36 protein-coding genes, 1 pseudogene and 1 CRISPR repeat array (1 of these 38 cut by a window edge) are annotated in these 51,144 nt (G+C 40.0%); of the genes and pseudogenes, 17 read left to right on the forward strand and 20 right to left on the reverse strand.

All coding sequences use genetic code 11. The features are described from left to right. Window positions 1–749: a CRISPR direct-repeat array (repeat unit 37 nt; unit sequence GTTGAAATACAATAAAATCCCTATCAGGGATTGAAAC) (it extends 654 nt beyond the left edge of the window). A gap of 15 nt (window positions 750–764) precedes the next feature. From BV375_RS19325 to coaD, 3 genes are all read right to left on the reverse strand, one after another. Continuing rightward, the gene (locus tag BV375_RS19325) at window positions 765–1,106 is read right to left on the reverse strand and encodes a Ycf66 family protein (protein ID WP_208095841.1); all 342 of its coding nucleotides are present in this window, start codon (window positions 1,104–1,106) and stop codon (window positions 765–767) included. 341 nt (window positions 1,107–1,447) lie between these two features. Next, complete coding sequence (locus tag BV375_RS19330) at window positions 1,448–2,116, reverse strand: DivIVA domain-containing protein (protein ID WP_086763261.1); 669 nt, start codon at window positions 2,114–2,116, stop codon at window positions 1,448–1,450. Beyond that, window positions 2,026–2,577, reverse strand: a complete 552-nt coding sequence (coaD, locus tag BV375_RS19335; protein ID WP_086763263.1) for a pantetheine-phosphate adenylyltransferase — start codon at window positions 2,575–2,577, stop codon at window positions 2,026–2,028. The genes BV375_RS19330 and coaD overlap by 91 nt, the downstream gene beginning before the upstream one ends. 497 nt (window positions 2,578–3,074) lie before the next feature. Between coaD and lgt the strand changes: the two genes are divergently transcribed. The 5 genes from lgt to rlmN all read left to right on the forward strand — a co-directional run bounded on the left by lgt (window position 3,075) and on the right by rlmN (window position 12,879). Continuing rightward, window positions 3,075–3,980: a prolipoprotein diacylglyceryl transferase gene (gene lgt, locus BV375_RS19340; RefSeq protein WP_086763265.1), complete on the forward strand. Its 906-nt coding sequence runs from the start codon at window positions 3,075–3,077 to the stop codon at window positions 3,978–3,980. A gap of 177 nt (window positions 3,981–4,157) precedes the next feature. After that, window positions 4,158–4,964: a precorrin-4 C(11)-methyltransferase gene (gene cobM / locus BV375_RS19345; RefSeq protein WP_086763267.1), complete on the forward strand. Its 807-nt coding sequence runs from the start codon at window positions 4,158–4,160 to the stop codon at window positions 4,962–4,964. A gap of 209 nt (window positions 4,965–5,173) precedes the next feature. Then, window positions 5,174–5,527, forward strand: a complete 354-nt coding sequence (locus tag BV375_RS19350) for a phenylpyruvate tautomerase MIF-related protein (RefSeq protein WP_086763269.1) — start codon at window positions 5,174–5,176, stop codon at window positions 5,525–5,527. A gap of 578 nt (window positions 5,528–6,105) precedes the next feature. Continuing rightward, entirely contained in the window at window positions 6,106–11,520 is a 5,415-nt protein-coding gene (locus BV375_RS19360; protein ID WP_086763273.1) for an ATP-binding sensor histidine kinase, read from the forward strand. Window positions 11,521–11,808: 288 nt separating this feature from the next. After that, window positions 11,809–12,879: a 23S rRNA (adenine(2503)-C(2))-methyltransferase RlmN gene (rlmN, locus tag BV375_RS19370; protein WP_086763277.1), complete on the forward strand. Its 1,071-nt coding sequence runs from the start codon at window positions 11,809–11,811 to the stop codon at window positions 12,877–12,879. Window positions 12,880–13,647: 768 nt separating this feature from the next. On the opposite strand, the gene BV375_RS38210 is transcribed toward rlmN, so the two are convergent. Beyond that, the gene (locus BV375_RS38210; protein WP_086763279.1) at window positions 13,648–13,827 is read right to left on the reverse strand and encodes a replication restart DNA helicase PriA; all 180 of its coding nucleotides are present in this window, start codon (window positions 13,825–13,827) and stop codon (window positions 13,648–13,650) included. Window positions 13,828–14,691: 864 nt separating this feature from the next. Between BV375_RS38210 and BV375_RS38755 the strand changes: the two genes are divergently transcribed. Then, window positions 14,692–14,826 carry a hypothetical protein gene (locus BV375_RS38755; RefSeq protein ID WP_279432938.1) on the forward strand — a complete coding sequence of 45 codons (135 nt, stop codon included), beginning with the start codon at window positions 14,692–14,694 and terminating at the stop codon, window positions 14,824–14,826. 147 nt (window positions 14,827–14,973) lie between these two features. Here the strand turns inward: BV375_RS38755 and uvrC are convergent, their stop codons facing one another. The 8 genes from uvrC to BV375_RS19415 all read right to left on the reverse strand — a co-directional run bounded on the left by uvrC (window position 14,974) and on the right by BV375_RS19415 (window position 24,076). Further along, window positions 14,974–16,845 (reverse strand): excinuclease ABC subunit UvrC, encoded by a 1,872-nt coding sequence (gene uvrC, locus BV375_RS19380; protein WP_086763281.1) that lies wholly within the window; start codon window positions 16,843–16,845, stop codon window positions 14,974–14,976. 723 nt (window positions 16,846–17,568) lie between these two features. Beyond that, window positions 17,569–17,982, reverse strand: coding sequence for a response regulator (locus BV375_RS19385; RefSeq protein WP_086763283.1), 414 nt, complete (start codon window positions 17,980–17,982; stop codon window positions 17,569–17,571). A gap of 493 nt (window positions 17,983–18,475) precedes the next feature. Beyond that, window positions 18,476–19,675 (reverse strand): LL-diaminopimelate aminotransferase, encoded by a 1,200-nt coding sequence (locus BV375_RS19390; RefSeq protein ID WP_086763285.1) that lies wholly within the window; start codon window positions 19,673–19,675, stop codon window positions 18,476–18,478. Between the two features lie 236 nt (window positions 19,676–19,911). Then, a complete protein-coding gene (locus BV375_RS19395) occupies window positions 19,912–20,247 on the reverse strand; it encodes a thioredoxin family protein (protein ID WP_086763336.1) in 336 nt (111 codons plus the stop codon). A gap of 204 nt (window positions 20,248–20,451) precedes the next feature. After that, a complete protein-coding gene (locus BV375_RS19400) occupies window positions 20,452–21,231 on the reverse strand; it encodes a PspA/IM30 family protein (protein WP_086763287.1) in 780 nt (259 codons plus the stop codon). A gap of 160 nt (window positions 21,232–21,391) precedes the next feature. Beyond that, on the reverse strand, window positions 21,392–22,105 hold the full coding sequence (locus BV375_RS19405) for a PspA/IM30 family protein (RefSeq protein ID WP_086763289.1): 714 nt from the start codon (window positions 22,103–22,105) through the stop codon (window positions 21,392–21,394). Window positions 22,106–22,300: 195 nt separating this feature from the next. Further along, entirely contained in the window at window positions 22,301–23,554 is a 1,254-nt protein-coding gene (locus tag BV375_RS19410; protein ID WP_086763338.1) for a hypothetical protein, read from the reverse strand. Between the two features lie 270 nt (window positions 23,555–23,824). Then, complete coding sequence (locus tag BV375_RS19415; protein ID WP_086763291.1) at window positions 23,825–24,076, reverse strand: hypothetical protein; 252 nt, start codon at window positions 24,074–24,076, stop codon at window positions 23,825–23,827. 73 nt (window positions 24,077–24,149) lie between these two features. Between BV375_RS19415 and BV375_RS19420 the strand changes: the two genes are divergently transcribed. Beyond that, the gene (locus tag BV375_RS19420) at window positions 24,150–24,695 is read left to right on the forward strand and encodes a DciA family protein (RefSeq protein WP_086763293.1); all 546 of its coding nucleotides are present in this window, start codon (window positions 24,150–24,152) and stop codon (window positions 24,693–24,695) included. 977 nt (window positions 24,696–25,672) lie between these two features. Further along, on the forward strand, window positions 25,673–25,987 hold the full coding sequence (locus BV375_RS19425) for a hypothetical protein (protein ID WP_086763294.1): 315 nt from the start codon (window positions 25,673–25,675) through the stop codon (window positions 25,985–25,987). A gap of 226 nt (window positions 25,988–26,213) precedes the next feature. Here the strand turns inward: BV375_RS19425 and menB are convergent, their stop codons facing one another. Continuing rightward, entirely contained in the window at window positions 26,214–27,047 is an 834-nt protein-coding gene (gene menB, locus BV375_RS19430) for a 1,4-dihydroxy-2-naphthoyl-CoA synthase (RefSeq protein ID WP_086763296.1), read from the reverse strand. A gap of 140 nt (window positions 27,048–27,187) precedes the next feature. On the opposite strand from menB, the gene BV375_RS19435 reads away from it, so the two are divergent. The 4 genes and pseudogenes from BV375_RS19435 (at window position 27,188) to BV375_RS19450 (ending at window position 29,503) form a co-directional block, all read left to right on the forward strand. Continuing rightward, entirely contained in the window at window positions 27,188–28,039 is an 852-nt protein-coding gene (locus BV375_RS19435; protein WP_086763298.1) for an Rpn family recombination-promoting nuclease/putative transposase, read from the forward strand. A 101-nt stretch (window positions 28,040–28,140) separates the two neighbouring features. Then, window positions 28,141–28,311 (forward strand): annotated as a pseudogene (locus BV375_RS19440) (DUF4351 domain-containing protein); the annotation flags it as partial. Between the two features lie 64 nt (window positions 28,312–28,375). After that, on the forward strand, window positions 28,376–28,606 hold the full coding sequence (locus BV375_RS19445) for a DUF4351 domain-containing protein (protein ID WP_086763302.1): 231 nt from the start codon (window positions 28,376–28,378) through the stop codon (window positions 28,604–28,606). Between the two features lie 75 nt (window positions 28,607–28,681). Further along, the gene (locus BV375_RS19450; protein ID WP_086763304.1) at window positions 28,682–29,503 is read left to right on the forward strand and encodes a hypothetical protein; all 822 of its coding nucleotides are present in this window, start codon (window positions 28,682–28,684) and stop codon (window positions 29,501–29,503) included. Window positions 29,504–29,607: 104 nt separating this feature from the next. Here BV375_RS19450 and menD read toward each other — a convergent pair whose 3' ends face one another. Then, window positions 29,608–31,374, reverse strand: coding sequence for a 2-succinyl-5-enolpyruvyl-6-hydroxy-3-cyclohexene-1-carboxylic-acid synthase (gene menD / locus BV375_RS19455; protein WP_086763306.1), 1,767 nt, complete (start codon window positions 31,372–31,374; stop codon window positions 29,608–29,610). 124 nt (window positions 31,375–31,498) lie between these two features. Between menD and folB the strand changes: the two genes are divergently transcribed. The 3 genes from folB to BV375_RS19470 all read left to right on the forward strand — a co-directional run bounded on the left by folB (window position 31,499) and on the right by BV375_RS19470 (window position 34,938). After that, the gene (folB, locus tag BV375_RS19460) at window positions 31,499–31,867 is read left to right on the forward strand and encodes a dihydroneopterin aldolase (RefSeq protein ID WP_086763308.1); all 369 of its coding nucleotides are present in this window, start codon (window positions 31,499–31,501) and stop codon (window positions 31,865–31,867) included. Window positions 31,868–32,865: 998 nt separating this feature from the next. Continuing rightward, window positions 32,866–34,146 (forward strand): diguanylate cyclase, encoded by a 1,281-nt coding sequence (locus BV375_RS19465; RefSeq protein ID WP_086763310.1) that lies wholly within the window; start codon window positions 32,866–32,868, stop codon window positions 34,144–34,146. A gap of 231 nt (window positions 34,147–34,377) precedes the next feature. Continuing rightward, the gene (locus BV375_RS19470; RefSeq protein ID WP_086763312.1) at window positions 34,378–34,938 is read left to right on the forward strand and encodes a sugar O-acetyltransferase; all 561 of its coding nucleotides are present in this window, start codon (window positions 34,378–34,380) and stop codon (window positions 34,936–34,938) included. 173 nt (window positions 34,939–35,111) lie between these two features. Here BV375_RS19470 and BV375_RS19475 read toward each other — a convergent pair whose 3' ends face one another. From BV375_RS19475 to ilvD, 5 genes are all read right to left on the reverse strand, one after another. Continuing rightward, the gene (locus BV375_RS19475) at window positions 35,112–35,492 is read right to left on the reverse strand and encodes a calcium-binding protein (protein WP_086763314.1); all 381 of its coding nucleotides are present in this window, start codon (window positions 35,490–35,492) and stop codon (window positions 35,112–35,114) included. Window positions 35,493–35,787: 295 nt separating this feature from the next. Beyond that, window positions 35,788–36,567 (reverse strand): hypothetical protein, encoded by a 780-nt coding sequence (locus BV375_RS19480; RefSeq protein ID WP_086763316.1) that lies wholly within the window; start codon window positions 36,565–36,567, stop codon window positions 35,788–35,790. Window positions 36,568–36,575: 8 nt separating this feature from the next. Next, a complete protein-coding gene (locus tag BV375_RS19485) occupies window positions 36,576–37,892 on the reverse strand; it encodes a cytochrome P450 (protein WP_086763318.1) in 1,317 nt (438 codons plus the stop codon). Window positions 37,893–37,996: 104 nt separating this feature from the next. Then, on the reverse strand, window positions 37,997–45,517 hold the full coding sequence (locus tag BV375_RS38220; RefSeq protein WP_279432939.1) for an esterase-like activity of phytase family protein: 7,521 nt from the start codon (window positions 45,515–45,517) through the stop codon (window positions 37,997–37,999). A 701-nt stretch (window positions 45,518–46,218) separates the two neighbouring features. Next, complete coding sequence (gene ilvD / locus BV375_RS19505) at window positions 46,219–47,907, reverse strand: dihydroxy-acid dehydratase (RefSeq protein WP_086763340.1); 1,689 nt, start codon at window positions 47,905–47,907, stop codon at window positions 46,219–46,221. A gap of 121 nt (window positions 47,908–48,028) precedes the next feature. Here ilvD and BV375_RS19510 point away from each other — a divergent pair, with 121 nt between their 5' ends. Next, a complete protein-coding gene (locus tag BV375_RS19510) occupies window positions 48,029–48,910 on the forward strand; it encodes a LysR substrate-binding domain-containing protein (RefSeq protein ID WP_086763342.1) in 882 nt (293 codons plus the stop codon). 154 nt (window positions 48,911–49,064) lie between these two features. Further along, the gene (locus BV375_RS19515) at window positions 49,065–49,697 is read left to right on the forward strand and encodes a Uma2 family endonuclease (RefSeq protein WP_086763320.1); all 633 of its coding nucleotides are present in this window, start codon (window positions 49,065–49,067) and stop codon (window positions 49,695–49,697) included. Between the two features lie 96 nt (window positions 49,698–49,793). On the opposite strand, the gene BV375_RS19520 is transcribed toward BV375_RS19515, so the two are convergent. After that, the gene (locus tag BV375_RS19520; RefSeq protein WP_086763322.1) at window positions 49,794–50,966 is read right to left on the reverse strand and encodes a ParB N-terminal domain-containing protein; all 1,173 of its coding nucleotides are present in this window, start codon (window positions 50,964–50,966) and stop codon (window positions 49,794–49,796) included. Window positions 50,967–51,144: the final 178 nt, after the last annotated feature.

The raw sequence follows: 51,144 nt of genomic DNA on the forward strand, positions 1-51,144 counted from the left end.
AATACAATAAAATCCCTATCAGGGATTGAAACCGCAGCGCACTTAATACACTGCCCGCAATATTAGGTTGAAATACAATAAAATCCCTATCAGGGATTGAAACTCGTTTCTTCAAAATTCCGTTGAATCCGGTAACCTGTTGAAATACAATAAAATCCCTATCAGGGATTGAAACTCTAATGCCGTAACTCTTTCTGCTGCTTTTTGTTGTTGAAATACAATAAAATCCCTATCAGGGATTGAAACACCTTGAATTAGAGGGGAAAAATAAAACCTACAACGTTGAAATACAATAAAATCCCTATCAGGGATTGAAACAATCTTGGGCATAAAACAAATTGAATCTCGCGTATTGTTGAAATACAATAAAATCCCTATCAGGGATTGAAACTTCGCCGCTTCTGGCGCATCCACTCTCTTTTGTTGAAATACAATAAAATCCCTATCAGGGATTGAAACACTGAACTTCTCTAAACTGAAAGTCTGCGATGACCTGTAGTTGAAATACAATAAAATCCCTATCAGGGATTGAAACCAATTTTGTGATTATCAAAATAATACTCAATAGCGTTGAAATACAATAAAATCCCTATCAGGGATTGAAACAAGAAAATGCTTAATGTAGCAGCACCTAAACATGTTGAAATACAATAAAATCCCTATCAGGGATTGAAACCGTAGAATGCGCGTCTTGTTTCTTGCAGTTGAACATGTTGAAATACAATAAAATCCCTATCAGGGATTACAATAAAAGTTTGACTACACTATCTATTTCTGTAAACTTCATTGATGAGAATATCTTTAACACTGAAGTAAATAATTAATATAGTTAATAAAAATTGGGCAAATTGTAAAATTGGATCTAATCGCCATCCTTGAAAAACAAAAATAAAGCCACACAGCAACATGACACTTGGTATCAAGAGTGCTTGAAGAATATAAATAACAAAAGTTATACTATTAAGCCTGTTAGCACGTCTAAATAGCAAAAATACCATATAAATCATATACAATATACCGAAAATTATATATAGTATTCCCAGCAAGCTAGCTGTATTTAAACCAAAATTAACTTGCATAAAAATTAATGCATTTAAAATGGCCATCTTAATATTATTCCTCAGTATTTAATCACTTTATCTATTGCTAGAGTTGGTTTTAGTTACGTTGTTTAGATTCCCGACTTCTTGAAGAAGTCGGGAATCTTTTAAATGTTAAACGTGAATTAAGATTACGTTTGCTTTATTTCCAAAATGGGCTTTAAATTTGTTTTTTTAAAGAAAGGATTTTTTTAAAGTTAGGAACACAGTGAGATATCACACAGTTTATTTGCGACTAGTCATTAGCCAAAATGTTTTCTGTGTTGACATTATCTAAATTTTGAATTTTTATAAAACCCTCGTTTTATTTCATCATCTGCCTAAATAGGTAAATTTCAGAATCAAGCTTATCTTTTCTTGGGTGGTGAAGAATTTCGCTGCGGAGGCATATCTGCTCGCAGTTCTTGTCTCCCATTGGTGATAATTCGCAACATATCTTTAAGATCCTGTTCAATACCTTCTAAGACACTATCAGCATATTGATCGGCACCATTTTCAATTTCTTGAGCTTGTGCGATCGCTGTTTGTCGCATTTCCTCTAACTCTTGCATACAAGCACGACGCTTTTGCTCAATTTCAGCAAGAGTTTCTTGCATCATGGCATCGCATTCTTTTTGTACTTGTGTTCTTAGCTGTTCAGCTTCACGCTCTGCCTGGTTGATAATATCGCTTTCAGCTAGGATTTGCGATCGCTTAGCTTGAGCCGCTTCAACAACTTGCTGGCCATACTCTTCTGCTTCCAGCAGAATTTCCTCTTTTTGATCGAGGAGCGATGCTGCTTCTTGAAAAACTGATGGTAAAGAAACCCTGATAAAATCAAGCTGTTCTAGCAGTTTTTCATCATCTACTAGCGTGCGTCCAGTCAAGGGAATTCTCAGACCAGAAAGAATAATTTCCTCTAGGCGATTGAGTTCCTCCTGAATATCTACGCTTCCCGATCCTTCGGGATCGTCTTGAGGGGGGTGATTGTTTCCGTTGTGATTGGGTTCAACATTGGAGAGTTGTGGTTGTAGCATTGGTATATTTCTAGAGCAACGTGCGGGGGAACGAGATGATCGACAGAGCCACCAAACCTTGCAATCTCTTTTACCACACTACTACTTAAAAAACTATACTCATTGGAGGTGGCTAGAAAAACAGTTTCTATCTGAGTGGAAAGAGTTTTATTAGTATGAGCCATCTGAAGCTCGATTTCAAAGTCTGAAACTGCTCGCAAACCCCGCAATAACACTTGTGCTTGCCGCATTTGAACGTAGTTAACTGTTAGACCATCAAAACTATCTGCTTCGACATTTGGCAAATGTCGTGTAGATAGACGAATCTGTTCTAGCCGTTGCTGCACGCTAAAAAGTGGAGTTTTATTAGGGTTCCGCAATACAGCCACAATTACCTGCTCAAACAGCCGACTAGCGCGCTGAATGATATCCAGATGTCCCAAAGTGATGGGATCAAAGCTGCCAGGGTAAATAGCAATCACAATCTTCGATACATCAAAGTTATGTAGGCGATTATATCTAAACCTGCTTCTAAAGCCATTGAATCTTAGAGAAATACTATTTTTGTTAGAGAATTTAAAGATACTAAGTAATCGTTACCATGTAAGTACACTAGTCGAGATAAAAATAAGTTCATAGTGAGTTAGCACTGTCTTGGGAACCAGTGCAACGCACTCGCTCCCCAGGAACGGCTAGGGTTAAGACTTTAGTCCTAAATTTTTAAGCACTTAGAGCGGATTTTAAGTTGGTGAAGTACAGATTATAAGCCACAAATTTAGGCATCAAGCCTGTTTTACTTCTGAATTCTGGATTCTGACATCTTTATTCTGCTGTAAGTGCTTACTACAAATTTGAAAGGTTTTTACCTCAAAGCAAAACCTGCTCTAATTGTCTTATATACTCAAAGCTCCTAGCTTCTTGTCCTATGATTGGAAGCTGCTAACGCTAATTAATAATTTAGTTATCTAGGTACTTTTGCATGGCACTGGATCTTTCCACTTTGCCTTTGGCATTTCAGTTTACTTCTCCAGGCCCGATTCTCTGGAGGATAGGGCCAATAACTATTCGCTGGTATGGCTTATTAATCGCCACAGCAGTGCTAATTGGTGTCAGCCTTTCCCAGTACTTGGCAAAACGCCGTAACGTTAACCCGGACTTACTCAGTGATTTGTCAATTTGGCTGGTGATTGGGGCAATTCCAGCAGCACGGCTATATTACGTTTTGTTTCAATGGCCAGAATATGCCCAGCACCCAGAGCGAATTATCGCTATTTGGCAAGGAGGGATTGCAATTCACGGAGCAATCCTGGGTGGTCTTGTGGCAGCCTTAATATTTGCCAAACTCAAGCAAGTTTCTTTTTGGCAGTTGGCAGATTTAGTAGCGCCTTCGCTGATTTTAGGGCAGGCGATCGGACGTTGGGGAAATTTCTTCAACTCGGAAGCTTTTGGCGACCCTACCAATTTACCTTGGAAGTTGTATATCCCAGTGGATCGCCGTCCCCCAGAGTTAGCTAATTTTGAGTACTTCCATCCCACTTTCCTCTACGAATCTTTGTGGGATTTAATGGTGTTTGCTTTGCTAATAACGCTGTTTGTTCGGAGTCTGCAGGGCAAACCACGCTTAAAGATAGGTACGCTGTTTCTAACCTACTTGGTAGCCTACAGCCTAGGACGCGTGTGGATTGAAGGTTTTCGTACTGATAGCCTCATGCTAGGACCGCTGAGAATGGCTCAAGTCGTGAGTTTAATGGGAATACTTTTAGGATTAGCTGGGTTAGCTTGGCTTTACTTAGCTAAACGCCCATTGCCAGATGTTGTTTCCACCCCTAGGAGTAATGGAGCGATAGAGGGGATGAGGGAGACAGGAGAAACAAGGAAAAAATAACTAATCACCCTTGACTCCAGACCAATGACCCCAAAATAAAAAATGCCCTAGAGTGTTCTCCAGGGCTTAACCAGGGTGCATCTACCATTACTCTCTACTAGGGAAATAGAGTCTATCCGGAAAGACACTGAGAATTTATCAAAAATTTTTTTTGAAGAATTGCCTTAAACGATCTTTATGAGTAAATTTACTGATAAATTAAGTTCATCAAAAACTTTTACCCCAGTAGAACCAAGGGTTTACATTGTAGGAGCAGGCCCCGGAGATCCAGACTTATTAACGGTTAAAGCGCAAAAACTCCTGACTGTAGCAGATGTAATTTTATTTGCTGATTCCTTAATACCTGAACAGATTTTGAAGCTTTGTCGCTCAGACGCAGAAATTATTCGGACTGCGAATCAGACTTTAGAAGAGATTGTACCGCTGATGATAGAACGGGTGCGATCGCATAAATCTGTAGTCCGCCTCCATTCAGGCGATCCTAGTCTCTACAGCGCTATCCAAGAACAAATGCAGCTTTTAAAAGAAGCAGAAATTCCCTTTGAAGTCATTCCAGGGATCAGCGCCTTTCAAGCCGCCGCCGCGAAACTCCAAGTCGAACTAACTGTTCCTGATTTAGTGCAAACTATCATTTTGACGCGCATCAGCGGACGTACAGAAGTTCCTGCTAGAGAAGAACTAGCTACTCTTGCAGCACATCAAGCTAGCCTTTGTTTATATCTGAGTGCGCGCCATGTTGAAGAAGCACAAGCCAAGTTACTAGAACATTATCCAGATGAGACACTAGTAGCGATTTGCTTTCGTGTAGGCTGGCCTGATGAGAAAATTCGGGTTGTTCCTCTTCCGGAAATGGCAGATTGTACCCACAAAGAACAGCTAATTCGCACCACACTTTACATTATTAGTCCAGCACTCTCGCCAGCAACAGGGCGATCTCGTCTATATCATCCCGAACATCATCATCTATTTCGGTCTAGTCATTAGTCATTTGTCATTAGTCTTTTTTCACTCGTTGTTCTGTTTATTCCTTCTGTACCCTCTACATTCCTCTCATCTCAGTGCCACGGGCAGTTTGCTCAAGTCGGGAAACCCGCCCACGCAACTGCCCTCCTCTGCGCCTCTGTGGTTCGATAAACTAAATAACATAATTGCCATAATCCAAGTTGACAATTTTGAATTTTGAATTATTTCCTATGCCATTAATTAAAGTACAAACTTCTGTATCTGCCCCAGAAAAGGCTGAAGTTGAAGCAATGCTCAAAAGCCTATCAGCTAAGTTGGCAAAGCATTTAGGAAAACCAGAATCTTATGTAATGACAGCTTTTGAATCAGAAATTCCGATGACTTTTGCTGGTACTACAGATCCGGTTTGCTACATTGAAATTAAAAGCATCGGCACTATGAAACCTGACCAAACTACCAGTATGAGCCAGGATTTTTGTCAACAAATTAACCAAGCTTTAGGAGTACCCAAAAATCGCATTTATATAGAGTTTGCAGATGCTAAAGGCGCGATGTGGGGCTGGAACGGTACAACATTTGGTTAGGGAGCATCCCAGTTTTTATTTTGCAACCATATGATAACTGTCATTGCGAGGAGGAACGACGTAGGCGGAGCCTTCCCGAAGGATAGCAATCGCATGAACTCGCTCTTAGTTGTAAGATTTTGCGATTGCTACTCTTCGAGAACGCTTTCAGCGTTAAGCGAAGCTATGCCGCAGGCTTTACGCTTCGCTCGCAATGACGTTCAAAAAAGTGCGATGCACCCCAACATTTGGTTAGATGCTCATCTATTAAAGTTCATAAAAGTATGGGAGATTGGCACAGATTATATGCAAACAAAAAGTGCTATATCTCCCAGTTTCTTGTCTACTCATCATTAAATGTTCTACATAAATCAATTTTTATTTAAAAAAAAGTGATATTTATCACATTTTTTTGATGCGTCAAAAATTTCTGTATCTTTAATATACAATCACTATAGAATCGAGCAGATTTTTCCAGCCAGTTTGTTGAGAATAATTTATAGGAAAAAAGTGCTAGTTGTTCTTATAACTGTTTAACTAAGAATTTTATAGGGAACACTATACTCAGTAGCTCCTTAAAAAATTAGTTAACTGGTTTTATGATCAAGATACCTGCACACTTTAACACGTTTCCTGGCTATAAAATTAGCGATACGCTGCATATTAGTACTAGAAGTATCGTTTATCGTGCTAAGCAAATACAGTCGCAAAAACCAGTTGCTATTAAAATTCTGAATACCACTTATCCGCAACTCAAAGACTTAATTTTATTAAAAAATCAGTATTCTATATCTAGCTATATTGACCATCCAAATATTATTAAATGCTATGGACTAGAAACCTACAGCAATAGTTATGCCCTGATATTAGAAGATTTTGGTGGCATTGCTCTTAGTCAATATGTGAACTATCAACCTCTATGCATAAATGAGTTTTTCCCGATTGCGATTGCAATTACTTCTGCCCTAGAGTGCCTATATCAAAATAAAATAATTCATAAAGATGTTAAACCAAAAAATATTTTAATTAATCCAGAAACTAAGCAAGTTAAGCTGATAGATTTTAGTATTTCTTCTATATTAGCTAAAGAAAATGCTGAGATTAAAAGCCCAAATGTTTTAGAAGGAACTCTCGCTTATATATCTCCAGAACAAACTGGCAGAATGAATCGCGGTATAGACTACCGCACAGACTTTTACTCTCTTGGCGTGACTTTTTATGAATTACTCACAGGACAATTACCTTTCAATAGTACTAGTCCTGTTGAGTTAGTACATTACCATCTTGCACAAGAACCAATTAATCCAACAATAGTTAATGTTAATATTCCTCAGACTATTGCCAATATAGTTCTGAAGTTAATGGCAAAGTCTCCTGAGGAACGTTATCAAACAGCTAGAGGACTCAAATATGATTTAGAAATATGTCAGCAAATGTTGCTAAATCAAGGGAAAATTACAGACTTTAAATTGGGAGAAAAAGATATAAACGATCGCTTCCTAATTCCCGAAAAACTTTATGGTAGGCAAACTGAGGTTACTACTTTATTAAATGCCTTTGAACGTGTCAGTTTAGGCAATATAGAATTGATGTTAATTGCTGGGTTTTCTGGGATTGGTAAAACTTCTATCGTTAATGAAGTTCATAAACCAATTATTAGACAAAATGGTTATTTTATTGCTGGTAAATTCGATCAATTTCAGCGCAATCTCCCTTTTTCTGCTTTCGTACAAGCTTTTCGCAGTCTTATAGAACAACTACTTACTGAAAGCACAGCCCAATTGCAAGAGTGGAAAAAGAATATTTTATCAGCATTAGGAAAACAAGCAGGGGTAATAATTGATGTAATTCCTGAACTAGAGTTGATAGTTGGACAGCAACCAAAAATTCCAGAACTCACAGGAAGCGCTGCACAAAATCGCTTCAATCTGCTATTTAGTAAATTCATTCAGGTAGTAGCAAATAAAGAACATCCCTTAGTCATTTTTTTAGATGATTTGCAGTGGGCAGACTCTGCATCTTTAAAACTAATTCAATTATTAATGAGTGATACAGATTCTATATATCTGTTGCTGATCGGAGCTTATAGGGATAATGAAGTTACCTCTGGGCATCCCTTACTCATAACCTTAGACGCTATTTCCAAAGCTAATGCTAATATCAATAAAATTACACTAACACCTCTGAATGAAAATCATCTCAATCATTTAATAAGAGATACTTTAGGATGTCCAGATGCAATGGTGACTCCTTTGACAAAATTGGTGTTGAGTAAAACACAAGGTAATCCATTTTTTACCAATCAATTATTAAAATCATTACATGAAAATAAAATAATTAATTTTGATTGGCAAGCTAGATATTGGCAATACAATATTAAAGAAGCAGAGATTTTATATCAAAGTGATGATGTTGTGCAGCTTTTAGTTAGTCGCTTAGAGAAGCTGCCTATATCAACTTTAGAAACATTAAAAATAGCTGCTTGTATTGGAATTAAATTTGATTTAAATCTCTTGTCCCTCATTTCCGAACAATCTCTTTATGAAGTAGGAGCTAACTTATGGCAAGTTTTGCAGGAAGGGTTAATTATACCTACAAATGAAATTTATAAATTGTATACAGATGAGCAATCTGAAGCCAGTTTGCTATCAAAAACAGAATTTCAAGACTTAGAGCAGAAAATAAGCGTTAACTATAAGTTCCTCCATGATCGCGTACAACAAGCAGCTTACTCACTAATCTCAGAAACAGATAACAAAGCTATTCACCTCAAAATTGGGCGAACTATTTTAAAAAATCAGAGTTCAGAAAGCTTAGAAGAAAATATATTTGTAATAGTTAATCAACTCAATATTGGTGTTGACTTAATTACTAATAAATCAGAAAAATTTGAATTAGCTCAACTCAACCTGATTGCAGGTAAAAAAGCTAAATTAGCTACTGCTTATGAAGCTGCTATTAAATATTTACAGATGGGTTTGCAATTGCTGGAAATAGATAGTTGGCAACATCAGTATCAGCTAACATTAGAGCTATATGTAGAAGCACTGGAAGCAGAATACTTAAATATCAACTTTCAACAAGCAGCAATCTATGCAGAAATAGTTAAGCAAAATGCAAATAGTCTACTCGATCAAGTCAAGGCTTATGAAATTCAAATGCAGATGTATATGGCTCAAATACAAATGCAATTAGCTATTGATACAGGGATAAAACTATTAGATATGCTGAAAGTAAATTTGGAGTCAGCGCCTCCTCAGAATTTGGATGTTGAAGATTTAATCAAGTTACCAAAAATGACTGCTCCCGATCGACTTGCTGCCATGCGTATATTAATTAGTATGATTTCTGCGGCTTATTTCGCTAATCCCGCATTACTGCCATCAATTGTATTTACGATGATACATTTGTCTGTAAAGTATGGAAACTCCTCAGCTTCTACTTACGGATATGTTTTGAATGGCTTGCTACTATGCGGTATGTTATCAGAAATTGATGCTGGATATCGCTATGGCGAAGTTGCTTTGAGTTTATTAGATAAATTAAATGCTAAAGAACTTAAATGTAGATTACTCCTAGTATGGAATGCAAACATTAAATTTTGGAAACAGCATCTACGAACAACTATTGATCCTTTAGTAGAAGGCGTGCAATCTGGTTTAGAAAATGGAGATATAGAATATGTAGGTTATTGTTCTTCAAACCATTACTTACACCTATTGTTTGCCGGAGAAAATTTAGCATCTGTTTCTCAGCAATTAGAACAATATAGTATCTTGATGCACAAGCTGAAACAGCAGTGGACTGTAAATTTACAAAAACTTTGGTCGCAATTAGTATTTAATCTGCTAGAACCAACTGCTAATAAATATCAATTAAATGGTGTTTTCTTCAATGAGTCGGAAAAATTACAGTTATTTGTAGAAACAAATAATTATAATTCACTCTTTTGTGTGTATCTAGCAAAAACCATATTATTTTATTTATTTAACCAATCAAGTAGTGCAGTTGAAAGTGCGCGTTTGGGCAAACAATATATAAACTCTGTTGCTGGGCAAATTTCTGTCAGCCAACACAATTTTTACTATTCTCTAGCTTTGTTATCTGAATATAATAATCAGCCTAGCATTGAGCAAGAGGAATGTCTGCAACAAGTTTTAATTAACCAAGAACAAATGCTTCATTGGGCATTTCATGCACCAATGAACTATCAACATAAGTACGATTTAGTAGAAGCAGAGAAGGCAAGAATTTTAGGTCATAATTGGCAAGCTATGGAACTTTATGATCGAGCTATTAAAGGTGCTAAAACACATGAATTTATTCATGAAGAAGCAATAGCGAATGAACTGGCTGCCAAATTTTACTTAGCTTCCGGTAAAGAAAAAATTGCCCAAACCTATCTAATTGATGCTTACTACTGTTACAGTCTTTGGGGAGCTAATGTAAAAGTTGAGGATTTGGAAAAATCTTATTTCCAGTTACTTGTACCAATTCTCAATCAAAAACAAGTTAGTGTTAATAGCAGTGATACAAATACTTTAATTACTAACGCAATTGTTGACTCCGGCAGTACTGGTGTGACAGCAATATTAGATTTAGAAACTGTTACTAAAGCATCTCTAGCTATTGGCTCGGAAATTCAGCTAGATAAGTTAATCCAAATTCTGATGCAAGTTATCTTGGAAAACGTCGGAGGTAACAAAGCTGCGTTGATTCTCCCAGAAAATGGTAGTTTTAACCTTGTAGCAAAATACCAAAATCATCAGTCGTGTGAGCTACTATCTATCCCTATTAACCAAACTCAGGAAGTGCCAGTTAGTTTAATTAATTACGTAGCTCATACTAAAGAATATTTATTAATTCATGACGCTAAAAAAACCACAAATTTTTCTGCTGATTCATATATTATTAAATATCAACCAAAATCTATACTATGTACTCCTATATTGAATCAAGGAAAGCTCATCGGCATTCTTTACTTAGAAAATAGTCTCATAGTTAATGTTTTTACTCCTGATAGGTTACAAATTCTCAAACTTCTCTCTTCACAAGCAGCAATATCTTTAGAAAATGCCCAGCTTTATGCAAATTTAGAAGAAAAAGTGGCTGCAAGAACTCAGGAATTAAATAGAAAAAATCTTCGTTTGAAACAAACTTTACGTGAACTGAAAGTTACGCAGACTAAACTTATACAATCTGAAAAAATGTCTAGCTTGGGACAATTAGTTGCTGGTGTTGCTCATGAAATTAATAATCCGATTAATTTTATTTACGCTAATATTGAACCAACTAATAACTATATTGCATCTATGTTGCACCTGATTGATGTTTATCAACAAGAATATCCTCAGGTGACACCGTTGATTCAGCAAACAAAAGAAGATATAGATTTGGAATTCTTAGTAGAAGATTTGAAGAAAATTTTGGATTCTATGAAAGTGGGAGCTAACCGTATTCGTAATATTGTTCTGGGACTAAGAAATTTCTCTCGACTCGATGAAGCTGATCTGAAATCTGTAGATATCCATGAGGGTATAGATAATGCGTTAATGCTGTTACAGCCGCGTTTAATTACAAATCCAAATTATCCAGAAATTACTGTAATTAAAGATTACGCCCAATTACCAGCGATCGCCTGCTATGCTTCGCAATTAAATCAGGCATTTCTCAATATTCTCAATAATGCAATTGATGCTTTGCATGGGCATAATCAGCAGCGATCGCTCACAGAAATACAAAATAATCCTAGTAAAATTACTATTAGTACTCAAGTTATTCAAAACGACTGGGTGAGCATTTCTATTAAAGATAATGGCCTGGGTATCCCGAAAAATATTAGAGAACGAATTTTTGAGCCTTTCTTCACAACTAAACCAGTAGGTGAAGGCACTGGTTTAGGTTTATCTATTAGCTATCAGATTGTTGTAGATAAGCATGGCGGAAAAATAGACTGTATTTCAGTACCAGGAGAGGGGACAGAGTTTGTGATTGAAATGCCAATTAGCAAATAATAAATTTATTAAAAATAACAATATTAAAATTTTTTATACTTTTTTAGGGCTAGATTATATAAAATATTTATCGCTTTTTGGGATAATTACTGATAAAAAATTTGCAATTTTACGCAATAGCTATGAAATAATCGTTGATAAACACCAGGGAAAAATGAAGTGTATTTCTGAACCTGAAAAGGCGCAGAGTTTTGGATTTAAATGCCATTAAACAATGTACCCCAGTCCACCCCAGTCTTGCTCAAGAAGTTATAGGATAGAGATCTTAGCATCAACTCGTGATTATTTATGTCTGTTACGCCGCTGATTTCTCAAGTTGACTCACTCAACCCCAAACAGTTAGAAAATATCCCTCCCTTATTAGGTGCTTCCGTTGCTGAATTGACTGCTTGGGTGCAGCAACAGGGACAACCAGCTTATCGAGGTAAGCAGCTACATGACTGGATATATCACAAGGGAGTGCGATCGCTAGCTGATATTTCTGTCTTCCCTAAACAATGGCGGGCGGAAGTCGCAGAAATTCCCATCGGACGCTCAACTATACACCACCGCGCTGTTGCACCCGATGGCACAATCAAGTATCTCTTGCAACTTGCAGACGGACAAATTGTAGAAACCGTTGGTATCCCCAGCGATAAGCGTTTAACAGTCTGTGTTTCTACCCAGGTGGGTTGTCCAATGGCTTGTGATTTCTGCGCGACTGGTAAAGGCGGTTACAAGCGTAACTTAGCACCTCATGAAATAGTCGATCAGGTGTTAACGGTACAAGAAGATTTTCAGCAACGAGTCAGCCATGTAGTATTTATGGGCATGGGGGAACCGTTGTTAAATACTGAGAATGTATTGGCATCTTTGAGATCCTTAAATCAAGACGTGGGTATTGGACAGCGATCGCTAACTGTCTCTACAGTCGGGATTCGCGATCGCATCCGTCAGTTAGCCCAACACCATTTACAAATAACTCTCGCTGTCAGTCTTCATGCGCCCAACCAAGCACTAAGGGAAGAACTTATCCCCAGCGCGCGCCCCTATCCTCTAGAAGATTTGCTAGCTGAATGTCGGGAATATGTGGCAATCACTGGTCGTCGCGTCAGTTTTGAATACATACTGCTTGCTGGTGTTAATGATTTACCAGAACACGCCCTGCAATTAGCGAAATGCTTGCGGGGTTTTCAATGCCATGTGAATTTAATTCCTTACAATCCTATTCAAGAAGTAGATTACAAACGCCCCAACAGCGATCGTATTCAAGCCTTTGTCAACGTTTTAAAGCAGCAATTTATTGCTGTCAGCGTCCGTTATTCCCGTGGTTTAGAAGCTGATGCAGCTTGTGGACAACTCAGAGCAAGTAAAAATTAAAAACGCAACCGACTGTGGAGCAACTTAGAGAGTTATTTCGCTTAAGTTACCAGTTAACCAAAATGCTCATACCAATAAATCTTGTCAGATAGATATAGGACTTACGCAAAAGTCACGCAATTCCGTCATTACGAGCGTTCGACGAAGTCGTTCCCGTTCGGCAAAGCCGTTCTCGAAGAGTAGGGTAGCGACGTAATCGACTGAAATTCTGGGATTGCTTCCCTACACTACGTTCCGGTCGCAATGACAAATTTTGCTTGCGTAAGTCCTCAGATACAAGGACAGACGAATTGCTGGGGAGCATCCTATTTTGGCGAATCGCCCTCAGACTAGAAATCTGGCGCTATACAAACTAAACCCGCGAAGGCGGACTTTGATTCTATAGCCGCGATTTCTAATCGCCCAGGTATTTATTCCAAAAGTGGATGCTCCCAATTGCTGATTCTTGCTGAACACGAGATTAAGATAACGGTCGCTCCACAAGGGATAGTAATTTATGACCAAACCTAATTTTAAAACAATGCCTAAAGTGGAATTGAGGGCTTAGGTATTACAGCATTCTGAGGATAATGAAGCTTTTTATGAGTTGTCGGATCGGATAAAAGCTAATGTTAAACCTCTCCAAATTGAAGACTTGCCTAAAATTATTCAATGCCAGCGTGAACAACCATAGTGACTAATTCTATTAGTAATATTAAGAGCGCTGTGCTACTAACACAACGCTCCTTTTTTTTACATAAAAGTTGTTACTACTGAAGAGCAAAAAGTTTACATCTTAGCATGAATACCAGGGGCATAAGCTTCAATGACTCTGCCAGTGCGAGTACAACTGATCATTAAGTAGTCACAACTTGGGCATTGAGTTCGAGTTATTTGACTCTCATAAATATAATGACGTTCAGCTTTACTGCCACAGTTTGGACAGCAAATTTGTTGTACCATCTGCATGTTAAATTCCCTGGTTGTAATGATTTTTAGTAAGTAAAAACAGCCGATTAAACCACTCAATATTTTGGTTTAATACTACCTAATCACAAGCCTTTATATTTGGCTAATTTCTCTAAACAAAATTCAAGTTTGTAAAAACTATCTCTATTTCTAGTTATTATCCTAGTAGATCTATAAGTTTATCATCTCACTTTGGATATAGAAATTAATTTTTGCTTAAGTTCTTATTTAGAAGTTTACTGATCCCCAATGCTAATGCCTCTATATCAGCTGATTTATAGTGATCTCAGTAGAAATAAGTATATTAATAGCAAAAAGCCAAAACTAGAAGATTACTGTATCTTTAGTCACAAAAATATGATTTTAAGCTTTACTTAAGATTTTTTATGGCTGACATGGGTATGAAATTGTCATAAAACAATTTAATTAAAACTTCCAATGCTCTTAATCATGAGCATTGGTTATCTCTGCTAGCCTAGTTGTTGGTAATCGGTAATGGGTTGTCCCAGTTATCAATTACCCATAACTTCTTCCTTTGGTGTAACTTTTATAGAGTATTTCTATTTGATTTGTAAACTTACTCGTAGAGGTAGGGAATAGGAAACGAGGAATAGGCAACAGGGAAGAAGAGAGCTAGAAGAGTAAGTTATTTTTTTAATCAACTCTAGTTTTTATAAAACAAAAAATTATATCGATTGAAAAATCTTTGCAACACATCAATTATCTGTAGAGAAGTACAGTCTTGCATTGGTATTAACTTAAGCTCAAATGTTTATCCCATAAGCTTTTGACCCCACCGCTGTTTTGTCTGATACCAATTCCAGCAAAAAATAAGACAGATGCGTAGGTTGGGAAGCCACTCACGTGGGCGGGTTTCCCGACTTGAGTGAAGTGGCGTTTGAACTGAGTGAAACGCAACAATTAAAAGACTTTGGAATGTTGGGTTTCGTTCCTCAACCCAAACTACATCTACATCATATTTTTTGTGAAATGGTATGACGACAAATTAGGGGTAGGGTAACGAGGGACTGATTGGTAATAGAGTGGACTCAATATCGGGTTTTTACAGGAGTTTGACGTTAAGTTGACACAGGTGAAACCCTTGTACACCCTTACCTCATGTGTTTGTCGCTTTTAAATCATTACTCAAGCAGGATGAAAATAATCGTAGATTTCTTGAGCCAAACGCGGCCCAATGCTGGGAACTTCCGCTAGTTGTGCAGGTGTTGCTTGCCGAATATAATCAACAGAACGAAAATGCCCTAAAAGCAGCTTTTGGCGATGATGTCCCAAGCCTGGAATTTCATCTAAACGCGATCGCTTTAATTTATCACTGCGTTGTTGGCGATGGAAAGTCACAGCAAAGCGATGGGCTTCATCGCGCAATCTGCGCAACAATTGCACTCCTGGTTGTTCAGCTTCGGTTTCTAAAGGTAGAGATTCTCCTGGTAGAAAAATCTCCTCTCGCCGTTTAGCCAGACTCACAACTCGCAAGTCCTCTAATAAATTCATCTCTTGCAAAATGGCGACAACCGATGATAATTGACCTTTACCGCCATCAATCATCACTAAATCCGGCCAATCGGGATTACCCAAGCGTTGTAATTGTGGATCTTCAATATACTTGCGAAAGCGACGCTGGATGACTTCCGCCAAACTAGCGAAATCATCTGAGTGTCCGGCTGTAACTGTGGGATTTTTAATTTTGTAGTGGCGATAGTGCTGTTTAGCAGGTAAGCCATCGATAAACACTACTTGGGAAGCAACTGCATTTGACCCTTGAATGTGGGAAATGTCATATCCTTCAATACGGTGAGGTAAGTCTGGTAAATCAACAATAGCAGCTAAATCTTGCATTGCTTGCTGGTTGCGATCGCCCAATTTTTGCATTCTTTGCAATTCATACTGGGCATTGCGCTCTACCATCTCGATTAATTCTGCCTTAGTTTGCCGTTGAGGAGCTAAAATCGTAACTTTTCTGCCTTTACGCTGGGTTAAGACATCTGCCAATATTTCTCCTTGTGGTAACTCATGCTGTACCAAAATTTCTATGGGAATTTCCACTGCGTCAGCAGTTTGGTAGTGCTCTTCTAAAACTCGTTGTAAAATAGCACCTGGTTCAGCGTGCGCATCCGCCACAAATGCCAAGCGTCCAACTAATTGCCCAGCGCGAATTTGAAATAATTGGATGTAAGCAAGTTGTTCATCAGCTGCCAAGGCGATCGCATCCCGCGAAACGGTATCATCTGGTAGAGATACTTTTTGCTGTGCCGTCAGCGACTTTAACCCAGCTATTTGATCGCGAATCCGGGCCGCCGACTCAAAGTTCAGCGCCTCTGCGGCTTTCGCCATCTGTTGTGTCAAGATTTCAATTAGTTCTTGAGTTCGACCTTGAAATACCATCGCCACCTTCTGCACGGTTTTACGGTATTCTTCCGGTGTGATTAGCTGTTGGCACACACCCGGACAGCGTCCCATATCATAATTTAAACAAGGACGGTCTTTAAACAGTGGTTGCGGTCGTTGTCGCAGCGCAAAAATGCGCTTAGATATGCGTAGTATTTCACGCAATAGGCCTGCATCTGTATATGGCCCGTAAAACTTATCCTTTTCCTTGCCTAATTGGCGTTTGCGGGTGATGAAAATTCGCGGATAGTCTTCTGACCAAGTGATGCAGACATAAGGATATTTTTTATCGTCCTTGAGCAGCACATTAAAATAGGGCTGGTGCTGCTTGATCAAATTGGCTTCCAGCGCCAAGGCTTCTGCTTCGGTATCGGTGACAATAAATTCAATTTCTGCCACCTGTTTCACCATTGTGGCAATGCGATCGCTTTTGTTGTAACCGTCGCGGAAATAGGAACGCACCCGCGATCGTAACTTCCGTGATTTACCTATGTAGATGATGCGATCGCCTGCATCTCGCATAAAATAAACACCCGGTTCCGGCGGTATCTCGGCTAGACGGCTTTCCAGGCGTTCGGTGTCTTTAACCAGTGTTTGAGCAGCTTGTGTCACGACCAAATTTAGGTAAATTTACAAATCCACCTATTTCTATTTTAAAGACAATATATTCTTTTGTGTTAGTTTCCTAAGCTTTTGATAAAGCCAATATTAAGTACAAACCTGAGAAGCATGACTTCTTACATTAATTGCTACCTAACATCTATTCTGTCAATTTCGCTTGATTACTTACAAATTTAAAGTACGCCGACCCAGCTTTTTTTATGACGAAATCGCTCCACTTTGCAGGCTGCAAGGGGATTAAGGGGTCGGATGGAATAACTGCGGGAAGTAGAAATAATTAGCCAAACTTGATATTTAGTAAATTCCGATATATTGCAGTTAGCTTTGAAATTCTCTATTTATCTAAAATTTTCGAGTTAGTTAAAAATTGAATAATTTGAATGCAATAAATAATATTGCTATTATCAGGTATTGCTGTTTGGCATACTCTAAAGCTCTACTTATAGACTAGACACTTTGTACTTACGTTATTAAATTATAGCCCTTAAAAATAAGAGTTTTTGGTTCTTCTTGGATGTAACCTACAAAGGAAATTTATGTCAGTACCTACCATAAACCGTATTCAACAATTTTTCCAGCCTAACGCCCTCCCCTATGTCATATCCAATGAAGGATGAAAATCTCTAAACTTCTGCCTATCTTCAAAACAAAGTTTAAAGATTTTGTCCTTTTAGTAGTAGCAAATAGCTATACTCATTGATTCAGATATACTTATCAAGAAGCTAATTTTTCTTCAATTGTCATTATTAGCTCTTTAAGATTTATAGGTTTAACAAAGTAGCGACAAGCCCCCAAACTCAAGGCTCGCTCTTGATCGTCCCTAAAAGCAAAGGCTGAAACTACAATGATAGGTATCTTTGATAAGGTTTGGTTATGCTGGATTTTTTCTAGCAATGAATAACCATCAATGTCTGGTAATTTTAAATCCAATAATATTAACTCCGGCTGGAATCTCTCGACAGTTGAGAATAAAGCTGAGCCTACTGATAAACTTTGGACATTGAATCCGCAATAACTGAGATAGTCGCTCAACAACATTCGATTAACATCATTATCCTCAATTAGCAGAATTCGTCTATTTTGTTGCGACTTGAATCGCTGATTTATAGAGAGTAATTGTGCTGTCATTGTTAGCTATAATCTGATATAAAAGTCAAAAATTATTGTCCAAAACTCAACCAAAACTCCCTAGCCGATCTTAAAAAAATAGCAAATTCGCTAAATGCAATACAGTTTCTATTTAATAAATCGAATTTCGCTGCTATTTACATATGCTTCATAATATTATCCCTAAAATAGGGCTTAACTAAAAACTTAATATTTTCTTTAGCTGATTTTCTATTGATTTGTGGTAATTAATAATTGGCTAATTTTCCAATATTTTAGCGCTGTCATGATTATATTTAATTTTTAAATATTATCTTGAGAATGGTCTTATAAGTCTAGATTCTGTCAATTTCCTCTATTTATACAAAGTAGCCACCAGAAACTGGTGTAAGCAGTTTCTGGTGGCTTTTATGTGTTTGGCAACTGGTAGTTGCATATCTCAAACGCATCAATCAATGTTAGGAAGGTATGTTATTGTAAGCCAGTGCCGCGATCAGATAGTCTATCTATGCTCTTAAAGGAACTCAGTAATTCTCTCAACAGCAGTTTCTAAAACAGGTGGCTCATGTACTAAGGCAAAGCGAACATACCCTTCACCAGATTTGCCAAAACCAGCTCCAGGAGAAGCTGCCACTCCAGTCTTTTCTACTAGTCGAGTACAAAATTCTCGAGAATTCTGACTCCAAGCAGGAGGTAACTGTGCCCAGATATACATTGTGGCCTGGGGTGTGGGAACGTGCCAACCAATGCGGTGTAAGGCGCTAATGAATGTATTCCGACGCTGACGGAAGGTAGCAACAGCTTTTTCGACTCCTATTTGGGGACCAGTCAAGGCAGCGATCGCACCATTCAAAATTCCCCGATACTGATTAAAATCAACGGCTGCTTTTACCTGGCGTAAAGCCCGAATAAGCTCGGCATTACCAATGGCATAGCCGATTCGGAAGCCACCCATATTGTAGGACTTGGAAAGAGTGAAAAATTCTATCGAAATACTTTTATCTGGGTCAGCTTGCAGAATTGAGGGAACTAGAGATTGGCTATGAGGAATGTTCTGTTCCCAAACCCCAGCCTCTGGAAATACCAGATCTACATAAGGGAAATCATGAACCAGGACAATATTATGTTGCTGGCAAAAGGCTACTGCTTCTTGGAAGAAGGCTAAAGGAGCGATCGCAGCGGTGGGATTGTGAGGGTAACTTAAGACCATCATCCGCGACTGTGCCAAGACAGGAGCCGGAATATCGCTTAATACAGGTAAAAAATTGTTTTCTGCCAGTAGTGGCATGGGGTAGATTTGGCCGCTGGCTAAGTATACTCCTCCAACATGGGAGGGGTAGCCTGGATCGAGTAGCAGGGCAAAATCTCCAGGGTTGAGTATTGCCAAGGGTAAATGAGCTGTACCTTCTTGGGAACCAATTAAAGGTAGTACCTCAGTTTCTGGATCGACCTTGATACCGAATTTATTTTCGTACCAGTTAGCAGCAGCTTGGCGAAAACCTTGAGTGCCGTGAAACAGCAAATAGCCGTGGGTACTGGGGTCGTGAAGCGACTGAGCGATCGCTTCAATCACATGAGCTTGTGCTGGTAAATCAGAAGATCCCAAAGACAAGTCAATTATCTCTCTACCAGCAGCCAAAGCAGTGGCTTTGGCTCTATCCATATCTGCAAATACATTAGATTGCAGGGGTTGTAAACGCTTTGCAAATTCCATAGAAGTCAATGGTCAATTGTCAAAAAAAATACAAGAGAACAGAAGCTAACCCCATACCGATAGCGGTTTGCGGTTAAGCACAATACAACTTTTGGAGTTGGGGGAATAGAGAACGGACAACAGCTTTTCTGCTCTCTGCCTAGACCAATATGACTCTTAAGCAAATTTATCTGTTCTGCTCCGTTTTCCCTGCCCCCTGCCTCTTCTGGTCATTACTTTGGACTCTTGACTATTAACTAATTACTATTTAAATGTGTATCTAAGAGGCTAAGTAATTTGTCTTTCCCAATGACTCCCTCAGAGGATACCAATAGTTCCTGACCTTTTATCAGCCTGATGGCAGGTACGCCTTCCACTTGGTATTGCTTAACAGTAAGTGGGTTGGGGTCAATTTCTATTTTAACGACTTTGAGGCGATCGCTGTAGGTGCTGGCAGCATAGTTTATCAATGGTGACATGAGTTGACAAGGCCCACACCAGGAAGCCCAAAAGTAAACCAATACTGGCAGATCGGCTTTCAAAACTTCGGTTTCAAACTCAGCATCAGTTATGGTGATTACACCTTTACTCATTGCAGTCTCCATCAAGTGGCATTGATCAAAGTTGGCACACAAAATACTCTATCCCAATCTGAGTGCTGAGTCATTTGTCCTTCGTCATTTGTCATTTGTCTTCCTCATCCCCCTCATCTTCCTCTGCCTCTGGCTTTGGACTAGTGAAGCAAAATCCCACAACTCAACGTTGTGGGACTAGCTTGAAGAATTTATCTAACAAAGTTACATCTGATCCAATTGCTTGCGTAAAGAATCCAACTCAGCATCTACCACTTCATTAGATTTAGGAGATGTTGTTTGTTGCTGCGGTGGTAATTGGGGTTGATTGGATGAACTAGCAGGCCCTAAGGTCATTTGGGCTTTCAAAGCTGCCAATTCATCATCAACATCACTACCAGATTCCAAAGCTGCAAATTGGCTTTCCAGGTCTGCACCTGCCAACTCTGCTGCTGACTGGGCGCGGGCTTCTTGCATTAAGACTTTTTCTTCCATGCGCTCAAAAGCCGACATTGCACTACTGGTATTCATCCCCCGTACCATGCCTTGAAGTTGCTCTTGGGCTTTAGCGGTAGTAATCCGAGCTTTGAGCATTTCTTTCTTGGTCTTGGCCTCAGAAATCTTGCTTTCTAGCTGAATTAAATTGCGCTTGAGGGTGTCAACTTGAACGTTTTGTTGATCTAGGCTAGTTTTGAGCGCAGTGCTAGTATCAGTGTAAGTCTTTTTACGTTCTAGGGCTTGCCGTGCTAAGTTTTCATCACCTTTTTGCAGCGCTAGTTGGGCATTACGCTGCCACTTATTGATTTCATTTTGGGCATCATTATACTGCTTCTCAGTGCGTTTTTGAGCAGCGATCGCTTGGGCAACACCCTGACGCAGCTGTACTAAGTCTTCCTGCATCTCCAGGATGGCTTGTTCCAGCATTTTTTCGGGGTCTTCTGCTTTATTTACCAGGTCATTGAGGTTAGCACTGACTACTCGCTTAATACGATCAAATAATCCCATAAGTTTGTTTTTTCCTTGTGTTGTTTACGCAATTTGTTGGACAGTTAAGCTTTTTACTGTTTAATAGCTACTTATTCCAATGTAATCTTTCCAGTCTGGAACAGTACCTCCCAACACCCCTTAATTGTTAAGATATACTCCTGCCTCGGTAATTGCCCAATCATTGAGAATCTAGACTTTTGGGTAACTGCTGTTGTACTTGCGTGTTATTTGCATCATCTAAAACCTGCACTTTCATCGCTGCTAGCTCGGCATCAATATCATTTGTAGATTCCAAGGTGGTAAATTGTTTTTGCAGCTCATCGCCGCCGAGTTGAGCTATGGCTTCTGATTGAGCTTCTATCTGCAAAACTTTTTCTTCCATACGCTCAAAGGCGTTTAAACTGCTGGTAGAAGAAACTCCACTGAGCATTTCCTGTAGCCGAACAGATGCTTCCGCCGAACGGGCGCGGGCAATGTACAGATCTTTTTTAGTTTTGGCTTCCGAAATTTTTAACTCTAGGGTCCGCATATCCTTTTTGAGTTTGTCCACCAAATCGGTTTGCTCTGACCTTTGACTAGAGAGTGCTCTAGCAGTTTCTTGGTAAACTCGGCGTTTGGTGAGAGCTTCCCGTGCTAGTGTTTCGTTGCCTTGTTGCAGTGCCAGTTGGGCGCGGCGATACCATTCTTCAGCTGTAGACTCAGCAGCCGTTGCTTGCCGTTCGGTACGTTTTTGGATAGCGATCGCTTGTGCCACTCCCCGTCGCAGTTGCATCAAATTTTCCTGCATCTCTAAGACGGTTTTTTCCAAAATCTTTTCTGGATCTTCCGCACTGCCGATCAAACTATTAAGGTTAGCCCGAAACACCCGCAGGATACGCTTCATCACTTCCATGTCGGCTCTCCATTCACTGTTTGTCAGTCAGTAAGCAATTCACAATTCGGAAATCAAAACAAGGACAAGCAGGGCAAAGGAGAATTTATTGCCCAATCTCCCATGCCCAACGATCCTTGCCTCTTGACTCAGCACTTGTTAAAAGCAAGATATGAGAATTGATATTTTCCTCATTATCGCCTAGATTTCCGCCACTTAAGGCTGCTGAACTCTAGCTTGAATTCCGTTTTTCTGTAGCAGTTGCAGCTGTTTTTGAACTTCCTTTTGAGTTTTAAAAGCACCTAAATAAATCAATTTGTTATCGGGTGATAAATAAGCGTCAGGAACTACTTGCCGTGCCGAGGCGAAAGTGCGATCATCTTGATTATCGATGATTACATGATAAAACCCATCTGCTGAAGGTTTGGTTTGGGCATTGAGTTCCGTTTGCGTAACAGGTGAGTTAGGCTCCAAAGGTGAATTGCTCGGCACTAAAGGCTCCGCCTTTGGTGATGGCACTACTGCGATCGGATTTACAGGTTGTGGAGAAGATAATTCTATAGGGGGTTTTGCTGGGGGAGCAACTGGTTGTGCGGGGATAGGATTAGGCAATAGTGCCGGATTTGCTTGGGCTTTAGGTTTTAAGCCAACAACATCGTTTGGATCTTTGACTTCTGGAAACTCTTTGGCAGCGAGATTGGGATACTTGGGTATAGGTGTAAGCTCAGCTTGAGGCTGGGAATTACTAACAACTCCTGTAGTATTGTCCGTAGATGTAGAAGATTTAGGATTAAATAATTTACCAAAACTCAGCTGTGTCAAGCCTTTAGGATTAAACGCTACATAGCCTAGAGTCAGACTTGCTACTAATAGCAGTAGCATAGAACCAATACCCAAAGGTGACAGGATACCATCGTTAGAACTGCTGGGCTGCTTTTTCGTTTGTGGTTGTTCGTCTGTCACACTGCGCAGCAGTGCTTCACTAGATTCTAAATAATCATCAGGTTGGGTAGGGGTTTCATCTGCCTCTAAGAGATGATCGTCTTGATGAACCTGTCCTGTAGGCACTATGCTGCTAGCAGGCTTTGCTGGGGGTGGTGAAGTTAGTGTTTCGGTAATATCTGGAGTGGGAGACAGCAGTAGATGATCCATATCCTCAAGCTGTGTCGTATTTGTAGCTGGTTCCATCTGTAGAGTATCGGAGATGACAGCAGGTGGTATGTTGGGGTTGATTTCTGCTGCTTGAGATTGCTCTAGGATCGCAGCGGCGATCGCTTGCGGTGAACTGCCAATATAACTAACTACGCGGGGTGGATTTGCAATTCTTGCACTGTTGCGCGTGCGTCGGTATCTAGCTAACTCTTGATCTAGCTGTACTTCTAAACTTGCTAGTGCGGCACCTAGTGCTGGCTTTAAACCAGGTGTTTTAGACGATTGATTACCAGAATCGATTCGAGGGTTTTGACTCATTGCCTGCTCCATAAAGCTGATACAAAGCCGGACATGTCCAGACATTAATTTTTACTTTTTGCTGCGGAACTGTTGACAGCATCCCGTCCACAGGTAGAAACGTTGAAAATAGCAGCGTTTGCTAAATATAGCTCTCATTTGAAGGCAGTACACTTTGACCACAAACCCAACTCTTCCTAAAAGCGGACAGAGTCGAGAGGTTTATACTGTATTGCAATCAAGCAAGAAGTGCTATAAATTGCCGCGTTCAAATCACGCTTACAGCTATTTTCAGGTATAATTAACCACATTTTTTTGCCTCACGTAGGTTCGCCGCGTTGTTGTAACTGGCGTTGCAAAGAAGAATGCAAGAGCGTGGTCTAAATAAATGAAAACTGCTGTAATTTCTAAATCATAATTAGGACAACTGTAAACGCGTTTTAACAGTGGTGCATTAGTCGCTACTACAGGGGGAACTCCAACGAACACTTGCTTTAAGGCGGGAAATCCTCCCGCAGTGTTGGACTCACTGCGCTGCCTCATTTTTTAGTATCTGAATGAATTTTTATAGTATAGATCCAAGAACCAAGCTCAGTTTTTACGCTTTTTTTGCAAGATGTCGTTTAAATCAGTTAATGATATTTTAGGTGTTCTGGAAAAGCAGGCTCAATGGCAAGAACAACCTTTTCAACGCTTGCTACAATCGTGGGCAGAAGTTGTCGGAGTCGTAGTTGCCGCACATACTAGACCATTATCGATTCAGCGTGATGTTTTGCGGGTGGCAACTTCTAGCGCTGCTTGGGCGCAAAACATGACTTTTAAACGTCAGATCCTACTTTTGAAGTTGAATGAAAAACTGCTGATATCTTTGGTGGATATTCGCTTTTCTACTGCGGGATGGCGATCTTCTCCAGAAGCAGAAAAGGCACAAGCAAAGGTTTTGCCACGTGAACATCCTAGTTATCTGGATGATTTGAGTACTTCTTCCCAGAAGCTAGCCCCTAAAACTGCTAATCCTAATACCGCTTTTGGGCATTGGGCTAGGGTGATGCAAGAGCGATCGCATAGCTTACCCCTTTGTCCCCAATGTCAATGTCCCACCCCACCAGGTGAACTCCATCGATGGCATGTTTGTTCTTTTTGTGCTGCCAAGCAGTTATGAACAAGGTAGGGTATCTACATCGATATTTGTCGAAATAGAATTTTCCAGCTACATCTCAACGGACGTTAGCGTAGCTCCTCTGTAAGGAGGGTCGCATCCACAACGTTCGTCATAAAAATCTTTACTCTTCTACCCTCTAGCTTATTTTCCCACAAAGACTCCTTGTTTTGATTTAGATATCTTAATTTTTCTTCATATAAATGTCTTTATTTGTATTGGAAATTGGGATAAATAATATTGTTTAACATTACTAGATCAGTTTTTTACTTAAGGCTTTTCATTCCAAACGCTTTTTGGAGAGGTTGCTGCAAAAGAAAACCATTGCTAGCAACTAGTTCCACGTCCTACAAAATATCCAATCCAAAATTACTATGGCGCATACCCCAGAATTTTATTTTGAATTTATAAATGGCTTTTGAGATCGTTGCTAAATTACTATTGTGCGTTTTGCAGATGTGCTAATGCATCTAAACACTCCTATAGCCAGTTTACTTATGACTATTCTTGTGTTTTTACCTTAAAAGCATTTGTTCAAAAATCAGCATTATTGGCAAAAGTACTTGCTGATTCTAACTCTGTAGAATTGCTGCTAAATTAGCTGACTACTATCTTCAATAATCTAGTTCTGTATTAACTAGATAGTTTTCTGTTGCATTATGCCAGATATATGCTCAATAAGCAGATTAATCTACCTTTAATCCTATGTCTTAAGGATGAGATTAAGAAGAGGATCAAATCAAAACTTTTGCTTTTAGCTTTGATCCCCAGATGTTTTAAGTCAAAATTTAGCATGTGTACACTCTAGCGATCATTGAAAAATATAACAAGATTCTAAAAACATCATAAAGTTAATTTTTTCATTGGGATCGCTAAAACCCATGCCTAATAATGGATTTTGGCTTTACTACGTATTTATATCTAGAAGCAAAATATAAACAGATAAATTAGCCCTAAACAGCACTACAAGATGAACCCAAATGAAACCTAATAAATTTTTGACATCTGCCTGTAGATATTGTCGCCATTACAACCCAGAGGGTCGCCGTGGCGGAATGTGCCAACAGTTAGGAGCACCAGTTCAAGGAAGTTGGAAAGCTTGCTCTTTAGCGCTTCCTCCTTTTGCACCTTCTTGGGAAACTTTAGAAGGTGCGTGGAGTCTGCCAGATGCAAAACCAGTGGTAGTTGCTTCTGCCACTACAGCTTCAGATTTAGAAACTACTAGTCTTGTTCCTATTGAAGAAACTTCTACTTGTACTGCTGAACAGGCAAAAACTGAGAAAGTACTAATTTAGTCATCCATATTATTCCCCGACTGATACCAATTTTGAATTTTAGCGTTGGGACTCGAAATACTTATAGTTAGCTTGTTGCTTCTATTTGAAACAATACTCTCTAGCTCAACTTGGTATGAGTTTGTATTTTGCTTGAAATTAAAATTTGCCTTTAACATTTCTGGTGCTGTAAAAATTAACTTCTAGAAAAATCGCGCCTTGTATTTAAGGAGCGATTTTTGTACTTTTAAGGTAGCCAAGGAAAGTTGCGAAAATTTGGGGGACGCTTTTCTAAAAATGCTTGTTTGCCCTCAGAACCCTCTTCTGTCATGTAATACAGTAGGGTGGCATTTCCAGCTAGTTCTTGTAAACCAGCTTGTCCGTCACAATCAGCGTTGAATGCTGCTTTCAAACAGCGAATTGCGATCGGGCTTTTTTCTAAAATTTCTTGCGCCCATTGAAGACCTTCGGCTTCTAATTGTTCTACGGTTACAACAGTATTAACTAAACCCATTTCTAGAGCTTGTTGGGCATTATATTGACGGCAAAGAAACCAAATTTCTCGCGCTTTTTTTTGTCCAACAACCCGGGCAAGGTAACTAGCGCCAAAGCCACCATCAAAACTACCAACTTTGGGGCCAGTCTGCCCAAAAATAGCGTTATCGGCAGCAATTGTCAGGTCACATATTAAATGTAAGACGTGCCCACCACCGATCGCATATCCTGCTACTAGGGCAATTACCACTTTCGGCATCGAACGAATCAGGCGTTGTAAGTCCAGTACATTGAGGCGGGGAATACCAGCATCGTCAACATAACCAGCCTGTCCCCTTACACTTTGATCGCCACCAGAACAGAAAGCGTATTTGCCATCAGTGTGGGGGCCTGCACCCGTAAACAGGACAACACCAATATTAGTATCTTCGCGGGCATCACAAAAAGCATCGTAGAGTTCAAAGATAGTTTTGGGGCGGAAAGCGTTGCGTTTGTGCGGGCGGTTAATAGTGATTTTAGCGATACCGTCGGTTTTGTGATAGAGAATATCTTCGTAGGTCTTGGCAGTTTGCCAGTTAATTTGCATTGGTATGGAATCCGCTGTTGTGCTTGAGAATTTTATCGCGGAGGAAGGGACAAGCGATACCTGCGGTGGGCTACGCTTACGCTAAAATTAGTCTCCCCAGCCTTTACAATCAGGTCTGGTAATTGAATCGCCGTGAAAAAATGCGACGCGACTCCATCTTTTACAAATTGTTCAAGCAATTTCCGGGATTGCTGTTTGAATTGGTAGACTCACCACCCCCAGATGCAGCTGGCTACCAATTTGAATTGGTTGAGGTGAAAGAAACGGCGTTCCGGATTGATGGAGTATTTCTACCCCCCGCCAGTTCTCCTTCCAAAGTTGTCTTCTTTGCTGAAGTACAGTTTCAAAAGGATGAAGACCTCTACTACCGTTTCTTTAGCGAATTGTTTTTGTTTCTCTATCGCCACTCAATTCGTTATGATGACTGGTTTGGAGTAATAATTTTTCCTTCTTGCAGTCTTGAACCTACGAATTCCACAATTCACCGCGCTTTGTTAGAGAGTGGTCAAGTCCGGCGGGTATATTTGGATGAGTTAGGAGATTTACGACAACAACCTTTGGCAATCGGGTTAATGTTGCTGACGAATATTACCTCTGAAAGAGAAACAATAGAAGCAGGGCGGTATTTGCTGGAGCAAGCACAGCAACAATCGGAACAAGCAATAATAGATTTAGTGACGACGATTATTCTTTACAAATTTTCTAGCCTGAGTCGAGAGGAGATTGAAGCGATGTTGGGACTGAATTTAGAGGAAGAACCACGGGCTATTCGGGAAGCGAAAGAACAAGGACGTGAGGAAGGAAGAGAAGTTGGTCGAGAACAAGAAGCGCGATCGCTTATTCTTAGACAATTAAAACGGCGATTTGGTGAGCTTCCCGATGAACTTCAGACTCAGATTCAGGCTTTATCACTGGAAAAGTTGGAAGCTTTAGCTGATGCTTTGTTGGATTTTTCTACTCTCGCGGATTTGGAAGGGTGGTTACAAGATTAAGCAATAGGGTAAATGTTACGCAAAGGCGCAAAGAGGAAAGGCGATCGCACTCCGGTAAAATTCTCATGGCTACAAGTAAAGCTTCTCCAAGTGAAGTTGGCAAACAAGCGCGATCGCTTATTCTCAGACTATTAAAACGGCGATTTGGTGAGCTTCCCGATGAACTTCAGACTCAGATTCAGGCGTTATCACTGGAAAAGTTGGAAGCTTTAACTGATGCTTTGTTGGATTTTTCTACTCTTGCGGATTTGGAAGGGTGGTTACAAGATTAAGCAATAGGGTAAATTTTACGCAAAGGCGCAAAGAGAAGGGCGATCGCACTCCGGTAAAATTCTCATGGCTACAAGTAAAGATTCAGGAAGTGAAGAAGCATTTGCAGCTTTGATGAATGTGAAGTTGCAAGACACGCGTGATCGCTTGCTTATTCTCAGACAATTAAAACAGCGATTCAGTGAGCTTAACGATGAACTTCAGACTCAGATTCAGGCGTTGTCGCTAGAACAGTTGTACGCTTTAGGTGAGGCGTTGTTAGATTCTTCTGCGAGTACTGATATATTTGCACCCTAAGAGCAAGACTCAATGGTGATTTTGCTTAATTTCTTTCAATAAAACACTCTCTGAAATCCCTATGAGTAAAGAAAAATGTATTGTAAACTTTGCCTAAAAAATACCGATTTAAGAGAATCACATATTATCCCAGAAACATTTTATCAAGAAATATATGATGATTTACATAGAATGGTTGTTCTAACTTTAGAGGATACTAAACTTAAATTAATTCAAAGTGGAATTAAGGAAAAATTATTGTGTCATAATTGTGAACAAAGATTTTCTAAGTGGGAAAATTTTCTAAAAAAAGATTTAGTTGACTTTGGAAACAAGCAAAGTAAATATTTAAGATTTTCCCTTGTAGATGAAAATGTGATTAAGATCGAAGGTATTAGATATAATGAATTTAAACTTGCTATTCTGTCTATTTTATGGCGTTTATCTGTATCATCGCATCCATATTTTTATTTATATAAATTAGGTGTTTATGAGGAAAAATTAAGACATATATTATTAAACGGAATTGCCCCAGATGAAAGTATATATCCCATAAGTATCAAAAGGCACGAAATTGAAAAAGAATTTCATCCTGCTATAATAATGCAATTTCCTCCTAAAGTATTTAAACAATTAGTCACTATTAATACTTCTACTATTCCTCCTATTAAAATTCAGCAATTAGTTACTATTCAAGCTTTTACTATATGGGGACATACTTTCAAAATTATTGTCAATGACAATAATTTTTTAAAAATCAATCTAGAACGTTATCTTAGAAAATCTGGGCATTTAAATATAAAGACCCAAGAGTTAATAGAATTTATGTCTGAAGATAGCGTTTTGAAAAGAATTGATGATCAAGATGTCAATAATATATTTGAAAAAATGATTAATGAGGCAGAACATTTATCCTAATTCATTAAATTAAGATGTCAAAAAAAACTTATGTTATAAAAAACATACTATGGCTAAGTAATAGTGAGAAATAGCTTGTGATTCAGAAATACTTAAAAGAATAGTTAAATAGCAATATTTGTGGCAAAATTTTTTAAATTCTCCTGTCGCCACTTGGCATCATTTTTACGATTTGTCTGCAACTCCAAAACCCTAATTCCCTTATCTGGAAGTGGGTTTAATTTTTGCTGTAAATGCGACCAAGAAGTTATTAATTCATGCTCTACACCATAAGTGGCGCACAATTGAGCAAAATCAATATCTTGGGGAGTGCCAAAAAACTCTTCAAATGGTGGGTCGAATTTGGAAATGGGAAGCATTTCAAAAATACCGCCACCATTATTGTTGATTAACAAAATTGTCAGATGTCCGACAAATTTATTGCGGATTAAAAAACCATTGGTGTCGTGTAAAAGAGCTAAATCTCCAGTTAACATCACACTAGTTTGATGGCGATGGGCAATTCCTAAAGCTGTGGATAATGTGCCATCAATGCCGTTTGCACCTCGGTTAAAATGCGATCGCACTCCTAAATTATTCGGTTTCCAGAAAAATTCCACATCCCGCACAGGCATACTGTTGGCGATAAATAGTGGTGTTCCCGGCGGTAAACTTTGGGAAAGCAACCAAGCGGCTTTACTTTCAAATAACTCTTCCATTGTCGCCAAGGTTTGATCAACAGCTTCCCTCACTTGCATTTCTGCTGTACACCACAGTTGCAAGTAGTCAGGGAGAGATGAGGAAGATTTTTCTCCCTTATCTTCCTGTCCCCAAGTCCCCAATTCTTCAATAGAAATTCGCAGGTGAGTCGTCTTTCCGTGGAGAGGGTCGAGGTTTTGGTCGCTGGGGTCGATTACCCAGCGTCGCGGTTGTGTCCTACTTACCCAAGTACGTAGTTCTTTACTTGTGGGCATTTCTCCTACTTGAATCACCATTTCGGGTGCAAGCTGTTTTGCTAGTTGCGGATTTCGCAAAATCTGGCCGTAGGTAGAAATTAAATAAGGGTTGAAGTCGGCGTAATTTCTGATTGGGGAGAGTCCTTCTGCTAGGACAGGCCATTTCAAGGTTTGGGAAAGTTGGGCGATCGCTCTACAATAATCCTGTGGTTGCTGTGGTTGAGCAACACCAGCAATGATAATTCCGCGATCGCATTGTTGCCATTCTGAGGGAATGGGCAATGGGCAATGGGCAATGGGCAATGGGATAGTGTTTGTGACTGCTGCAAAAAATTCTTCTGGATGAAACTGTGATTCTAAATAGCTAAAATCAATTCCATCGGGAATGGGTGCTAGGGGGTCACGCAAAGGAATATTTAGATGTACTGGCCCTGCTGTGGGAGTTTGCGATTTGTCCCAGGCGTGAATTATCGTTTGCCGCAGATAAGCTAGCATTTCCATATCTGGAGAGGGTAAAGCTAACTCTGTTTGCCAGGTTGGGTAAATACCATATAATTTCAACTGATCTATCGTTTGTCCAGAGTGGCAATCTCGCAGTTCTGGTGGTCTATCAGCAGTTAACACCAACAGAGGTACGCGACTTTCTCTAGCTTCAATCACCGCAGGGTAAAAGTTTGCCCCTGCTGTACCAGATGTGCAAACAAGTACTACAGGACGACCGCTAGCTTTAGCTTGTCCCAAGGCAAAAAAAGCGGCGGAGCGTTCATCTAAAATAGAAATCGCTTCAATATCAGGCATTTGCTGGGCAAAGGCCACTGTTAGAGGTGTAGAACGGGAACCTGGACAAATGACGGCACAAGTCAACCCTAGGCGCTTTAGCGTCTCCGTCAAGATATAAGCCCAAAGTTGATTAACATTTTTACAGGCGTTCAGCATTCCAGCAAACAGAGCGATAAGTTCATCGTTAACTACTTAAGCCTATACCGCAACGCAAAAATCGTGAAGGTGAGGTGGCAGATCCAGTTAAAATCCAAAATGCAAAATTCACTGGACAAGTTTTATGGACTGCATTCATTTAACGGGAATTCGCGGCTATGGCTACACGGGGTACTTACCTGAAGAACAAGTGCTAGGACAATGGTTTGAGGTAGATGTGAGATTATGGCTGGATCTTTCGACCGCTGCTAAAACTGATGCGATCGCAGACACCATAGATTACCGCAGTGTCATTAGCTTGGTGCAAAATCTCGTGAAGACATCCAAGTTTGCTTTGGTAGAAAAGTTAGCTAGCACAATCGCAGATTCTATTCTCCAACAGTGCGATCGCGTCACACAAGTCCAAGTAACTCTCAGCAAACCCGCCGCACCTATTCCAGACTTTGGTGGCAAAATTAACATTGAAATGACACGAAATAAGCCTCATCCCTAAAGCATACTGGCACTAATTTACGAAATTTTCAATTCCAAATTTCCTACTTGAACTCCTTAGGCTCTTATCTTTCAAATTGGTATAACTCAACTACTCTGTCAAGTTTGAATTAGCAGATAAAAAGGATCTGGTGACGTGAGGATTTAAAAACACTGAAAGTCAGAAATATATAATTCATCGCGTCACCTTTCGCTTCACATCCTCAGCCTCACTACATAAAAGTTGTTTTGACAATATATTTGCAAAAATACCACAGAATATTTGCAGCTATTCCTTCTGTGATTGCTCATTGTGCCACCATATTGCTCAATATACAAAACTTAACTTTAAAATCTGTTTAAGCGGAGCTATATTCTTCCCTGATTTTCAGTCTTAGCAGTTCATACTCCGGAAAATATTAAAAAAATATTTGATACATCTAAAATATTTTTGTATTCAATTATCTATAAGCAATTTATCATTTTCATTGTAAAAACTCACTTAAAATAATGTGTATTTTGATACAAATATAAAAGTAGATTTAAGGGTTTTGTAAGCTAATTATATTAATTTTATTAAACCAATTGCTAAAAAGTGTATCCGAAAAAACTTAGTTGAAATCAAATCTATTCATTGCTTGTGAAGGCTTGGATTAATTTGAAATTACTTTTATTATGGCATTTCTTCAGTTATTAATAAAATAACTGAATGCCTTTACCTGTTACGTATATCCCGCAAATACTTGTAATTTTTATGAGTAAAGATTGCCAAATTGCCAAAATATATCTTTAGTTTTTAATAACTGTATGGCAATTTACATTTCAAAATAGTTACTTACGTTATTAACTGGATATTAACTGTATCGACAATAAAAGAATATGTTAATTAAAAACTTAGTTATTATTTTAGCTAACAACTACACAGGTAGATTATAGATTGATTATTATAGGATTATTGATTTTCAGAGTGAGTATAGACTGAAAACAAAATCTGAACCTTAGCCAACAGATTAGTCTAACATGTTCGCCCACAAAATCCTAGTTGTTGAGGATGAAAAAGTCCTAGCTTTAGATATAAGAAATAGTTTGCAGAAGCTAGGATATTTTGTTCTAGAAGTTACTGCTTCTGGTGAAGAAGCTATCAAAAAAATAGCTGAGACAAATCCACATTTAGTATTAATTGATATCTGTTTAGCTGGGGAAATCAATGGTATTGAAGTTGTGGATATTATCCAAAACCATTTCCAAATACCCGTTTTATATTTAACGGAGTATTCGGAAGATATTGAATTAAATAAAAGGCGACTAAGTGAGCCTTTTAGCTATATTCTCAAACCATGTGCTGAAAAAGACTTACATTTTGCCGTTGAAATGGCTCTTTATAAGCACCAGATGAGCAAAAAATATGAAGAAGAAAAACAGAGACTGACAGCAATTATTAACAGCATGGGCTGTGCAGTAGTAGTAACATATGCTAACGGCAGCATCCAAATGATGAATCCAGTAGCAGAAGCGCTTACAGGTTGGAGACAAGATGAAGCGTATGGGAAAGATTTGGGAGAAGTTGTAACCTTAATTGACAAAGATATGGACGAAGTAATAGATAATTTAGCCACCCAGGCAATACAAGCAGGTGAGACTTTGAGTCTACCGGATAACTGTACCTTACTGGCTAAAGATGGCAAAAAAGTACCCATTGGTGATTCTGTTGCACCTATCCGCGATGTTGACGGTAATATCAATGGTGCAGTTTTAGTTCTTCAAGATATTACTAAACGCAAACAGAACGAGGCACAACTGCTCCGCAATGCCTGTCATGATGGGCTAACAGCACTACCCAATCGAGTTTTGTTTCTCGATCGTCTTAGGCAAACAATTGAACGCAGCAAACGCCGAAATGATTATAATTTTGCAGTTTTATTTTTAGATTTAGATGGCTTTAAAGCGATTAACGATCGCTTTGGACATGCAATAGGAGATGATTTTTTAGTAGCGATCGCTCGACGCTTGGAGTCATGTTTACGTAGCGGCGATACTGTCGCCCGATTTGGTGGTGATGAATTTGCCGTACTGTTAGAAGATATCAAAGATGTTACAGACGCTACCAATGTAGCTAAGCGCATTCAAGAATCTCTAAGCGTACCACTTATCCTTCATGGTCATCAAATATCTCCCACTGCTAGCATAGGAATCGCTTTGAGTAGCGGTAGTTATGAAGAGCCACAAAATCTGCTTAGGGATGCTGATATTGCTATGTACCGTGCTAAGCGGCAAGGAAAGGCTCGTTATGGCGTATTTTGATTAATGTGAATTTTTTCTGAACCTAAATTTTCCAGATAGTTACTCAACCACAACTAAACTCTCGATTCAATTCTCGCTAGGAAAGCATTGGCATTACTAAGATACCTCTGAGCAACTTAGCTTGATTGTCAAGCCAGCTTATGTATCATAATAGTAAGCAGCAAAATCTCACAAGATTGTAAATTTATTCTTTGCTATAAATCCTATTCAAGCGAGTCTCAGAATTCTGTTATGGAAAAAACAGAAAAACAAAAAATGCTGGCAGGCGAGTTATATTTTGCAGAAGATCCAGAGTTAGTTGGTGAGAATAAGCGAGCTTGTCGTCTCCTCCGAATGTACAACGCTACAACAGAAGAACAACAACAGCAGCGACGGCAAATTTTGCAAGAATTGTTGGGAAAGTTAGGACAAAAAGCATCAATTGTGCCCCCATTTCACTGTGACTACGGCAGTAATATTTATGCAGAAGATAGATTGTATATGAACTATGGCTGTGTAATTTTAGACTGCAATACAGTTCATATTGGTGAAAATGTGATGTGCGCGCCTTATGTGCAGATATACACTGCCTACCATCCTCTAGAACCTAATATTCGACTTTCTAACAGGGAACTGGCTGCTCCAGTGAAGATTGGTAATAATGTCTGGATTGGTGGCAGTGCAATTATTTGTCCTGGGGTAACAATTGGTGACAACACTACTATTGGTGCTGGTAGTGTAGTAGTCAAAGATATACCTGCAAATGTCCTTGCTGCGGGAAACCCCTGCCGTATTATTCGACATCTATCTTAGAACTTAATTAATATAGTGCAGCATGGCAGAAATAGCTATCCAAAAAAAGAATGGAGAGCTTGTAAAATCAGCAATCTTCCTTTTACTGACTCTGCTTGATCGGGACGTGACTGGGGAGCATCTACAGGCACTCCTTAAGAGTATGTCGAATTACCTGCACTAGAAATTAACTTTTAAAATTTGTATCCTCTAGCAAGCCAGTATTGCCAGTCTGCAAGCGCTTCTTGAGTTTCGTCATCAGCATCAATAACTTCTATTTCCGATAGCCGCGCTGTAAAAACATCTTCATCTTTGCCATCGGGATACACCACTTCTACAAACATATCTTTTAAACACTCATCATCAGGTGCCATGCCCAAGACTTCGACTTGTTTTTCTTGGGGTGACGTTGATTTGCGCCCCTTCTTTGTCCACTTAGCCATAAAGGGAAAGTTAAGAGTATCGTCGAGGTAGTAGTACCAACCCATCGCCCGTTCTTCTTTGTCTTCAGCATCAACAATTATCTCGGTTTCAATCCGATGCTCTCGGGTTTTATCAAGTTCAACACTAGCCATAAGATCCAGACTTGCTTAGGGTAAATTTTCAAATATGTATACCTTTTTGGTAGTGGACTGTCAATTAGCTATATGTTGCCTCATTCAAGTACAAACTCATAAAGTTTTTGAATTTTAACTAATTTTGTGGATTTATTCAATAAAATCAGGTATTTGGGTCATTAAAGGTATATTTACAAACATTGGCAATAATTTGCACAGAACAGATAGCGCTTCTATTTGATTTGTAAACTTACTTGTAGATTTAGGAAACAGGCACTCGGACTAAAATCACGGGGAAATTTCCATAATTTACTCACTCCCCTGGAATAACGGTGTAATTTGAATTACTATTCAATTTCACTTTTTCAATTTTGATATCAATTGTGCCTGAAGCAATTAAGTCTGCTGCCTCTTGTAAAAGCTCATGCTGTTCTTGTTGAATTACCTCTAATCTCTGGGAAATTTCTGCCAATCTTTGCTGTTTATCTTGATAAATTATTTGAGAATCTCTTGATAACAATGGTGATACTTTATCAGTTGGTTGAGCATTGGTCATTTTTTGCATAGCAAAACTACCAAATTTGCTCAAAGATAGAAAACTAACTTTTATCAAAGCTTGAAGTAATTTTATTGGCACTTGCAGAATTGACCAACTAGCTGCTTCAATTAAGCGCATTATCGCTTTGATAATACTCCAAACTAGAGCTAGTATGAACACCAATATTACACAACTGATAATCGGGTGATTAGCTGCCCAACTGAGTATTTGAACTAGCTTTAAAATAAAAGGATATTGTACTAGCCAATCATTCATTGAAGAAGCGATCGCATCTTTTACAGCTACCGATGTTGTAGTCTTAATTTGATCGGCAGTTTGCAAACTTTGTTCTACAGAACCTTTAGCTTGTTCCCAAGTCGTCGTAACTGTATTAATTGCTTTATCGGAAGTTTGAGTTGCCGTTTGTGTTAAAGATTGCCCTGCTTGCTGTGCTGAGTTCGTTAAAGAGTTAACGCTTTCATTGACAAAATCTTTTGCTTGTTGCCAGCGTTGTAAAACTCCTTGAGATAAATTTATGCCTATTTGAGGTGCCATAGAACATTTCACCGGGGCTGAAATCGAACCCGCAACCCATCTTTAGGACGATTGCTAGGAATTCGCACCGACTCTAAACTTTGATTGGGTAATATTTTCCAATCATAACTACGTAGCAGATGGGCAGCAACAATTTTCATTTCCATTTTGGCAAAGGCTATGCCAATACAGATGCGTGGCCCACCACCAAAACCAATTAAACTAAAGGGATAATTCTTATTTTCTTGGCGTTTTTGGCTAAACCTGTCTGGGTCGAAACGTCCTGGCTCAGAATAAATTTTTTCTAGGCGATGAGTTACAGGAATTGAATACAACAGTTGCCAACCAGCCGGAACATGAAAGCCATGAAAATCAAACTCTTTAATTACACCACGGAAACCGCCTCCAACTGGCGGATTTAGTCTTTCAACTTCCAACAAAACCTGCTCTAAATAAGGCATTTTCCCCAATTGTTCTAAGCTTAAGTTACCTTGACTAGCAAGTTGCAATTGTTCTTCTCTAGCACGTTCCATTACCTCTGGATGACGCGCTAATTCTAGACACAACCAAGTCAGCATTGAGGTGGTAGTTTCATGTCCAGCAAAGAGTAACAATAATGCTTGGATGATGAGTTCCCTTTCACTTATGCTATTACCTTCTTCATCTCTAGCTTGAATTAACAAACTGAGAGCATCTTTAGTGGGGTTTTGCTGCCGTTCTCTGACAACCTTAGTTATATGCTGTAGAATTTGATTGCGAGCTGCTACAGCTTTCCCAAATTTAGTAAATGGTAATGGTAGCCTATTAATTGAAAAGAAACCATTTGTTAAAGCTTTAAATAACTTACTCAAGCGCACATTTTCATCACCGGGATTAGTACCCAATAATAACTGGCTAGCAATATCAAATGTCAGTTGTTTAAATTCCTCAAACCAAATAAACTCCTGTTGCTTTTGCCATTTTTGGAGATAGCTAAATGTAATAGCTTCCATTGTGGTCACATAATTTGCTAATGCTGGCCCATGTAAAGCTGGCAACATTAAGCGGCGATTTTTGCGGTGTTCCTCCCCATCTTGGAGAAAAAGAGATTCGCCTAGCAATATTTTGAAATTCTCCGGCCATCCCTCACGCCAAGAAAAATACTCCATATGCTTGGCAAGAACGAACTCAACCGCTTCTGGCCCCACCATCACTATAGTTGGTCTACCTAAAATATTAGTTCTAAAAATAGGCCCATACTGCTGATAGCGCTGGTTAACAAACCTGTATGGGTCAACAATAAAAGCAAGTGTCTCACCTAGTATAGGTAAACCAGATTTTCCGGGTGGTAGTTGAGAACTTTTCATTGTTTCAAATATTTCCTGCTAATGATCAACATTAGCAAAAACCAACACAATAGAAATAAGGGCGCGATCGCCGCACCCTTATCAATGTGGTCAGCGTAACCCTACTATGCAATTACAGTAAAATCAGTACTGGTAAGCGTTGCCTTGTTCGTTAACTGGGCTATTTTAAATTGTGCTGTACTACCAGTTCCATCTACATCAAAGAAGAGGTTACCTCCGGTGCGATCATAGATAAAGCGATCGCTTGCTGTGGTAGAAGTTGTACCAGACCTGAATAAGCTGGGATCAAGTATACCTAATGCTTGGCTCAGTCCGAATTCAGATTTGGAGATAACAATAGCATCAACTCCATGAGCAAAGTCACCGATAGTATCAAATTCACCAGTGCCATTACCAGTCAAGTAGAAGCGATCGCTACCATTACCACCTGTCAGGAAGTCGCTTCCTTTACCTCCAACTAAGATATCATCACCATTTCCACCTATTAAAGTATCATTGCCGCTATCACCATATAAGGTGTCGTTACCATTTCCGCCATCAAGGCTGTCGTTGCCGTGATTACCGTAGAGAATATCGTTGCCGTTTTCACCATTAAGGCTGTCATTTCCAAGACCACCATAGATAGTGTCGTCACCGTTACCACCTTTGAGTAAATCATCACCAGCTAAACCTCCAATCAGATCGTTTTGGTTTGTGCCTGTGAGATTATCCTTACTTAAAGTACCAAAAATTCCAGTACTAACACGGGTTACATTCAAGTTGACGGTTGCTGTCCCAGTAAGTCCTTTACCATCACTGACAGTGTAGGCAAAGTTATCACTACCAAAAAAGCCAATGTCAGGGGTATAAGTGAAGGTATTATCCTGATTCTTCACCACCGTACCGCCACTAGGATTAGTAAAGTTGCTAATACTGAGTGGATCGTTTTCTGGATCGCTATCATTCGCCAGAACATTAATTGTAACTGGCTGAATATCAGTAGTATTGGCGCTATCATTTTTAGCTACTGGTGCTTCATTGACATCATTGACAGCCAAGGTGAAGTTGGCAGTAACATCGGGACTATTGCCTACTGTGGGATCATCGACTGCAACTGTAACGTTGTAGTTAGATTTGGTTTCGTAATCTAAGTTAGTTCCAGCCTTCAAATACACAACAGAATTGTCGATTTCAAAGAAGCTGGCATCTGTACCACCTAGACTCAAGTTGTTTGTACCCAAGGCATCATCTGCGATCGCAATCTCTGCTACTTTGATGCGGCTACCAGTGTTGCTGTTTTCGTCAATGCTAGTTTTCGTGTTAGCAAAATTGATTGCTGTGGGTGCTTCATTAACATCAGTGACAGCCAAGGAGAAGCTAGTAGTAGCGTCAGGAGTATTGCCTACTGTCGGATCATCGACTGCAACTGTGATGTTGTAGCTTGATTTGGTTTCGTAATTTAAGTTAGTTCCAGCTTTCAAATATACAACAGAATTGTCGATTTCAAAGAAGCTAGCATCTGTACCACTCAGACTGAAGTTGTTTGTGCCTAAGGTATCATCTGTGATTACAATCTCTGCTACCTTGATGCGGTTGCTAGTATCACTGTTTTCATTGATGCTGCTGATTGAATTATTGAGATTAACTGCCATTGGGGGCTGGTTAGCTGGCAAGTTAAACCTTGCTACACTGGGGTCGTGGTCACTATCCTGGTCATAAAACTCAGAATTGATATGTACTACATCATACCCATCGAGTTTGCTCAACAAGTTGCTACTTACCAGGATGTGATCGAGAGTCTGGGCATTACCCTCAAAATTGTATGTGTAACGCTCATTTTGTGGCAGAGTTTCAATTAAAGCCTTCAGTCCAGCACTTTTCAGCGTATTGAGGGGGTTGGAGAACTCGAAGTCATTCAAGTCACCTGCTACAAGCACATTGGCGTTGGGATTGATTGCCAGAATATTTTGCACAAAGTTTTTCACTATTGTTGCTTGTTGCTGGCGCTGCACTTCACTGCTGAGTGTTGGTGGTTGATTCGGCCCGTATAGAGGTTGGTCACCACCTTTGGAGTTAAAGTGATTCCCAATGACATATACAGTCTGACCGTTGAAAATAAATTCACCAACTAACGGCTTACGGCTGCTGTTGAAAGCGGGGTTTGTGGGGTCAACTAGACCAGGGCTAGCAGAAAATGTGGGATTACCTTCGATGTTGGTAACTGTAGTGTTGGAAGTGGAAGTACCACCAGGACGGTCTACAAAGCTGACGCGATTGGGATTAAATAAGAAACCCACGCGGATATTACCACCAGGTTCACCGCCATTAGTATCGTCTACAGGATTAATTTGTCGATATTGATATGTGGGACCACCAGCAGATGCGATCGCATTAATTAATGTTTGGTAAGTAACGCTGGCATCAACTACGCTATCATTCGTTGCCCCATTATTGTCTTGAATTTCCTCCAGAGAAATGATATCTGGAGATTTCAAGTTATTCACAATCCTACTGGCCAAGTTGTTGAACTTGGTAGCACCATCACCAGGATCGAGGTTTTCAACGTTGAAGGTAGCAACCGTTAGTTGGCTAGTTGTGGGAGTTAAATTCGTGACTTCTTTTTGAATCGTACTGTTCTGTACTACTGTAGGAGCAGTCGAGACTAATACTTCATAGTTACTAAAGTCGTAGTTAACTACACCAACAACAGTGCTAAGTTGCGTACCAACATTAACATCAGGTAGCACTAAGGCATTGTTGAGATCGTCGATCTGAATCCGCTCAGGATTGAAGTCTGAGGCACTAATTAGGCTACCACCGCGAGCTGTGCGCCCAGTGGCATTTGCGCCGTTGTCTGCTAATATCCAAATTTCCTGCGATCCTGCCCCAAAGTTTGCAGTGGGTGAAGTAGCGATCGGGTTATTGATTTGCACTCGCATTCCTTCTAAACTTTCATAGAAGTCAATGCCATCACTAGCTGGATCGAATGTGCCAGTAGTTTCTACATTTGTGGCATCGTTTTCAATTACGGTTGTGGGGATGGTACGACCACCATTACCTAGAATGGTAGCAGCAGGCAAGGCATTACCAGAAGATAACTTATTAATTGTGGGATTGATAATTTCAGTGGTAGTCAGGTTGTTAGCGTTGTTACCAGGACGGAATTCAGAAACCTTACCACTCACCTGGATGTAATCGCCTACTGCAACTGTGGGAGCGGAACTAGTAAAGACAAAGATGCCTTCCGAAGTGCGATCGTCGTTATCGGGGTTGGGGTCTTGTAAGTAAAATCCGTTGCTAGCTAGCGCAGTAACAATACCTGGTACGTTGGTGACGTTTTGTCCTTCCAAGGGAGAGCGATGGGCAGCACCTTGGATGTCATGGATACGGGCACTGGGTATAGCATCATCATTGACAATTGTCAAGACTGCTTGGGACTGCTTCGTACCAATAACTGTGCTAGCACTGGGATTAGCTAAACTTAGGTTAACGGTTTCGTTGGCTTCCGGTGTGAAATCTCCAGCAATGGGAATCTGCACATCCTTGTACGTCTCACCGGGGTTGAACGTAACTGTAATTGGCGTGTTGTTATAATCAATTGCCGCGTTATAGGTATCCGGGTTGAAGATTGCTAGTAGCTGTCCCCCTTCTACTTGCGATGTTGTAATGCCCGTAGTGTAGTGGGCTTGGTCAGAAGTCAAGAACCAACCAGGCCCTAGAATGTCTTGAACATCAATAATTCCAGAAGATTCTTCATCATTATTGAATGGTGAAGTTGCAGCAACACCAATATCTCCAAAACGAGCAGGATCGTGTTTTGCAATCTGCTTTAGGGTGTCTGTGGCAATGTCATACTGCCAAATCTTGCCATTGTGAGCTGCACCACCCACATCTTCTTGCAGCAAGATGTGACCGTACTTATCAATGGTAATGTTGTCAAACATATTGACTTTTACGCCATTGACTGTATCACCATCAACTAGCAGGTCAATCGTCCCCCCAGCATCTGGGTTGGTAATATCGTCGAAGGTCAAGCGCCACAGACGGGTCTGGCCAATCTGAGTCCCTACTCCATCCGATACCTGGTCAATGCGATCGGTGGTGGCGAAGAAATATTGGCGAGGATCGAGGGGGTTCCATGCGCCGTCTTCGGGGCGGGAGAATGTCGTTGAGGCAGTGCTGCTGAGGGTAAATCGAGTGCCATTCGTGATATTGGTGGCACGAGTCGTGGCATTAGCAATTTCCGCAGAGTTACCCGCAACGCTGATGAACTTAAGGATGCCATTGGTAAGACCAGCTTTGTCAACCTCGGTACCCGTACTTTGCTTCGTACCGACATAAACGGCAACTGCATTATTCATAATGCCAGTACCGCCATCGTTGTTGCCAATTACGATAGTTTTGTCTTGAGCATAGGGATTGGCAAGGGCATTTTCCCAAGCCCCGACACCTGTCAAACCAGAACTATTGGTAGTGAGATTAAATTTGCCGAGAACGTAGGCTTTCCCCGCATCAGCTCCGGTGACAACCGTAGCAAATTGATAACCTGTCGCACCGCCTTCTTCCCCATTCATGAAAATTCGCGCTTGAGACCCAAGTCCTGTGTTGGGGTTGTAGAAAGCTGTGACAGCGGGGAGGTCAGCAGAGCAAAAGCGGTTGATTGCCAGGGTGATGGGAGCAGTAGTATCCAGACTTTGAGTAGTGGAGTTCCAGCCATAGATTTGCTTGATCAAATCTTCACCAGAGACGACTTGGAGAGTACTCTTATCAATGACAAACTTGGAAACATAAGCACCTTTTGCACCATGATCTCGCACTACGCCATTCGTGTTCCCTAACTCATGGTTCATTAGCACGGTAAAGGTGCCGTCGCCATTGTCGAAAGCTCCCAGACCATCAGGAATACCGTCCATCCCGTAGGTGCCACCGCCCACTTTAGGTACGGTGTCGTCGGGTTTAGTTCCTGTGTTGTCTGTGGTGAGAAGGGATATCACCTTTACACCTGATGCGACAGGGAGGATGTAAGGGGTTGAGCCAGTGCTAGGCCCTTGAACGGTACTTTGCACAGGAGCAGAAAGACCACTCCCTGTTGCCGTACCGTCACTCAGTTTCAGTTGCACACTATCTGTGCCAGATAGATCGCCACGACGGATAATTCGCACTGTTGCGTTTGTCGAGAAGCCAGGGGTATTGCCTTCAGTGACGCTGTAGTTTGTGGTGCTGAAGTCAAATACAGGGGTGAGATCCAATGCTCCTGCTTGGGTTTTAAAGGAGTAGATGTAGCTAGGAAATAAGGTAGCACCCGAACTTGGTGGAGCCGAGTCAATTGCCTGCTGGGTGTAATCTGTGTAAACGTCAAATTGAACGTTGCTACCGTTTTGAGTAACGCTGAAGTCGTTATCTGTAGCTACCAGTAAGGCAAAGGAACCATCTGCTAGTTGCGGCCCGATCGCTAATCCTTCTATTTTCTCTGGTACTGTTTGCCCAGCACCTTGAATAGCTCCCGCAATGTCTAAAAACAGGGACTTGCTGACAGGAGTTACACCAGTAGGTAATATGTTAGTTCCCGCCAGAGAAATACCACTAACGTCAGTTGCACCTGTTAGATCAATTTGATAAATGCGCTTTGACCCAATGGGTAAATTGCTTGCTGGATCTACGCCCACACCCCGGTTATCTCTCTCTAATACCAGCAGTTGGGTGTTATTGAGGGCGACGAGAGAACTAATACCAATGTTGCGACCTTGAGCTGTTGCACCAAAATCGTTGGTAGTTCCGGGAATGCGATCGTTGATAGCGCTCAGGCTTTCCAACTGATAGATATACTGAGCATCACTCTGACCAGTGGCAACATCATAACGGACAATGCGCACATTGCGACTAGAGCGTCCATTTGCTGAGCCTTCTTCTTGCAGAGGATCTTGGAATACGGCAAATAGCTTAGTACCATCAGGGCTGATTGCTAATCCTTCATAGCCTCGGTTATCCTGACGACCTGTAGTAGAAGCAACATCTGCTGCATAGTAAGGAGACCCACTTAATTTAGGAATCACATTACTGGGTGGCGTAAATGCCCGGACAAACTTTCCCGTTGATTCAAATTCGTAGATCGAAGGCCCGTACTCATCGGAGACAAAGAAGTTACCATTAGCACCAACAACAAACCCCTCTGGGTCTTGACTTTCCGCTAAAAGGCTGCCATTATTGCCATCTGCCAGTTGTTTGGAGTTCAACCCATTAAACGGTGTATCCGTTGTATAAGTTACACCATTTAAAGTAGTACCAGCAGGAATATAGAAGGGAATGGTTTGTACAACCTGGAAACCAGAGGCAGCACCAGTATTGGGGTCAATAGTTAAGGCAATTTTTTCTACCCGTGTTTGGTAAGGAATTGTACCGCCACCAGGCCCCCGATCTACCAGTCCGTAGTAGAATCCGGTGCGGTAGTCGTAGAAGAAGTCAGAACCAAAACCACCTAGACGGTTGATATTTGCTCCCCCAGTACCGCCATTTAGGGGAAACAGATCGGTAGCATTTCCCGGAACAGTAATCGTAGTCACGAGACTGGCATTTCCAGAGGCAACAGTAGTAGTAATGCTACCTGCTGTATTGTTAGCTTCATTACTTTCAGTAATAGTGTTACTAGGGTCAACTACTGCTGTTCCACTAGTCAGGGTTCCTGCTGCTTTTGTCTGAACAGTCACAGTCAATAAGGCGCTGCTGCCTGCATTGATACTACCGCCCGTAAATTTAACTACACCATTTGACTGATTAACGGTAAATCCCGTACCTGCGGCGCTAACAAAATTTACTCCAGTAGGCAAAGTGTACTGTACGTCTACACCGCTGGCATTAGCATTACCCGTATTTGTCACACTTAATGTGTAGGTTAAAGCACCACCTATTGCAACTGGATCGGGTGAGTCTGTCTGGCTAATGGTGAGATCCGGTTGACCAGTTGGTGTACTAGCTAGTGTAATGCTGGAAACTTTATCGCTGGCAGTGCCTAAAGTCCAGGTACGTGGAGTGGTGAAGGTATTGGTGGTGGGATCGTAAGTACCCGTTGCTGTAATTACCTGATCGGCAGCAGGATCGCTAGCCAGGAAACTGTTGTTCTGAAGTTTACCACCACTATAGCGATCGTTTACAGGTAATTCGTAGCCTGCGGTTCCACTACTAACCACCGCCGAACCCGCACCTGTACCGAAAAACAGAGCATCAACGGGAACTGTGGAATTAGTGATGGTATTGATATCGGCTGCAAACACTACAACAGCATCAGCATTAGCTCCACCATTACCCAGTACGCCGCCAAGGCTAGCACTACCAAAGCGATCGCCTGCCGTTGTTCCAGTATTAATTGTACGTAACTTTGTCCCCGTTGGTGTCATTGAGGAACCACCAACATAAACTACATCACCTGCTTTTACCGTACCGCTAGTAATGTTAAAGCCGTAAGTTATTGCACCACCAGCAATCCAACCGTTGGTAGTAGCAGTACCATTATTGGCAAAAACAACACTATAGGGAGTAACAGAAAAATCAATGTTTTGGGTAGCGATTAACTCTACATACTCAAAAGGTGAATCGTTACCGTTGGGGTTAGTTAAAATTTCCGAAATCAGTAAACCAGGGTTTGAAGCCATAGGTAATTTTGGATTTTTTGCAGATAGGTTTTAACCTGTTTTTAGTTGGAATACCTCATCGAGGTAAAACCACTGGACAGATTTTTTAAATTGCGATCGCTATCAGCTAAACTGGGAAACTAAATGTTGAAGAGAAAGTAATAATTTTTGATAAATATTCTTCAATTCCTCCATTTTTCAGTAGAGTTATTGCTCGCTGTCTCATCCCTTTTTTTAATAAATGGCTACAGTGGAAAGTTTCTAAATCTGAAATAAATGGAATTGAAATTTATTACTCAGAATCTCTTCAAGTCATGATAAATTAACCTCTTTATCAAAACAGGTTTGTCCACATTTAGAATTCTTTTATTCAGCAGTTAAATTTAGCGTTCAGCAATTTTGCTCGTGTAAATAGTCACTCGAAATTTACTGAATTCAGGTTAAGAAAAGACTATGAATAGGTAAATTCACTAAAGCTTTACAAATATCTAAATCAATTAAAAATACTAGTAATAATTATTTAGAAAATAAAAATTAAAAAGGAAGCAGCCAGCCTCTACTTAAAAGTGTAGCCGGAAACTTTCTGCCTCCCATCAAAAGCTATATTACACCTAAATAATTTGTGAAATCTGACATCAAGGCTGATTAATTGTTGACTGTTAACAGTCAACAGCCAAAACTGATAGTTTTCACAAATAAAATAGAATTGCTGTAAACAACAATTAATTAAACAAATCTAAATCAGTTACCGCACCGAGACTACTAGAAGCTACCAATTTGGCATATTTAGCTAGTACACCTTTGGTATAACGAGGTGCAGGCGGTTGCCAATTGACACGACGACGAGTTAATTCTTCATCGGATATGTTCAACTGTAATAGACGAGCATGAGCATCGATTGTGATGCTATCACCTTCTTCAACGAGAGCGATCGCACCCCCAACAGCAGCCTCCGGTGCAACGTGACCAACTACCATACCGTAAGTACCACCGGAGAAACGTCCATCGGTAATCAATCCCACAGAATCACCTAATCCAGCACCGATAAGTGCTGAGGTGGGAGCCAGCATTTCCCGCATACCAGGACCACCTTTTGGCCCTTCATAGCGGATGACAAGCACATCACCAGCTTGAATCTTACCTGCAAGAATTGCATCTAAACAGGATTCTTCAGATTCAAAGACTCTTGCAGGGCCAGTAATTGTGGGCTTTTTCACACCAGTAATTTTGGCTACAGCCCCTTCCGTTGCTAGATTGCCTTTAAGAATCGCTAAGTGTCCTTGAGCATACATTGGATTATTCCAAGGACGAATCACATCTTGGTTAGCAGGTGGTTCTTCTGGTACATCTGCTAATATCTCTGCAATTGTTTGACCGCTTATTGTCACGCAATCTGGGTGTAACAAACCATGCACAAGTAGCATTTTCATCACTTGGGGAATGCCACCAGCTTTATGCAAGTCTGTAGCCACATACCTACCACTTGGTTTTAAATCACACAAAACTGGAACTCTGCCACGAATAACTTCAAAGTCATCTAATGTTAGTTCTACATCGGCAGCACGAGCGATCGCCAGAAAATGCAACACTGCATTTGTTGAACCACCCACTGCCATAATTACAGAAATGGCATTTTCGATAGATTGGCGGGTGATAATCTGGCGGGGCAAAAGTTGTTTACGAATCGCCTCTACTAAAACGAATGCCGATTTTTCTGTACTGTCAGCTTTTTCTGCATCTTCAGCTGCCATTGTGGAAGAATAAGGTAAACTCATCCCCATTGCTTCAAAAGCAGAAGACATGGTGTTAGCTGTGTACATGCCACCGCAAGAACCAGCACCAGGACAAGCATGGCGTTCGACTTCTATTAGTTCATTCTCGTCAATTTTGCCAGCGCTGTATTGACCTACAGCTTCAAAAGAACTGACAACAGTTAGATCGCGACCGTTGTAGTGTCCGGGTTTAATTGTACCACCGTAAACAAAAATAGCTGGGATATTCATGCGTGCGATCGCCAACATAGCCCCTGGCATATTTTTATCACAACCGCCAATCGCCAGCACACCATCCATACTTTGCCCAGTACAGGCGGTTTCAATCGAATCTGCAATTACTTCTCGCGAAACCAGGGAATATTTCATCCCTTCAGTTCCCATCGAAATGCCATCACTAATAGTAATTGTGCCGAACAGTTGCGGCATTGCTCCAGCACTTTTAACAGCAACTTCTGCTCTTTGCGCGAGTTGGTTTATGCCCATATTACAGGGAGTGATTGTACTGTAACCATTGGCAATACCAACAATGGCTTTATTGAAATCCTCATCCTGAAACCCAACTGCTCGCAGCATAGCGCGGTTAGGCGATCGCTGCACCCCTTGTGTGACAACTTTACTTCTAAGATTCTCTGACATTGTTTTTTCACCCATTGCTCTAGCATCGAGCAAATCTCTGTAGGAGTATCATAGGTATACTTTATTTGATATGTCCAATATATATTTATTTAAAATTGAGATTTATAAAGTATTAAAAATTATGGAACTACGACATCTGCGCTACTTTATTGCTGTAGCTGAGGAACTACATTTCAGTAAAGCCGCAGAAAGACTGCATATAGCTCAACCGCCTCTTAGCCAACAAATTCAGCAACTAGAAGCAGAACTAGGAGTAGAGCTTTTTCATCGCAAAACTAAGCGACAAGTACAGCTAACAGAGGCTGGTAAAGTCTTTTTAAAAGAGGCTTATCAACTACTGTTGCAACTAGAAACAGCAATAGCACTGACTCAAAGGACTGGAAGAGGTGAAACAGGTCAACTGAGAATAGGATTTACTAGTTTGGTAATTTACGACCTATTACCCTTGATTTTGCGACAATTTCGCGAGCAATTTCTAGAAGTAGAACTAGTCCTACTGGAGTTAACTACAAGTCAACAAGAGCAAGCACTGAGAGATTCCCTAATTCATGTGGGTTTTGCTCATCCGCCCTTGGAAGATGACACAATATCTTACCAGTGTATTCACAGAGAAACCTTAGTTGTGGCTTTGTCTTCAACTCATTCATTGGCTCAAAAAGAACACATCTGTGTGCGATCGCTCCTAAATGAACCTTTAATTATGTTTCCCCGCTATCTAGCACCAGGACTTTACGATCGCATTATGAGTCTTTTTCAGCAGGAAAATTTTAAACCTCACATTACTCAAGAAGCGATTCAAATGCAAACAATTATTGGACTAGTATCGGCTGGAATGGGTGTAGCGATAACACCATATTCTCTACAGAATCTTCAAAGGTCTGGTGTAGTTTATCGTCCTCTACTAACAGAAGTACCTGTAATAGAAACTGCTGTAATTTGGCAGCAAAGCAGTTTAACGCCTATTGTAGAGAATTTTTTACAATTAACTCGAAAGTTTATTTAATCCTTAATAAAATACTGATAATTGGCACAATTTAAATATCTAGATTATTTAGGGAATAAATAAATTGCCCTACAGTAACGTGAATACTATATTAATGATATAGGCAAAATTTTAGGAATTTTATCGAGTATTTTCACAGAAGAAGTATTGTAATATGCTTGTAAAGTCAACGCCTGCTGAACAAAGAACGGTGCTATATAACGTAAGTTGGGAAACTTTTGAAGCCTTATTGAGAGATACAGGTGAGGACAGAGGTTCTAGATTTGCTTATGACTGCGGCACTTTAGAAATTATGATCCCACTGTTTGAACATGAAAATCCCAAAATTCAATTTGACCACTTTATTTTAGTTATAGTAGAAGAATTAGGAATAGAAATTAAAAGTGCTGGTTCTACAACATTGAAAAGTCGATTAGCAAATCGAGGTATAGAACCAGACAATTGCTACTATATACAAAATGAATCGAGAGTCAGGGGAAAGGAAACACTAAATTTAGAAACTGATCCACCACCTGACTTAGCAATTGAAATTGATATTACCAGTAGTTCAGTCAACAAATTCAGGATTTATTCAGCACTGGGTATACCTGAACTCTGGAGATATGACGGGCAAGATTTAAAATTTTATCATTTGTTAGATGGACAATATATCGAGTGTGAATTTAGTATTGCTTTCCCCCTAGTATCTGTGAACGATATCAGCAGATTCATTCAGCAAAGCAAAACTATGGGCGAAATTGCTTTGTTAAAATCCTTTCGTGCCTGGGTGCGGAGTAAGATTAAATAGACTTAATATTTATAGCTTTTGTATTTACCATATTTATGAATTACTTTTACTTATAAAGCACAGGTAAATTTCCTTTCTAAAATACTTGTCAATAATTTATGAGTCACTATCACAACTTTGAGATATTGATTTAAGCGCAGATGGCTCTGTAGCAAATTCCATGATAACATCCCATTTTTCGAGTAACTTCTCAAGTATTATATAGCGGCACTTTTGATCGAGCTTAAGATTTTTAAAAGTAGGTCTTGTTAGTTCTTTCTTGACTTTATTAATTCGTGATTCTGGAACAACTAAGTAAAGTGGAAAATTTAAGTTTGGACAAAGCGTGACTAAATCTGCCATTCTTAGCAAACCTGAGTAAATAGGTGTTGTAATTTCAATCTCGAAAGCCGCAGCTATTTGATTACCACTACTCAGCCAAACTACATCGATATACTCAACTGTTTGTCTTGCTTCATTACCCATTCCTAGTGACGGAAAGGAATCTATGCTCAAGCTTCCTAATTTTTCATTTTCCCAAATACGGGAGCGATCGTGAAAATCAATCCATACCGAACCACAAAGCTGCTTTCCTAACTTAGCTAATACCCACTGTGTTTGCGTATGTTGTGTTTCGGTAAAATTTCTAATATTGCTTTCAATATCGTTAATTATTTTGACATCAGCATTGATACTTTTTCTGTGCAATATTTTTTGGGTATTCCTAATCATTTTAACAGCAGCATTGACGCTTTTTTCATTCAAAAATTTTCGTAATGTCTCTGCTTTGTCAATATTGCCAATTAGAAATGCTTCATCAATTGCTGAAATAACTTTACATGCGTGTTCATAATTTACTCCACTTCCCAAGCCAACTTTCTTCGCTATTACATCTCTAGTACTTCCTACACCTAATCCTTTTCTTCCTATACGTTTTCGTGATTTTGCTCGCTCAATAGCTTCCCACATTAACCCTTCTCGGCATTTTTGCTCTATAGTCTTTTCTCGGCTAGCATTCTCTAATAGTAAAGCTTCTAATTCGGCAGTTTCATCAGTAAATTCTTTTTCTTCAACTAAAACTGTTTCCCATCCTAAAAATAAAATTGCTTTCCAACGCCTATGTCCACTAATTATCGTACCCTCTGGTGTAACAATCAGCGGTTTTCTTAACCCATATTTCTCAATGAGTTCAGCTAATTCTTTGATATCTTCATCACCATAAATACCCTCATTTTTTGGATGTGGATGAAGTTCAACAACTTTCCGTTTTTTAAGTATAATTTCTACCATTTATTTTAAATATAATTTTATATATTAATATACATAATATGGTACGATAATCCATTTTGTCAGTAGTACTATAGCGTTTCCTGTTTACTGAAGTACAAGTTTATCTGTGTTCATTTGTAATTAACCTGAGTTCGGGTTAAAGTGTTTGAGATAAAAGCCACTCCATCTGAAGGCTTGG

The sequence above is a fragment of the Nostoc sp. 106C genome (assembly GCF_002154725.1).
In the GTDB taxonomy this organism is placed as follows: domain Bacteria; phylum Cyanobacteriota; class Cyanobacteriia; order Cyanobacteriales; family Nostocaceae; genus Aulosira.

Bases quoted from the DNA above. Each gene is read 5' to 3' on its own strand.
- BV375_RS19395 (WP_086763336.1), bottom strand. From the start codon at position 20,247: ATGAGTAAAGGTGTAATCACCATAACTGATGCTGAGTTTGAAACCGAA.
- BV375_RS19510 (WP_086763342.1), top strand. From the start codon at position 48,029: ATGGAACTACGACATCTGCGCTACTTTATTGCTGTAGCTGAGGAACTA.
- menD (WP_086763306.1), bottom strand. From the start codon at position 31,374: ATGCTGAACGCCTGTAAAAATGTTAATCAACTTTGGGCTTATATCTTG.
- BV375_RS19385 (WP_086763283.1), bottom strand. From the start codon at position 17,982: ATGACAGCACAATTACTCTCTATAAATCAGCGATTCAAGTCGCAACAA.
- BV375_RS19325 (WP_208095841.1), bottom strand. From the start codon at position 1,106: ATGGCCATTTTAAATGCATTAATTTTTATGCAAGTTAATTTTGGTTTA.
- menB (WP_086763296.1), bottom strand. From the start codon at position 27,047: ATGCAAATTAACTGGCAAACTGCCAAGACCTACGAAGATATTCTCTAT.
- BV375_RS19480 (WP_086763316.1), bottom strand. From the start codon at position 36,567: ATGGCACCTCAAATAGGCATAAATTTATCTCAAGGAGTTTTACAACGC.
- BV375_RS19425 (WP_086763294.1), top strand. From the start codon at position 25,673: ATGAAACCTAATAAATTTTTGACATCTGCCTGTAGATATTGTCGCCAT.
- BV375_RS19410 (WP_086763338.1), bottom strand. From the start codon at position 23,554: ATGAGTCAAAACCCTCGAATCGATTCTGGTAATCAATCGTCTAAAACA.
- BV375_RS19470 (WP_086763312.1), top strand. From the start codon at position 34,378: ATGGAAAAAACAGAAAAACAAAAAATGCTGGCAGGCGAGTTATATTTT.
- BV375_RS19415 (WP_086763291.1), bottom strand. From the start codon at position 24,076: ATGAGGCAGCGCAGTGAGTCCAACACTGCGGGAGGATTTCCCGCCTTA.
- BV375_RS19435 (WP_086763298.1), top strand. From the start codon at position 27,188: ATGCGACGCGACTCCATCTTTTACAAATTGTTCAAGCAATTTCCGGGA.
- BV375_RS38220 (WP_279432939.1), bottom strand. From the start codon at position 45,517: ATGGCTTCAAACCCTGGTTTACTGATTTCGGAAATTTTAACTAACCCC.
- cobM (WP_086763267.1), top strand. From the start codon at position 4,158: ATGAGTAAATTTACTGATAAATTAAGTTCATCAAAAACTTTTACCCCA.
- BV375_RS19520 (WP_086763322.1), bottom strand. From the start codon at position 50,966: ATGGTAGAAATTATACTTAAAAAACGGAAAGTTGTTGAACTTCATCCA.
- BV375_RS19350 (WP_086763269.1), top strand. From the start codon at position 5,174: ATGCCATTAATTAAAGTACAAACTTCTGTATCTGCCCCAGAAAAGGCT.
- rlmN (WP_086763277.1), top strand. From the start codon at position 11,809: ATGTCTGTTACGCCGCTGATTTCTCAAGTTGACTCACTCAACCCCAAA.
- BV375_RS19330 (WP_086763261.1), bottom strand. From the start codon at position 2,116: ATGCTACAACCACAACTCTCCAATGTTGAACCCAATCACAACGGAAAC.
- ilvD (WP_086763340.1), bottom strand. From the start codon at position 47,907: ATGTCAGAGAATCTTAGAAGTAAAGTTGTCACACAAGGGGTGCAGCGA.
- BV375_RS19405 (WP_086763289.1), bottom strand. From the start codon at position 22,105: ATGGAAGTGATGAAGCGTATCCTGCGGGTGTTTCGGGCTAACCTTAAT.
- BV375_RS19465 (WP_086763310.1), top strand. From the start codon at position 32,866: ATGTTCGCCCACAAAATCCTAGTTGTTGAGGATGAAAAAGTCCTAGCT.
- lgt (WP_086763265.1), top strand. From the start codon at position 3,075: ATGGCACTGGATCTTTCCACTTTGCCTTTGGCATTTCAGTTTACTTCT.
- BV375_RS38210 (WP_086763279.1), bottom strand. From the start codon at position 13,827: ATGCAGATGGTACAACAAATTTGCTGTCCAAACTGTGGCAGTAAAGCT.
- BV375_RS19360 (WP_086763273.1), top strand. From the start codon at position 6,106: ATGATCAAGATACCTGCACACTTTAACACGTTTCCTGGCTATAAAATT.
- BV375_RS19475 (WP_086763314.1), bottom strand. From the start codon at position 35,492: ATGGCTAGTGTTGAACTTGATAAAACCCGAGAGCATCGGATTGAAACC.
- BV375_RS19400 (WP_086763287.1), bottom strand. From the start codon at position 21,231: ATGGGATTATTTGATCGTATTAAGCGAGTAGTCAGTGCTAACCTCAAT.
- BV375_RS19390 (WP_086763285.1), bottom strand. From the start codon at position 19,675: ATGGAATTTGCAAAGCGTTTACAACCCCTGCAATCTAATGTATTTGCA.
- folB (WP_086763308.1), top strand. From the start codon at position 31,499: ATGGACTGCATTCATTTAACGGGAATTCGCGGCTATGGCTACACGGGG.
- BV375_RS19420 (WP_086763293.1), top strand. From the start codon at position 24,150: ATGTCGTTTAAATCAGTTAATGATATTTTAGGTGTTCTGGAAAAGCAG.
- BV375_RS19515 (WP_086763320.1), top strand. From the start codon at position 49,065: ATGCTTGTAAAGTCAACGCCTGCTGAACAAAGAACGGTGCTATATAAC.
- BV375_RS19485 (WP_086763318.1), bottom strand. From the start codon at position 37,892: ATGAAAAGTTCTCAACTACCACCCGGAAAATCTGGTTTACCTATACTA.
- BV375_RS19450 (WP_086763304.1), top strand. From the start codon at position 28,682: ATGTATTGTAAACTTTGCCTAAAAAATACCGATTTAAGAGAATCACAT.
- BV375_RS19445 (WP_086763302.1), top strand. From the start codon at position 28,376: ATGGCTACAAGTAAAGATTCAGGAAGTGAAGAAGCATTTGCAGCTTTG.